The organism is Aeromonas sp. FDAARGOS 1411 (assembly GCF_019047125.1).
Taxonomy (GTDB): domain Bacteria; phylum Pseudomonadota; class Gammaproteobacteria; order Enterobacterales; family Aeromonadaceae; genus Aeromonas; species Aeromonas veronii.
In genome coordinates, this window is the sequence record NZ_CP077214.1 from 2,300,540 (window position 1) to 2,358,210 (window position 57,671).

Consider the following 57,671-nt stretch of genomic DNA (forward strand, 5'->3'; position numbering starts at 1 on the left):
TCATGAGCAGTATGTGCAAGATGATCCCGTAGTGCTGCATCATCAAGCAGAGAGGATATAGCTAATAACCATTCCTGAGGGTTTAATGAATAACAAACAAGTCCATTAACATTATCTTTTAATGAGCCTTTATATGACAAACTATCAGAATATATACCAGCTGTATAACAAGCTGAATATTCACGAAACTTGTTGTTTGTTTTATAACAATCGGACTCTGATCCCAAAAGAGGGGCCAAACCAATTTTCCAACCACGTGAATATTGAAAACTTATATAATCTGCATAACTTGAAACCGGTTTGAAATATCTAATCCGGTCAGATATCTTTAGACCTTCAGGCATAACACCTGCAAACTCAAAGACAACACGTGGATACTTTTCTAATATATCAGGAATGACATTTTTTAAAAAATTAATATCTTTTAGCCTGCTAGAACTACCAGCAAAACCTATCCTTATCTCTTCCCCACAATAAGAATGCACCCCCTCAAGAAGATTAAAATCAAACATAGGAGGAACAACAGAAACTCGTTTTGTATAGCGTTCTCGGATATAGTCAGCTAGCGGTGCAGAATTACACAGAACCATTGATGCATGGCCAACAATATACTTTAATCCGTCGCGAATAATCGGATGTTGATAGTACTTTGCCAGCGGAGTATCACCTTTAATTTCCCAGAAGTTGTCATCTATATAGTATACAAAAGGGATAGCCTTTTGAACATAAATACGAACCATCTGAATGGTTTCAGGTGAAGCGCTTCTGATAATTATTGGTAAATGTTCTTCATTGTCATTTAATAACTTATCTAGATTGCTCAAAGCATTTTGGGATATCTCTTTTTTTAAATTAAAAAGGTTAGGGTTAGCTAAAACCCTCTCAACAAGCTGGGTGGTGGCTATCTCAGCCTCATAGATAAGGATTGTATTTAATTTTAGTCCAAACATGCATTATACTTTCTTCGCCCTAAAAAAATAATTTAGTGATGTTTTCAACTTCACTATTAGATTCTTAATGAAATATTTAAAAAACTCATGTTCTCTCTGCCTTAGCATTTCTTGCAACTCAATGATTATGTTGTACCGCTCATCTAATAAAATTTGTTTTTCCGATATGTATTTGTCCTTATTTGAAATAACCTCTTCCAAGGAGGCCATTCTATCTGAATATAAACATTCTTTACTATTAATTTTTATAAGCCTGTTATAAACATCCAAAGACGTCACTTGATAAATAAGGTTATCATGTAAGTCGAATATACGACTTGAGTGACTCTTTCCTATAACAACCGCCCTAGCCATCAAGAGCTTCTTATTGATGCTTTCACTAGTTTCTAGCTTAATCACATCAAATATTTTATCCCAGCTCTTCATAGAGATATATGCTTGAGGACTATCCGAATAAACAGCAGTCTCATCAGTACATAAAATTGCGTTTGCATATGTTGCACAGACTAACGCATTATCTGTTTTATAAGGTCTATTAATACTATCACTTGAAGAATGCAAAATGAAGTGACAACGAAGAGAGCGAAGTTTTATCATCAACATTTGCCAATCAGGCTCAAAGTCTATGAACATTAACTCGATATTCAGATTCCTAAAGACACCCTCATATATATTTTTATCCTTATCACAAAGACCGGCCATTATCAGCCTTATTTTTTTTTCGCAGGCCAGACTTTGTATCTGAGGGACAACATCATCATAAAATGACGTTAATCTATGAGCACCACCAATAAAACCAAATACAATAAGCTCTGCGAGGTCTTGATACTCTAAATCGAATGGAAAGGAAATAGTAGAGTAATTGTTAGAGTGTATGTAAACTAATTTGTGTGGTAAGTAAGACTTATATTCGCTAGTAAGATTTTGGGTGCTACACCACACTTCATCAAAACACTCATATGATTTCACGTCAGCAAGAGAACTATCAAATATCGATTTTCCATTTGCTTTTAGCTCATTACTACTCAACAAGTACAAGTTATCATCAACATAGTAAACAACTTTTATTTTTAATTCTTTTGCTCTTACTATCCAATTTAAATAACTCTTAATGCCTCTAACTACAATAAGTGCTGATGCCCTAGACAACAGATCGACAGAGGCCGTATGCACATTTACCAGACGAATTCTATACTTTATTTCTAAAGGTAAAAAACCAAAAGCATGAGATATTGTTGCAGTACTATAACCATCATACAAAATAATTATAATGGCATCCTTTTTACTATCACACCATCCTCGTTTGATTGCGTGATTATATGCCAACTCTGAGACTGTAATCTTGGATAAATAATCAAAATCTTCATCAACCTCAAAGACATCAACACATTCAAAAGTGGATGGCTGTAACATTCTGTTTCTATTTTTCTGTCTCCGGAAATAATTCCCCCAAGAATCAAACGGATATGTGTTACCTAGAGATTTCTTATTTGAAAGCCCAAACTCATCCGCAACTAGCACATTATGATGTTCTAATGCATACTTTTGTGCAATACGTTGCCATAAATCCCAGTCGCAATTACGGGACATTAGGATATGCGGGTCATAAAAACCTACGTCATTTATTATTTTTCTTGGTAGTAGTACCGCGCTATTACCAACATAATTAAATATATATATATTTTTGTTTTCAGACTGCCCAAGATAAAAATCAGATCTTCCATCGGCAGAAATCAGCCTTACATTACCGTAACAAAGAACATCATCTCGACTATCGATGGCGCTTAACAGAACTTCAAATGCATTAGGGTATATGAAATTATCATCAAACGCAAAAAATATATATTTCCCTGTTGACCTCTGTAATGCCTCCCACTCGGACACTGCTGGTAAACCAATATTTTCAGGATGTTGAAGTAGATGAATCCGATTGTCAAAATCCATATAACTCTTAACCAATTCGGTTGTATTATCCGAACTTGCATCATCTACAATAATGACTTCAAAGTTTCTAAATGACTGTGCAATGATTGAATCCAATACTCTTTTGAGAAGCCCGTTATGGGCCTTCTCGAAAGTTGGTAACAATACTGACACAAGGGGCGGTGTAGCATCCTTATTTTTATTAGGAACCCAGATAGTTGCTTCAACCAAATCCTTTACACGCATCTACAGAACTCCTGTTCTCTCATATTCCTTTATAACGCTATCTTTATCACCATCAGCAATAACTTTGCCAGATTTAATCCATATAACTCGGTCACAATACTCTCTAATCAACCCCATAGAATGACTAGTGAAAACCAAAATTTTTCCATTCTGCATAAACTCAAACATACGATCTTTTGCTTTTGCAGCAAAGTTCATATCACCGGCACCAACGACTTCATCTAATAAAAGAATTTCGGGGTTAATTGATGTAGACACAGCGAACGCAAGACGTATAAACATTCCTGCAGAATAGGTTCTCACTGGATAATTTAGAAATTCACCAAGCTCTGTAAATTCAGCTATTTTGTGAATTTTCTCTTCAACTTCATCAGGCTGCATACCCAATAGAAGCGCTCGAATTCTAATGTTGTCCCAACCGGTTTGATGCATTTCAAAACCAGTGGCAAACTCAAACATGGGACATACATGACCAATAACATTTACTTTGCCACTCGTTGGCGGATATATACCTGCCATGAGTTTCAGTAAAGTACTCTTTCCTGCACCATTTAGTCCAATAACGCCGACACGCTCACCTTGCCCTATAGAAAGGTTTATATTGTCCAGAGCTTTTACATATTTGACATTATTATCTCTCTGTAAAGCACCAATGATTCTGGACTTAAGAGAACCTCCATTCATATTTACTTTGAAATGGACAGATGCATTTTCGAGAGAAATTTTCAATTCATTACTCATAACATATAAACCACTTGACGAGAATATTTCCTGACAACAATCACTGCCAAAATAAATAGTGTAAATGCATAAATAAACGCATTCAAGTACACATCATAACTTGCAAGCGAACCATTTATAAATGGATACCTGACAATTTCCATTGCATAATAGAGTGGGTTGTATTTATATACAAAATCCAATCCGCGAGCAGATAACATTTCGGGTGTATACATTACCGGTGTCACATAAAATAGCACTTGCATTACACTTGAAAATAGATGAGGAATATCTTTAAAACCTGCACCTATATGTGAAAATATAACCATCGTCAATAAATTAATAATTATAAACAATGCCATACCAGGTAAAGAGCAAATAACACCTATAACTGTTAACTTACCATAACAAGCCGCAACCACAAGAAACACAATCAAGCCAACTAGTAGCACAATTATATTTGACACTAAAGTTCTGAATACATAGACAGCCTTAGGGAACGTAAACTGCTTAATGTATCCCTCAGCAATAATAAAGGTACTACCGCCCTCTATGATTGAAGAAGTCAAGCTCCCCCATAACACTAACCCAATAGCAAGAAATGGTAAAAAATTGCTCATATCTTGATGAAAGAGATGACCAAATATAACCCCAACAGCTAACATTAGCGCAGCTTGATTTATAAGCAGCCAAGCTGGACCGACAATTGATCCTCTAAATCGAGATTTTATATCTTGCAAACCTAGAAATAACCAAACTCGCCATTGCCGAAGAGCTTCAATATATTCAGTCACATTATACTCCTATAACTTTACTCATCTTTATAGCGGTTGGTGTTTCATCAATAATGGTAAAACCTATAGAATCATAGAGCCTGATTGCTCTTTCATTACTAGGTAAGACTTCTAAATAAAGTTCCTTCAATCCATATGCAGCACAAGCATCACAAAGCAAGATGATTAAACGCCTCATCATCCCTTTGCCGGCAAAGTCTGGAGAAACAACAAATCTCCCTATCTCTGCTTTACCTTTATTCAAATCAATATCATATACGGCAAGTTGACCTACTTTTTCACCGAATGACTCGCCAATTAAAACAACATCAGTATCTTTCCCTAAATAACTTTCATACCACCTAAAGTGTTCATCCATATTAATTAATTTGTCATAGAAAAAAAACTGGCGCACACCATCGCGGTTGCGCCAATTTAGAGTGTCACCAAGATCTTTTTCATTTAGGGGCCGCAAAAGCAGCCCCTCATTTTTAATAGAAAGGGCTGGTTTCATATTATTTCACGTACTTGTTAATGAGTTCAGCTACGAATTCGACGTCTTGACGTGACACCCCCATATGCATGGGTAGCGATAAGATTTCATCACTAGCTTTATGCGACTCAGGGCACATGCCTGCACCATGCGCATACATACGATATGCAGTATTATCACGGTAATGTACCCCAGGATATACATCATGTTCGTGCAACGCCAACATGACTTCATCACGATTACTGATTCTAATCTGGAATAAATGTCGTGAGGACTCACATCCTTCCGCCATAGGAATTGTTTTTATTTTATCATTTTCAACAAACAACTCTTCATACCATTGAGCAAGTTGACGGCGATATGCATTATCTCGGTCAAGATATTTAAGAGATACGAGTGCAAGACCAGCCATAATTGAATTGCCATGATACTTGAAGCCGACTTCTTCAACATCATACATCCATTTATATGCGCCTTGAGTAGTGGTTCTAGCAAATGTATCTTTGTTAATACCAAGCCAGCACAGCTTACGAGCTCGAGCATCATCTTCTTCATTTTTAAAGCAAATCATACCTGAGTCAGCAGTAGGCATATTTTTGACAGCTTGGAAACTGAATATTGTTACATCAGCATCATAGCCAACATGTTTACCGTTAAAACGGGTGCCAGACATATGAGCAGCATCAAGAATAAGCTTCAGATTGTGACGGTCACAGATTTCGCGAATTTTATTATACTGACCTACGTTGCCACCTAACCCGACAAAGATAATAGCTTTAGTTTTACTGGTTATTTTCTTTTCTACATCAACAGGGTCAAGACAAAGGTGCTGATCTACATCAGCAAACACCGGCTTAAGGTTTTCATATAAAATAGCATGATTGCTTGAAACAAAAGTCAAAGGTGTAGTGATAACCTCATCATCATCTTGCCAACCCTGCTCACTTTTAAACATATGAAAAGCAAGATGGAGACCAACTGTATTTGAAGCTAAAAAGTGAGCATGTGGCAAACCAGTATACTTTTTCCACTCTTCTTCAATTTGCTGAGTTTTAAATCCCAGACCAGTCCAACCTTTTTCAAGACATTCACGAACTTGTTCAAGGCACTCTTCAACACGAAATGTTGGAACAAAAAGCTGAATAGACACAGGTTTACTCCTAATTTTTAGTAGGTTTCTATTTGTAACAAGTTTGCAGCATTACGATCTTTTTCTGAAAGTAACACTTCATGATTTATAGGCCAATCAATATTAAGTGTAGAATCTTGCCAGTTTAATCCTCTTTCATATTCTGCATATCGATAGTCTGTTGTTTTATACAAAAATTCAGCTGTTTTGCTAGTAACATAGAAACCATGAGCAAAACCCTCTGGTATCCATAGTTGTCGCTTATTCTCAGCACTTAAAAATACACCAACCCACTTTCCAAATGTTGGTGATTCTCTGCGAATATCGACAGCAACATCATAAACTTCGCCCTCTACACAACGAACCAGTTTTCCTTGTGCGTGTTGAATTTGATAATGTAAGCCGCGGAGTGTTCCTTGTATCGACTTAGAGTGGTTATCTTGGACAAAGTTAACCTTTTTACCGATAGCAAGCTCAAACTCTCGATGATTAAAGCTCTCAAAAAAGAAACCACGTTCATCTTCAAACACTTTAGGTTCGATAATCAATACATCATCAATATCTGTTTTAATCACCTTCATTTCTCTTCCTATAGTTCTTAAGCACCCACCATCCGTAATAAATACTGACCATAGCCATTCTTTGAGAGCGGCTTTGCTAATCTCAAAACTTGCTCTTTATCTATAAACTTCTTTCTATACGCGATTTCTTCTGGGCAAGCAACTTTCAAGCCCTGACGCGTCTCTATTGTTTGAATAAAATTACTTGCTTCAATAAGACTCTGATGAGTACCGGTATCGAGCCAAGCATAACCACGCCCCATCATAGCGACAGATAGTTTTCCTTGCTCTAAATAGATGCTATTCACATCAGTAATTTCAAGCTCACCACGGGGGGATGGTTTAAGGCTCTTCGCGATCTCAATTACACTATTGTCATAAAAATAGAGTCCCGTCACTGCATAGTTACTCTTGGGCTTCAGGGGCTTTTCTTCCAGTGAAATTGCTGTTCCTTGAGTATCAAACTCGACAACTCCATAACGCTCAGGATCTTGTACATGATAGGCAAATACAGTAGCACCACTCTCTTTAGCTGCAGCAGCCTCCAGCTGTTTCTGAAGATCGTGGCCATAAAAGATATTATCGCCCAATACCAAGGCACAGGGATCTGAACCAATGAATTGTTCACCAAGAATAAATGCTTGCGCTAATCCATCCGGACTTGGCTGTACCTGATATTGCAAGTTCAAGCCCCATTGACTGCCATCACCCAATAATTGTTCAAAGCGAGGAGTATCTTGCGGCGTGCTGATGATCAAAATATCTCGAATACCAGCCAACATCAGGGTGCTGAGCGGGTAGTAGATCATAGGCTTGTCATAAATAGGTAGTAATTGTTTGCTCACTGCCATCGTTACAGGATAAAGACGTGTGCCTGAACCACCAGCTAATATAATACCTTTACGTTTTTTCATATTGACATAACCTATAGTTAGTATATTAAGTTTTATTTTGCCATGAGTTCAGTCAACATTCTCTCCACACCACCTTTCCATTCCGGCAAAACAAGATTAAATTCACGCTGGAATTTTTCAGTGCTAAGTCTTGAATTCATAGGCCTAATTGCCTCACGTAAAAAAGATGCTGATGGAACTTCGATAACTTCCTTCACCTTGATGTTTTTATTTTGTTTTTTAGCAAAATCAAATATAAAAAGCGCATATTTATACCAGCTTGTAACTCCGCTAGCAGCTACATGATATAAGCCATACTTAGATTCATCCTCTAAGACTATTTTAATTGCATGAACACTACAATCAGCTAATAAGTCTGCACTAGTAGGAGCACCAAACTGATCATTAACAACTGAAATGATATCTCGTTCTAATCCAAGATTTAAAATAGTCTTGATAAAATTATCGCCATATGTGGAATAAATCCAACTCGAACGGAATATTAGATATCTATCACAATATTGTTGCACAGCTTGCTCACCAGATAACTTTGTTTTCCCATAAAAATTTACTGGAGAAGGGTTATCTAGTTCATTCCATGCTTGAAAACCGCTACCATCAAAAACATAATCAGTTGAGTAATGCACTAGTAAAGAACCTAACTTATTTGCTTCTTTGGCCACTACCTCTACACTCTCGGCATTAATTCTCATGGCTATATCCTGCTCTGTCTCAGCAAGATCTACAGCGGTATAACCTGCAGCGTTGACAATAACATCAGGCTTTAGTGATCGTATCGTCTCAATCAGCCCGTTAGGATTCAAAAAATCGCCACAATAATCTTTAGAATCATGACTTAGTGCCGTTAATTTTCCGAGCGGAGCTAGTGCTCGCTGCATCTCCCATCCCAACTGGCCATTTTTACCAAACAGCAGAATATGCATCAGGCACGATCCCCATAATTCTGCTCAATCCAAGATTGGTAGGTACCACTCTTGACGTTGCTGACCCACTGCTGGTTATCCAGATACCACTGCACGGTTTTGCGAATACCTGACTCGAAAGTCTCCTCTGGCAGCCAATCGAGCTCACTGCTCATCTTGCTGGCATCGATGGCATAGCGGCGATCGTGACCGGGACGATCCGCTACATAGGTGATTTGATCGCGGTAAGAGCCCGCTTTCGGCACCATCTCGTCCAGCAAATCGCAGATGGTGTATACCACCTCCAGATTCTGCTTCTCGTTATGACCGCCGATATTGTAGGTCTCCCCGACCAAGCCCGTGGTCACCACCTTGTAGAGCGCGCGCGCGTGATCTTCCACATAGAGCCAGTCACGGATCTGGTCGCCTTTGCCATAGACAGGTAACGGCTTGCCATCCAGCGCGTTAAGAATGACCAGCGGGATCAGCTTCTCGGGGAAGTGGTACGGGCCGTAGTTGTTGGAGCAGTTGGTGACGATGGTTGGCAGACCGTAGGTGCGGCGCCAGGCGCGCACCAGATGGTCGCTGGAAGCCTTGGAGGCAGAATAGGGGCTGCTGGGGGCGTAGGGGGTGGTCTCGGTAAAGAGCGGCAGCGTCTCACCGGCAGCCACTTCATCCGGATGGGGCAGATCACCATACACCTCGTCAGTGGAGATATGGTGGAAGCGGAAGGCCGCCTTGCGCACCTCATCCAGACCGTTCCAGTAGGCGCGCGCCGCTTCCAGCAACATATAGGTGCCGACGATATTGGTCTCGATAAAGTCAGCCGGGCCTGTGATGGAGCGATCAACATGGCTCTCAGCGGCCAGATGCATCACAGCATCCGGCTGGTGCAAGGCAAACACCCGATCCAGCTCGGCGCGATTGCAGATATCCACCTGCTCAAACGCATAACGCTCGCTTGTCGATACATCGGCCAGGGATTCCAGATTGCCGGCATAGGTAAGTTTATCGAGATTGATAACGGAATCTTGGGTATCACAGATGATATGGCGCACCACGGCAGAGCCGATAAAACCAGCGCCACCGGTAACGAGAATTTTCATAGATATGTTATCTCTTGCAAAGAGTTGATATGTGACAGGTGCGGACTGAAATGGAGTAAAACGCTGAAGAGTTGAGGCAATGTCTAAAATTCACTCAATATCCGAGATCCGGGGATCTGACATTTTAAACAAAGCAAAAGTTACATTGATAACAGGTAAACATCATGGCTACCGCCCCTGGGTTACAGCCCCCAGCTTGCTGCTTTTTACCATATTGCTCACGCCTTTGGTCATCATGCCTCCAGCATCGTTATGTCTTGGCAGCGTTGATCGCAACCCCCTCTCACGGGCACGCCGCGAGTTGGCACACTGCACCAGCCCGATTTTATAGGGAATTCTATCCCGTTTTTCCCAAGGATGAACAGTTGAAAGTAATTTGTGATGGGGGCAACTTGAGGCTCATCACAACATCAAGAGCGCGAAACGCCTTCTCATACCTCGCTTTTTCAATTACAACCACGCAATTTTTGCTTACATTTTTCACAAAAAACAGGGCAACCCATGGGGTTGCCCTGTTTGATTGTCAGCCAAACCAAAGCTGGCTGGCGATTTATTGGACTCTGTTCAGATTAGCTAAACCTGCATGCCATCAGTCACCTTTTGACTCAACTGCTGCAGCCATGCACGCCTCTTTACTCTTGTGGCTAGTGAAGTAACGCATCACCAACACAAAGAAGAGCGGCACGAAGAAGATGGCCAGCACGGTGGCGCTGATCATCCCCCCCATCACGCCGGTACCGATGGCGTTACGACTGCTGGCACCGGCGCCGGAGCTGATCACCAGCGGCAGCACCCCGAGGATAAAGGCGAGCGAGGTCATCAGGATCGGACGCAGACGCAGGCGTGCCGCCTCCACCACAGCTTCACCCAAGCCCATCCCTTTGTCATAGAGCTCTTTGGCAAATTCCACGATCAAAATCGCGTTCTTCGCCGACAAGCCTATGGTGGTGAGCAAGCCTACCTGGAAGTAGACGTCGTTTTCCAACCCGCGCAGGGTGGCAGCCACAATGGCCCCCAACACACCCAGCGGTACCACCAGCATCACCGAGAACGGAATGCTCCAGCTCTCGTAGAGGGCCGCCAGACAGAGGAACACCACCAGCAAGGAGATGGCGTAGAGCGCGGGTGCCTGTGAACCGGCCTGACGCTCCTGGAAGGAGAGCCCGGTCCACTCGATACCCACCCCTTCCGGTAGCTGTTTCACCATCTGCTCGATGGCGGCCATCGCATCACCGGTACTCTTGCCAGGCGCCGCCTCACCGACGATCTCCATCGCCGGCACGCCGTTATAACGCTCCAGACGCGGCGAGCCGAAGCTCCACTCGGTGCTGGCAAAGGCGGAGAAGGGCACCATCTGACCGGCACTGTTACGCACATACCAGAGTTTCAGATCTTCCGGGTTCATCCGGAAGGGGGCATCCGCCTGCATGTAGACCTTCTTGATCCGGCCACGGTCAACGAAGTCATTAACGTAGGACGAGCCCCAGGCAGTGGCCAGGGTGTTGTTGATATCCGCGATGGATAGCCCCTGCGCCAGCGCCTTCTCGTAATCGATCTTGATATCGAGCTGCGGCGTATCTTCCATCCCGTTCGGACGCACTCGCACCAGAGTGGGATCCTGCGCCGCCATGCCGAGCAGCTGGTTACGCGCCGCCATCAGCTTGTCGTGACCGATACCGCCGCGATCCTGCAAGAAGAAGTCAAAACCGGTCGCCGTCCCCAGCTCCGGGATCGGAGGCAGGTTAAAGGCGAACACTTGCGCCTCCTTGATGCTGAACAGATAGCCCATGGCGCGGCCGATGATGGCATTGGCGCTGCGATCCGGGCTCTTGCGCTCGCTCCAGTCCTTGAGCTTGATAAAGGCCATACCCGCGTTCTGGCCACTACCAGCGAAGCTGAAGCCGGATACGGTCAGGACGGAATCTACGTTCTCCTTTTCGTTTTTCAGGAAGTAGTCGCGCATGTCCGCCAGCACCACCTCGGTGCGCTGCTTGGTGGCCCCCACCGGCAGCTGCACCATGGACATGATGACCCCCTGATCCTCTTCCGGCAGGAAGGAGGTGGGCATTCGCATAAAGAGCACTGCCAGTACCGCCAGCATGGCACCGTAGATCAGGCTGTAGCGCACGCCCTGTTTGATCACCTTGCGCACGCCGCTCTGATAGCGGTTGGTACCGGCATCAAAGGCGCGGTTGAACCAGCCAAAGAAGCCGCGCTTGGCTCCAAATTCGCCATGTTTCATCGGCTTGAGCAGGGTGGCACAGAGCGCTGGGGTCAGGATCAACGCCACCAGCACCGACAGCACCATGGCCGAGACGATGGTCAATGAGAACTGGCGATAGATGGCACCGGTCGAGCCGCCGAAGAAGGCCATCGGCACGAACACGGCGGAGAGCACCAACGCGATCCCCACCAGCGCGCCGGTGATCTGGGTCATCGACTTGCGGGTCGCTTCCAGCGGGGAGAGATCCTCCTCGCTCATCAGACGCTCCACGTTCTCCACCACCACGATGGCGTCATCCACCAGCAGGCCGATGGCCAGCACCATACCGAACATGGTGAGGGTATTGATGGAGAAACCGAACGCCGCCATCACCCCGAAGGTACCGAGCAGCACCACAGGCACCGCAATGGTCGGGATCAGGGTGGCGCGGAAGTTCTGTAGGAACAGATACATGACGCAGAACACCAGGAAGATCGCCTCGATCAGGGTCTGCACCACCTCCTCGATGGAGATCTTCACAAACGGCGTGGTGTCGTAGGGGTAGACGATCTCCATGTTGGCCGGGAAGTAATCCGACAGCTCATTGAGCTTGGCACGCACCTTCTCGGCGGTATCCAACGCATTGGCGCCGGTCGCCAGCTTGATGGCGACCGCGGCGGTGGACTGGCCGTTGTAGAGCGCATCGGCGTCATAGCTTTCGCCCGCCAGCTCGACCCGGGCCACATCTTTCAGCCGTACCTTGGAGCCATCCTGATTCACCCGCAGCAGGATGTCGTTGAACTGCTCCACGGTAGAGAGACGGGTCTGCCCCATGATGGTGGCGGTGAACTGCTGATCTTCTACCGACGGTGTGCCGCCCAGCTTGCCGAAGGCCACCTGGGCGTTCTGCGCCTTGATGGCCGCCTGCACATCCCCCGGGGTCATCTGCACCCGGTTGAGTTTGTTGGGATCGAGCCAGACCCGCATCGAGTACTGGCTGCCGAACAAGGTGATATCCCCTACCCCGTCCAGACGGCTCAGGGGCTCCTTGATGTTGGAGACCACATAGTCCGCCAGATCGTCGTTGTTCATCGAGCCATCGCTGGAGATGAAGGCCGCGACCATCAGGAAGCTGCTGGAGGTCTTCTGTACCCGGATCCCCTGCTGCTGCACCTCTTGCGGCAGCAGCGACATCGCCTGCTGCAGCTTGTTCTGCACCTGCACCTGGGCAATATCGGGATCGGTCCCCGGCTGGAAGGTGAGGGTCACCGACACCCGCCCCGCGGAGTCAGACTGGGAAGACATGTAGAGCAGGTGATCCAGCCCGGTCATGTTCTGTTCGATGATCTGGGTCACCGAGTCCTCCACCGTTTTGGCGGAGGCGCCCGGATAGCTGGCAGAAATACCGACAGCGGGCGGCGCAATGCTCGGATACTGGGCGACCGGCAACTTGATGATGGCCAGGCTGCCCGCCAGCATGATCACCAGCGCGATCACCCAGGCAAAAATGGGTCTGTCTATAAAAAATCGAGCCATGAAGCGACTACTCCATCCTACTTGTTGGCCGGGGTGTTGGACGCAGCTTGAGCAGACGCTGCATCAGCACCCTGCTCGGCGGGATTGACCACGGCGCCCGGTCGTACTTTCTGCAAGCCAGCCACGATCACCCGCTCGCCGGAGGTGAGCCCTGACTCCACCACCCAGTTGCTGCCGACGACACGGCTCAGCTGCACGTTGCGCAGCTCCACCTTGTTATCAGCGGTTACCACCATCACGGTGGCGCCGCCATTGGGGGTGCGAGTCACGGCCGTTTGCGGCACCAGCAGCCCTTGCGCCCGCTCACCTTCTTGCAGGGTGGCGCGCATGAACATGCCGGGCAGCAGCAGTTGGTGGGGATTGGGCACAATCACCCGCAGGGTCACCATGCCGGAGGTCTCATCCACGGTCACATCGGAGAACTGCAGCGAGCCCTCTTCGCCGTAAGTGGAGCCATCTTCCAGCTGGAAGGTCACCTTGGCCCCCTTCTGCTCGTCCTGGGTCAGCTTGCCCTCGGCAACCAGTCGCTTGAGGCGCAGCAGATCGGCGGTGGATTGACGCACATCCACATACATGGGATCGAGCTGCTGAATGGCGGTCAGGCTGGCAGCCTGCTGGGCGGTCACCAGCGCCCCCTCGGTCACCGCGGATTTACCGATGCGGCCACTGATGGGGGCGGTGATACGGGTGTAACCGAGATTGATCTCGGCAGTGCGCAGGGCCGCCTTGCTCGCCATGATCTCCGCCTTGGCCTGCTTCCAGCTGGCGTCGGCGTCGTCATAGTCCTGACGGCTGATGGATTTGACCTTGAGCAGCTCCTGATAGCGCTGCGCCTTGAGGCGGGCACTCTGCTCGTTGGCCTCGGCCTTGGCCAGATTGGCTTTGGCGCTGGCGACTGCCGCCTGATAGACAGCCGGGTCGATCTGATAGAGCAGATCGCCCGCCTTCACATCGCTTCCCTCGGTAAAGAGGCGCTTGAGGATGATGCCGCTCACCTGCGGACGCACTTCGGCCACCCGCAACGGGGCACTGCGACCGGTCAACTCGGTGGTCAACATCAGCGGACCGCTCTGCAGAGTCACCACGTTGACCGCCGCGGGAGGCATACCGCCCTGTCCCTGGGGTGCGCCCCCCTTGTCACCACAACCTGCCAGCAAGCCTGTAGCCAGCAAGGCAAGACCAACTGAACGAGCAAGAATATGTTTATGCATGAAACACCTGAGCCTTTGCCAGTCAATGAACAATCAGGGCCGCATGGGCCCTGTTGGTAAATAGTCGAAAGATGAGGCAATATACATACATTCATAAATGTATGTAAGTGACTTTTTGCTTGCATGAGGCACAAATTTCGATGGCCAGACGAACCAAAGAAGAGGCGCAGCAAACCCGCTGCCACATCATGAGCACGGCGCTGGATCTGTTCTGCTCTCAGGGCCTGGCCAAGACCAGCCTGACCGACATCGCCAGGGCGGCAGACCTGACCCGCGGGGCCATCTATTGGCACTTCAAGAACAAGGATGAACTCTTCATTTCGCTCTGGCAGGAGCTCTGCAGCCCCCTCGCCCATCAGCTCGACGCCTGCCTCAATCCAGATGAGCCGGATCCGCTGGGGCAACTGCGCCTCTTCTTCGAAGGGGTACTCCACAGCTTCATTCACAATCCGGCCCAGCGGCAGATGTTCACCATCCTGTTCAATCTCGAATCGCTGGAGGGGGAAGCCATCTCACTGCGCGAGCATATCCGCAGCCAGTCCGCCAACTTCTTTCGGGACCTGGAGACCACCCTGGCCAATGCGGTACGGCGAGGCCAATTGCCAGCCAACCTCAACCTGCAGCGCGCCGCCACCCTGCTCCACTGCACCCTGGATGGCTACATCATCAACTGGCTCCACTTTCCGGGGCGGATAGACCTGCAGGGCGAATCCGCCTTTATGATAGAGAGCATGTTCACCATGCTGGCCCAGCCCCACGGGCCTGCCTGTGGCCGCTAGCCGGCTCCAGCAACTCCCCCCCATCCAAATCGGGGCCTGACCGCGCGCTTTGGCAGTCAGGCCCCGATTTGTTACCCTGTGCGCCCCCTGCTTGAGGTAACCCCTGTGCCACACTCTGACGCCATCCCCGCTTCCCGGCCCTTGAACGACCAGCACGCCCACGCTCAGGCTGCCTTTGTGGCGCGCCTTAAACCCGGCGCTCACCTGCTCAATGGTCAATGCGGTATGGGGGAGGATCTGTGCTGGCTGCGTGCAGAAGGGTATGTGGTCACCGCCTGTGAAGCGGTACTGGCAGACGCCAGAGTTGCCTCACAGCAATCCGGACAAGCAGTGCGGGTCTGCCCGCTGGCGAAGATGCACTCGGTGCTCCCTTACGATGGCATCTGGTTAAGCCGCCCGCTTGATGGCGACGCGGCCACCCTTGTTCCCCAGTTGCAACAGCTGGCGACCCTGCTCAAAGCGGGTGCTCCGCTCTGCTTCCCCCTGCCCCCAAGCGGCAAGATAAGTCACCATCAGCTACAGCAACTGGTCACCACATCCGGGATAGCACTGCAACTGGCGCCGATGGAAGCCGTATCAGCCAGTACGTCAGATTCCTCAAGTCAAAACGCCACCCAGTACGTCATGTTGGTGCGTGGCGATCATCAGGCCACCTAACGGGCTAATTCATCACGGATTTTCCCGTTCAACGCCAAGCCGACAGCTAGTCGGCGATCTTGGCTTTCGACAATATTTAACTCGACGTTAACGCAGAAAAGGCAGACATAACACGGCTTACGTGTTAAAAAGTGTGATTAATATCAAATTTTAATAACAAAACAGACAATACAACCAACTCCGGATTTCCTTATGAAACTTGTCCTGAAACTCATTGCTGGCATCCTTGCCGGTCTCTTGCTCGGTCTCTACGCCCCTGAGTGGGTGGCGCGCGTGCTGTTTACGGCCAAGACAGTGATAGGTCAGCTCATCACCTTCACCATTCCGCTCATCATTCTGTTCTTTATCATGAGCGGCATCGCCAGCCTGCCGAAAAACTCCGGCAAGCTGCTGGGCAAAACCGTGGCCCTCTCCTACTGCTCCACCATTCTGGCAGGGCTGTTCGCCTTTACCGTGGCGAGCCACCTTATCCCGCAGTTCACCACCGCCGCCGAGCCCACCACGGCCACGGCTATCAAACTCGCCTCCTACGTCAATCTGGAGATCCCGCCGCTGTTTGGCGTGATGTCGGCACTGGCCGCTGCCTTCGTGTTCGGCATCGGCATCAGCGCCACCCAGGCCACCGATCTGCGCCGGGTCGCCGATCAGGGTCGTGACATCATCGACCGCCTGCTGGCTAAGGTGATCATTCCGCTGCTGCCGTTCTACATCGCCGGCGTCTTTGTCGAGATGACGGTAGAAGGCACCGTATTCGCCACCCTGAAAACCTTCGGCGTGGTACTGGTGATGGCCATCCTGATGCACTGGATCTGGCTCTCCGTGCTGTTCGTCGGTACCGGTCTGGCCCTTGGCCGCTCACCGGCCCAGCTCATCAAGAACATGCTGCCCGCCTACTTCACCGCGCTGGGTACCATGTCGAGCGCCGCCACCATTCCGGTCGCCCTGCAATCGAGCAAGAACAACGGGGTGAGCGACGGTATCGCCAACTTCACCGTGCCGCTGTGTGCAACCATTCACCTCTGTGGCTCCACCATTACCCTGGTCACCTGTGCCACCGCGGTGATGTTCCTCTCCGAACATCTTGCCATTCCGGGCATCGAGACCATGCTCCCCTTCATCATGATGCTGGGGGTGATCATGATCGCAGCCCCGGGCGCCCCGGGTGGTGGCGTGATGTCGGCGCTGGGTCTGCTCACCTCCATGCTCGGCTTTGGTGAAGCCTCCATCGCCCTGATGATCGCCCTCTATCTGGCGCAGGACAGCTTCGGCACCGCCTGCAACGTCACCGGTGACGGCGTGATTGCCCTGTGGGCGGATCGCTTCGCCAACGGTAGCGAGAGCGCCGCTCCAGTGGCCGAGGCCGAACAGGCGTAAGCTCGTCGGGAAGGCAACCGCCATCCTCTGCAAAACCGCAGGCCCGAACCGTGTTCGGGCCTGCGTCGTTTCTGCCACTTTCACTGCTTTTGTACGTATTCCTCCTCCCCCTCTTTACCCCCCCTCTGCCGTAAACAGCACTGGCGCAGCTCTCTACACCCGACAAAATTATTGGCATATGCTACATATGAGCGTATAAATGGCTTATGCCAATTAGGAGCCACCATGCCAAGACCCAAGATTACCCGCCAGATCTGTGGCCACCCCGCCAACAGCTGCTTCAAACCCAACGGCCGCCCCATGCATCAGCTGGAACAGGTCACGCTGGCCCCTGACGAGTTCGAGGCACTGCGCCTCGTCGACCTTCAAGGAATGCAGCAGCAGGAGGCCGCCCTGGTGATGGGGGTCTCCCGCCAGACCCTGGCCAATATCCTGAAAAAAGGGCGCTACAAGGTGGTGGAGTGTCTGAGTCTGGGCAAGGCATTGATGATGCAACCCACCGAGCCCGACCACCCAAGCAGTGGAGAAGAGCCGACATGAATGCTGTCACAACCATGACCACCACCCCCTGCAACAGCGCCCTGATGCTGAGTCAGGGGCTGCTGGCTGGCCACTTTACCCGTGCCGAGCAGCTGCAAATTCTTAACCCCGAAGGGAACGTCATCGCCACCCTGCCCAATCCGGCCGCAGCCGAAGGCTGCCACGGCAAGCAAGCGCTGCTCGACGCCCTCACCCATCATCAGGTGGGTCAGGTGGTGGTGCGCAATATCGGCGAGCGGATGCTGGGTCGCCTGCTGGCGGTCAATATCCGGGTGCTGCAGTGCCGCTCTGCCCGCCTGCCGCTGCCCGCGCTGCTGGCCCCCGCCAATTTGCAACCTCTTACCGAGGCCAGTCAGGGCCGTCCATCTCGCCGTCATCAGAACAAGGCGACTATCCGTGCCATCCAGCCCCTCGGCGCAGGCCAGAGTCATGCGAATTGCCACGGTGGGTGCAACAGTGGCTCCGATCACTGTTGCGCCAGTAGTGGCAATCAGGCAGAGAGCCCACTGCAAGGCCATACTTGTTGTCACGACAGTGAGGGCGCAGGCCAACAGGGCGGTTGCTGCCATCATCACTGATGCCATCGCCGTGCATGTCATCACCATCAAGGAGAAGAGATCATGTCCATCTGGTTGTTGAGCCTGCTCGCCTCGTTCGTACTGATCCTGGCCATGGGCACCATCATCTGGTGGCGCCAATACCAGCTTGCCCAGAAGCGGGAAGATAAAGAGGTGCGTCCCTGTGGCTGCTCCAGTGCCTGCGCGGATCACCTCTATCAGATCAGCGAGCCGACGCCCAAAAAGTAACCTGACCGCAAACGCCATAGCCGCAGATAGAAGGTCGGCAAAATAAGGGCGCGTGGAATCGAGAGGCGCATAAAAGAGAGGGGGCACCTGCTGGTGCCCCCTCTCTATTTACTCCTTGTCATGCTTGAACCACCCCTTTCCCCCTTATGCTCATCACACGCGCTCAACCCGGCTCGGCGCCGCTGGGCGCCACACTCGCAGAGCAGGCCGGATCCTGATACTGCTGATAGATGGCATAAAACTCGGCCTTGTTCTGCAGGGCCGCAGCGACACAGGCGGGATCAAACTGGCTGCCGGCATGCTCCTCCAGATAGGCAAACGCCGTCTCGAACGGCCATGCCTTCTTGTAGGGGCGCTCGCTGGTAAGAGCATCAAACACATCGGCCACCGTCACGATGCGTGCTGCCAGCGGGATCGCCTCCCCCGCCAGCCCCAGCGGATAGCCAGTGCCGTCAAAGCGTTCGTGATGGCTGGCGATGATATTGGTCAGCATATCGGTGTGGTGAATGCCATCGAGACCAAACTCGTTGATCATCAGACTGATCATCTCCCGCCCTTTGCCTGGGTGGATCTTCATGATCTCGAACTCTTCCGGCGTCAGCTTGCCCGGCTTGAGCAAAATGGCATCCGGCACCGCAATCTTGCCGATGTCGTGCAGCTCGGAGAAGAGGTAGATAAACTCCACCTCCTCATCGCTCAGCCCGCTGGTCGGGGCCAGCGTCTTGGCGATCAGCCGGGAGTAGGCCGACATCCGGTGCAGATGGTTGGCGGTCTCCTCATCCCGATAGCGGCTGAACTCCCGCGCCGTGGTCAACGCGCCGCCAAGGGTCTGGATGGAGAAAAACTCCACCGCAATGATGGCCGAGAGCGCCTGGGCATAGGCCGACAGCTCGCTACGGATCGGCTCCTCGAAGTATCCCGGCTCCATGGCATCGCAAAACAGAAAACCAAACAGCTTGCTGTTGAACAGCAGCGGCTCGGTATAGCTGGAGGCATAGCCCGCCTCCAGCACCTTGCGGCTGTGCTCCGATGCAGAGCCACGCAGGGCATCCAGATTGCCGAGCACCCGGGGCTGCTTGTGCTCCGCCAGATAACTCAGGGAGGGAACATCGCTCAGCTTCACCTCATATTGCACCAGTGGCGAGGGCCCCTCGGTGCTGTGGGCAAAGGTCTTGAGCTGATCGGTATGGGGATCGTAAATCGCGATGGCCACCCGACTCAGCTTGTCAAAGCGCTGCCTGAGCGTGGCATGTACGCTCTGCATTTTTTCGCCAAATGAACTTTCCATCGCCTTCTCCAACGGGTTCCCGTACCGGGAGTATAGTGACTCCCGGTGCTCTCCTCTCTGTCACCAGATCAATATTGAGAGGAAAATCAACAAAGCAGCGTCCCCACAACAAGCCCGCACGGCAGAGGCAATAGCCCTATCAAGGGCGCGCCATCAACGACTGTTGGTGCGGCCCAATCTTGCCTGGTCGGAGATATTGTTCGGTTCTGCCATGCTGGCTGTATAGTTTTTGGTTAACCATTCCGGTAAAATCCGCGCCCTTAAAGAAGAGCCACCTAAGAGTGATTGAGCGATGTCCAACACAAAACAGGCCCCCAAAGTAGGATTCGTCTCCTTGGGTTGCCCCAAAAACCTGGTCGATTCAGAACGCATCCTGACCCAGCTGCGTACCGAAGGGTACGATGTGGTGCCCAGCTATGACGATGCCGAGCTGGTCGTCGTCAACACCTGCGGCTTTATCGACAGCGCGGTGCAAGAGTCGCTGGAAGCGATCGGCGAAGCGCTGGCCGAGAACGGCAAGGTGATCGTCACCGGCTGCCTTGGCGCCAAAGAGAATCAGATCCGCGAGATCCACCCCAAGGTGCTCGAGATCACCGGCCCCCACGCCTATGAAGAGGTACTGGGCCACGTCCACAAATATGTGGAGAAGCCGCAGCACAACCCCTTCACCAGTCTGGTACCGGCCCACGGCGTCAAGCTGACCCCGCGCCACTACGCCTATCTGAAGATTTCCGAAGGGTGCAACCACCGCTGCACCTTCTGCATCATCCCCTCCATGCGCGGGGATCTGGTGAGCCGCCCCATCGGCGACGTGCTGGCCGAAGCCAAGCGCCTGAAAGAGGCCGGCGTGAAGGAGCTGCTGGTGATCTCCCAGGACACCTCCGCCTACGGCGTCGATGTGAAGCACCGCACCGGTTTCTACGACGGCATGCCGGTCAAGACCAGCATGGTCGCCCTGTGCGAAGAGCTGGCCAAGCTCGATATCTGGGTGCGCCTGCACTACGTCTACCCCTACCCGCACGTAGATGACGTCATCCCGCTGATGCGCGATGGCAAGGTATTGCCCTACCTCGATATTCCGCTGCAGCACGCCAGCCCGCGCATCCTCAAACTGATGAAGCGCCCGGGTACCGTCGAGCGCACCCTGGAGCGGATCCAGAAGTGGCGCGAGATCTGCCCGCAGATCACCCTGCGCTCCACCTTTATCGTCGGCTTCCCGGGCGAGACCGAAGAAGATTTCCAGATGCTGCTGGACTTTATCGACAAGGCGGAGCTGGATCGCGTCGGCTGCTTCAAATACAGCCCGGTCGAAGGGGCGCTGGCCAACGAGCTGCCGGATCCGGTACCGGAAGAGATTCAGGAAGAGCGCTTCCAGCGCTTTATGGAGCTGCAACAGCAGGTCTCCATCCGCAAACTGGCCCGCAAAGTGGGTCAGGAGATGACCGTTATCATCGACGAAGTGGACGAAGAGGGTGCCACTGGCCGCTCCTTCGCCGATGCGCCGGAGATCGATGGTCTGGTCTACCTCAACGGCGAAACCAGCCTCAAGCCGGGCGACATGGTCAAGGTGCGGATCGACGAATCCGACGAATATGACCTGTGGGCCAGCCTGATCAGCTAATTGAGGCCTTACCAGCCAAATGGAAAAAGCGCCTGCGGGCGCTTTTTTATTGCTTGAATGACGCAGGCAAAACCTCTGGCCTAGCTCAAATCATGGAGCGCCTTGCCAAGGGGCGGCGTGAGGCGCAAGTCAGAGAAGCGCACCGCCAACCCCTGCCGCTCCGGCGTGCCGCACATCACCCCGATAAAGCAGCGCTCGCTTGGCGGGAACGGCGCGAGGCGCAGCAGCGGCCACACTTCGCCATCGGTGGAATATTGCAAACGCAGGCAATCGGCCAGCCGGGTCAGCCGCAGCCAGAAGCGGCGCGGATTACCGGTAAAGATGCCGGTGGCCCAGTCAGATCGCGGATTGGTCAGCACGCTGCCGATCATCGGCTGGGCATCGTTGTACTCTATCCCCGCTTTGAGCCAGTGCGCCTCGTCTTGCAGCAGCATCAGCCCCGCCTGATCGTAGAGGGTGGTGAACTCCCCCTCGACGCAGACCTGAAAGGTAAACTCCCCCGCCACCTCGCAACCATAGAGATGCCCGCTGTGGCGCTCGAAGCCATACCAGGTGCTGCGCCAAAAATCGGTCTGCCGGTCTGTCACTACCTGCAAACCGTCGTCTGTCTGGTGCCACTCGGCCGGTTCATTGAGCCAGCGCCATTCCATCCCTTCCATCATCCTGCTTTGCTCCTTTTTATCCCGCATAATCCCGCACAAATGGGGCTCGCCAACGCCTCGTCCGGTCACGGCAGGTCATGGCTGCACCTCTGCGGAACCCATAAAAGGAGTCAATAGTGTCGCTATTGCCGCCCCGATACAAGGCTTGTGCGTTGCGCCATCAGTGCGCCCCAAAAAGCGCGGGGGGCCTGATGGCCCCCCGCAAACACACCGGATGAGAAAATGCCTTACTTGGCGGCGCTATCCTTCACGCACTTCTGGACAAAGCTGTTCTTGGCCGCGCCAGCCAGCTTCTTGTCGGCCGCCGCCTTCTCGCACTTGGCCGCCGGATCCATCGCCGCCCCCGTCTTCACGCACTTCTGGATAAAGCTGTTCTTGGCCGCACCGGCCAGCTTCTTGTCGGCGGCCGCCTTCTCGCACTCGCCGGACGCGGCGCCCGCGGCATCTTTCACGCACTTGCCGACAAAGCTGGTCTTGGCGGCGCCGTTAAGCTTTTTGGCCGCGGCCTGTGCCTCGCACTGCAACTGGGCTGCGTCGTTGGCAAAGACCGGATTGGCCAGCAGCACGCTGCCGCAGAGCAGGCCAAACAGGATGGTACGCTTCATGGGAGATCTCCTCTCTATCTGGTGATGTGTTTGCATGGTCATATTTGCATGACGATGTGTTGCAAATGGCTGTGATTGCAACAGCTGATTGTTGCCGCAGCTCCCCCGCCTCGCCAGCTTGGGAGACGGAGCAGAGGGCAACCATCGCCCGCACTATAGCGCCGATTGGCCATGCGGGATTGTCCCCGCAAGGCCTTCTCCAACAGCAAGCCGGCCCCCTACTTTCCCGCCACGCCCGCCAACCCCAATAAAATCAAGGGCCGTGGGAATCCGGTGCCCATCCACAGCGATTTCTTGAGCCAGCGCATAAAACGCAGATATTCCTGATAGTTACGTCACTTTTTGACTGGTGCGGCAGGATTCGATTGGCTTAACATAGCCATCCGGTGCCTATTCATCTGCGATGGGCTGCTGCCCTCGCTGGTTATGGAGCATTTTGGAAGCTGTAATCCACGGGCGGTAGCGTTGGCTCGACGAGAGACAGATATCTTGACAGGCAATTTAATTGTCGCAAATAAATAGCTGTCAATTAAAAATCGCCTTCTTGCTATATTTTATTATCTTACTTCGTTTAACGCCAATCTACAGGGTTAAAAAACTAGATATACAACCCTTATTCTCTTAAAAGGTCTTTCCAAGGAAAAACAAATGTTAATTTATGTGAATCAGTTTAATCTGATAGGTGATAATGCAACAAATAGAGCATTTAATACTATTGCGGGATGGTTAAAGGAAAAAACTGGAAAGATATTTAGCATTGAGCAACTTAAAAGCAGCGATGAATTCAAACTAGAACGTTCGACGGTAAGGACTTATGCTGCAACTCAATTTGAACCCTATATGCATTCTGTTATGTTAACACACCCAGATGACCAAGTTAGTGGAAGGCAATGGGTAACTGAAATAGGTGTTAAAGAATGCCAAACATTTACTCAGATATCAATTCTATTAGAAACGAGTGACATTAGCACACAGGTTGTCGAAATACCGACAACAACAAGACCAAAGCTTGTTACATACTTAAGCAAAAATGTAGAACTTGATCGTGATACTATTGGAAAGCAATTAAAAAATTATAGTAATACAACTGACAGTTTTATCTCACTAAGTTCTGAAATTGAGCGAGAAGATAGAAGTCACCCTATAATAATAATAAGCAATGGGACCAATAGAAAACCTCTAATAAATCCATTAAAGCTACAGGAACAATTGTTTGGATTGGCTCAAGTTGTTTCTACTACAGAAGAAATTGATAGCTGGGAAATGGAAAGAGTTCTAACGCGGCGTTACTCTGCTTGGGGGGGAGCTATAAATATAATCTATCCATCACAAGGCCGTGGATTCTGTTATAATAGATTGTTACTTTCCTCCACTATTGAGGAATGGAAAGCCAATCATATAAATATAAACTCTCAAATCCTATCAATAATCACTCATACTACAAACGGATTTAGGAAAAAGCAACATTTTAGCCCAACCGATGTAAGGGCAAAAAGGCAGAAAGATCAAAGAGTTTTTTTAAAAAATAAATTTGATGAACTTCAAGATGACCAAGGATTTAAACAACTAGCTGAAGATGCATTTTCACAATTAGATGAGCATGAGGCAATAATAGATAGATTAAAATCCGATTTTAATGAAGAGTTAACAAAATGGATAAGTGAGTTATCTGATGAGCAGAACAAAACTGAAACTCTTACAGCAGAAAACAGAGCCAAACAACATCAAATAGAAACTTTAAAGTATCAACTAAGTCAAAGTGCAAATAAAGGTTCGCAGAGTGAAACATTTTTCTCTCCAACGGAAATCACTGACATCCTCGTTGATGGGCTAACCCCAAAAACTTCTCTCCTTCTTATTTCAAAGTTATTTCCAAACAGAGTGTTAATTTTGGATGACGCATATCACTCAACAACAAAATCATTGTCATTCAAGAATTCGAGCAAATTACTCAGCCTTCTAAGTAGATTGGTAACAGAATATTTAGACTTGGTTTTATCTGAAGGGGACGCCAAAGCTAGATCTTTATTTGGTGCAGCATATTCAGCTAGTGAATCAGAAACTGTAGAGAGAACAGACAAATACGCCTCTCAGCGAACCTTTAATTATGAGGGTGCTGAAGTCCCCATGTTTAGACATTTAAAGATTGGTAACTCAAGAAACCCTGATGAAACTATTCGTGTATATTTTCACATTGACACCAAAAAGAAAATAATTGTTATTGGATATTGCGGGCCACATCTGGATGTTGTATCGACATAATAAATACTTACCCTCACACTTCGGAGAAAACAGTAGTTTAGCTAGCTATCTCGGGCGGTTGTGACAAGAAAAAATATAATGCAAAGCCAGAAATCTCTAAGTAACTTCTTTTAGGAGGAAACAATCTGATTCAGAAATGGAAATACCATTCTTCGGATTGCACCTCGTCCCTGATTAATCTCATACATCTCAATATATCCCCCCCCGTTACCGGGGGGGTATTTCTATCGATTATCTCAAAGCGGCAGTTAACCCACCAAAAACGCTCTTAACTGGGCAAACTCCGCTGGCAAATTAACGGAGAGCAGCGGCAGCTCGGCGTGCTTGGCGAGCGGGCCGGGCAGCGGTACATCCAGATGCAGGATCTCGTCCACCGACTCCTTGAACTTGGCGGGATGGGCGGTGCAGAGGAACACTCCCACTTCGTCCTCAGCCAGCTGTTCCCCCAGCAGATCCCAGGCAATGGCGCCATGGGGTTCGCAGAGGTAATCCAGCTGGTGCAGGCGTTTGAGCGCAGCGCGGGTCTGGGCATCGTCACGCATACCAGAACCCAGGGTCTCCAGCGCCCAGCCCTTGCGGCGGCACAGCTCTTCTACTCGTGGCCAGTTGTTGGGGCGGCTGACATCCATGGCATTCGACAGGGTTGCCACTGTCTGGTGCGGCTCCCACTGACCGGTTTTCAGGTAGCGCGGCACGGTGTCGTTGGCGTTGGTGGCGGCGATAAAGCGCTTCACCGGCAGCCCCAGCGCCTTGGCGATAAGACCTGCGGTGAGGTTGCCAAAGTTGCCGGACGGCACGCTGATGACCGCCTTGGCGCGATCGGCTTTCGGCAGCTGGGCCACCGCCTCGAAGTAGTAGCAAACCTGCGCCAGCAGACGGCTGATATTGATGGAGTTGGCGGAGTTGAGGCCAATGGCCTTTTTCAGCGCCTCGTCGTCAAAGGCCTGTTTTACCAGCGCCTGACAGGCATCGAAGTCGCCATCGATGGCGATGGTGCGGATATTGCCGCCAAGGGTGCAAAAGAGCTTCTCCTGCAACGGGCTGATCTTGCCCTTGGGATAGAGGATCACTACCTCGATCCCCTCCAGCCCGAAGAAGGCGTGGGCCACGGCGGCGCCGGTGTCGCCGGAGGTGGCGGTGAGGATAGTAATCTTGTCGTTGGTTCTAAAGGCCGCGAGGCACTGGGCCATAAAGCGGCCGCCGAAATCCTTGAACGCCAGAGTCGGGCCGTGGAACAGCTCGAGGGCATAGGTGCCATCCTTGAGTTTCACCAGCGGCGCCGGGAAGGTGAAGGCGGCGTTGACAAGTTCGCTCACCTTCGCGGCGGGCACTTCGTCCCTCAGCAGGTGGCTCAGGATGCGGGCGGAGCGTTCGGCCAGCGGCAGATCCAGCAGGGCATCCACATCGGCGAGCGGTTCGAGTTGTTCGGGGAAGAAGAGCCCCTGTTCGCGACCCAAGCCCTGACGCACCGCCTGCGCGAAGCTCACCTGTTCGCTGTTGTCCTTGATGTTGTAGAGATTCATAGCTCGCTTCCTGTTACCCGTGCCCCGGCCATGTCCAGTTTGCAGACCCGGGCAAATCCATCTTCGTTCTGCACAAAATGTGCTTCCATCCAATCCTTCATCCGCTCGGCCTGCGCCAGCTCCTTCATCACCACGAACACGGTGGGGCCGGAGCCGGAGATGCCGGTAGCCAGCGCCCCGTTCTGGGCCGCCTGCGCCCGCACCTCGGCAAAGCCTTCGATCAGCGCCGCGCGGTAGGGCTCTGCAATCACGTCTTTCAAGACGCTAGCGGCCAGCGGCTCCTGCCCGGTGTAGCTGGCGTGGACAAAGGCAGCCAGACGGCGACCGTAGGTGAGGCAATCCTGACGGCGATATTGGGCCGGCAGAATGGCGCGGGCCGCGGCGGTAGAGACCACAGTGCCCGGGTAGCAGACCACCCAGTACCACTCGTCAAACACCGGAATGCCCTGGCTGATAACGCCCGCCTCCTCCACCACCAGCTGCATGCCGCCGAGATAACAGGGGGCGACGTTGTCGTAGTGGACGGAGCCGGAGATGCGCCCCTCCATCTCACCCATCAGCAGCAGCAGGGCGTGCTCGTCGAGCGGCTCGCCGTGAAAGGCGTTGAGCCCTTCCAGCGCCGCCACCACGCTGCAGGCGCTGGAACCCAGACCCGAGCCGACCGGCAGGTTCTTCTCCAGCACCATCTCGAGCGGCTTGAGACCAAGGCCGCGCTTCTCCAGCGCCTCGCCATAGGCCACCCAGCAGTCGAACAGGATATTCTTTTTCGGATCGTCCGGCAGCTTGTGGGCGTAGCGGCCCACGGCGGAGAGGGCGAACGGCACGTCAGCCGCTTTTACCTGCACCCGATCGCCGAGCAGAGAGCCATCCACGGGGGCGAGCGCCGCCCCCAGTACATCGAATCCCACGCTCAGGTTGGCGCTGGAGGCGGGGGCATAGGCGACCACACTTCTGTCATTACCCATGGCGCCTTCCGTCATATAAGAGGGGTACATGTCTGAACTCATGCTTATAGCTCCTGCTTCCAGTTCTGGGTGCGCAGCACGTCGGCAAAGACGCCCGCCGCGGTCACTTCGGTACCGGCGCCGTAGCCGCGCAGCACCAGCGGGATCGGCTGGTAGTAGGTGGAGAAGAAGGCGAGCGCGTTCTCCCCGTCTTTGACCTTGAACAGCGGCTCGTCGGCACCGACCGCCTTGATGGCGACCTTGCACTTGCCACCCTCGATGGAGCCCACATAGCGCAGCACCTTGCCTTCACGCTGGGCCGCGGCGAACTGGTCGCGGAACCAGCCGTCAGCCTCCGGCAGGCGGGCCATAAAGGCTTCCACGTCGCCGCTCACATCAAAGCCGGGTGGCAGCGCCTGCTCCACCTCCACATCGGAGAGCTCCAGCGCCATGCCAGCCTCACGAGCCAGGATCAAGAGCTTTCGCGCCACATCCATGCCGTTGAGATCGTCGCGGGGATCCGGCTCGGTAAAGCCGTTGCTGCGGGCGATTTGGGTCGCCTCGGAGAAGGCCATCCCCTCGTCCAGCTTGCCGAAGATAAAGGAGAGCGAACCGGACAGAATGCCGTCGAAGGCTCGCAGCTTGTCACCGGCCTTGATGAGGTTCTGCAGGTTCTCGATAACAGGCAAACCGGCGCCGACGTTGGTCTCGTACAGGAACTTGCGGCGAGTCTGGCGGGCAGTGCGGCGCAGCGCCTTGTAGTAATCGAGCGAGCCGGTGTTGGCCTTCTTGTTCGGGGTGACCACGTGGAAACCGGCGGCGAGGAAGTCGGCGTACTGGACGGCCACCGCCTCGGAGGAGGTGCAGTCAACGATCACCGGGTTGATGATATGGCTATCTTCCACCAGCTTTTTCACCCCTTCCAGCGAGAAGCTGTCGCGGGCTTCCGCCAGCTGTTCCCGCCAGTTGGCGAGGTTCAGACCATCCTTGTTGACCGCCATCTGGCGGCTGTTGGCGATGCCGACCACCCGCAGGCCAGTGCCCTGCTCGGCCAGTACCGGTTGCTGGCGGGCAATCTGATCCACCAGCGCGGCACCGACGCCGCCGACCCCGACCACAAAGAGATCGATAAACTGCTGGCTGCCAAAGAAGTTCTGGTGGCACGCCTTGATGGCTTCCGCCACCTTGCGATCCCGCACCACCGCCGAGATGGAGCGCTCGCTCGACCCCTGCGCGATAGCGACGATATTGATGGAGGCTTGCGCCAGTGAGGTGAAGAAGCGGGCCGCCATCCCCTTGCTGGTGCGCATGCCGTCACCGATGAGGGAGATGATCGCCAGATCGCTGATGATATCCAGCGGCTCCAGCAGCTGGTTTTTGAACTCCAGCTCGAACTCGCGCTCCAGCACCTTGCGGGTCTTCTCACTGTCGTAGCTGTGGATACAGAAGCTGACGCTGTACTCGGAGGATGACTGGGTGATCAGCACGATACTGACCCCGGCGCGGGAGACGGCGGAGAAGATGCGACCGGCCATGCCGACCATCCCCTTCATGCCGGGGCCGGAAACGTTGAACATGCACATGCCGGACAAGTCGGAGATGGCCTTCACTTTCAGGTCATCTTCGCCGCTCTCGGGGCCGATCAGGGTGCCCGGCCCCTGCGGGTTGAAGCTGTTCTTGATGAGGCAGGGAATATGGAACTGGGCCACCGGCGCGATAGTTTTCGGGTGCAGCACCTTGGCGCCGAAGTAGGAGAGCTCCATCGCCTCCTTGTAGGAGAGGGTTTTCAGCAGGTAGGCATCAGGCACCAGACGGGGGTCGCAGCTGTAGCAGCCCTCGACGTCAGTCCAGATCTCGCAGCACTCGGCATCGACACAGGCAGCCAAGACGGCGGCGCTGTAGTCGGAGCCGTTACGGCCCAGCAGCACGGTCTCGCCCTTGTCGCTGCCACCGGTAAAGCCCGGCATCAGGTAGAGGCAATCGCTACGCAGCCCCTTGGCGGCAAAGCGCAGGCGGGAGGCTTCAATATCGACGTGGGCTTCCAGATAACCGCCATCGGTCACCAGCAGCTCTTCCGGTACGATCAGCTCCAGATCCAGACCGCGCACCCGCAGCAGTTCGTGCATAAAGGCGATGGAAAGGTTCTCGCCACGGCTCAGAATGCGCGCCTGCACGTTGTCCGGGCAGAGGCCCAGCAGACGAATGCCCTGCATCAGCCGCTCAACCTGATCCAGTTCGCTGGTGAGACGGGCCAGCAGCGCCTTGTCATCGAGCGCCGGATAGGCCGCCTTCAACCCGGCCAGCAGGCGGGAGAAGATGCCGTTGACTTCAAACAGGGTGGAACTGGCATCCATGCCGCGGCTGGTCTGTTCCACCAGCGCCACCAGATGATTGGTCACCTTGGCAGGTGCAGAGAGCACCAGGGCTACCTGAGATTGGCCGTGGGTGTTGACCGCGATATCGGCCACCCGTAAAAAACGCTCTGCATCGGCCAGTGAAGACCCGCCAAATTTCAACACTCTCATCGCTTTCTCTCCCTGTAAATCTATGAAATTCAATCTAAAAACCAATCCAACAAAAAGGCCCGTACTGGGTGGGTACGGGCCTTTTTTGATTTCTGTGCTTGTTCGTCAGCGCATCAACCGGCCCCAGTGCCACCTGTGGTGGTACCGGTAATAATGGTGGTGGTGATAACGTTGGTGAATAACTGCATGACGAACACTCGTTGACGAAGCTGGCTTTTAGCAATACCGCGGCGGGCGATGGGCTGTCAACTTAAACCTCTTTACCAAGTTTGCGCGCAAGGTCTTTGCAGAGCAGGTGGAGCATGTTCAAATCCCGCTGCGGCAGCATGGGCACCCGGTCCATCACCCACTGATGCAGTTTTTCATCCTGTGAAACTCCGAGTTCACCAAGTAATTCTGCTGTTTTGCTTTTCAGCACCCGAACCTGCCCGGCGTTATCAAAATTTTCTGCTACCGCAGCGGCGCCGTCGGCGTTCAGCTCATCCATCAGCTGACTCATCTCGTAGGCGTAGAGCATGATCGCCTGCCCCAGATTGAGGGACGGGTAGCTCACCTTGAGGGGCAGATAGCTGATGAGATCGACCTCGGCCAACTGCTCGTTGGAGAGCCCCGACTCCTCGCAGCCAAAGACGATGGCCACCTTGTTGAGTGAAGGCTTGCTGCGGATCTGCTCGCGGATCTCCCCCGGCGTGAGGTAGTGCTGGTAGCGACCGCGCTCACGGGCTGTGGTGGCGATCACCAGATCCATGTCCGCCAGCGCCTCGGGCAGGGTATCGAACGCTTCGGCCTGAGTCAGGATCTCCTGAGCGCCGTGAGCTACCCAGCTCGCCTCCTCCTCTTCGTGTACCCGGCTCGCCACCAGTCGCATGGCATCGAATCCCATGGTTTTCATGGCGCGGGCCGCCGCCCCCACGTTCGCAGGACGGGCAGGTGCCACCAGGACAAAATAGAGCTTCATCGGGTTTCCTCACAGGCCGGACGGCCTCTCAAACAGACAGCAAACAGTCGCTAAACCATCACCAAAACAGGGGCGCAATCTACCGTTTATCCCCGAAAATTGCCACTTGAACAGACGTTTGAATGTTGCGATAGTGGCCTGACGTGTGAACAAATTACACCCAATCCTTCGCGCTATCGGCCCGACAGATCACAAGGAAGAGAGAGAGATGCAGCAGCCATTGGAACAGGCCGTCGCCGAGACTATCTTGCAACGCTTCGAGTCGTTTTACAGCCGGTTTCTCGAGATAACCCAGGGCAGCAAGAGCCGCTTCGAGAACAGTGACTGGCTGGGAGTGCAGCTCGCCGGGCGCGAGCGTATTCGCCTCTATGACCACCATGTGGGGGCCACCGCCAGCTCCATCCGCCAGATGATGGGTGAGCATCACGCCACTCAGGAGCTGCTCAAGCGGGTCAAAAGCGCCTTCAGCGATCTGCTGCCCCGTTGTGACAACTTCGAGGTGGCGGAGTCCTTCTTCAACTCCGTCTATCGCCGGATCTTTCGCCATCGCAATATCCGTGACGAGAACCTCTATATCCACCCCTTTGTCAGCCGTGGCGAAAAACCGGACCTGAGCGCCCTGCTGCGCATCTATCGCACCGATCTCGCCCACTTGCCGCAGACTTTGAGCCAACTTTTGGGTGATTACAGCTTCACCCTCCCCTACGAGGACAAGCAGCGGGATATTGTCGACATCCACCGCCATCTTGCGGAGAACGGCCCGCAAATACTCCATGACGAACCCTTTGCCATCGAGCTCCTCAAAGAGGTGTTCTACCGCAACAAGGGGGCCTATCTGGTGGGACTGATCCGGGCCCGGGATCAGGTGTTCCCCTTTATCCTGCCCCTGCTCAGCACCGGCCACAGCATCTATGTGGACACGGTGATCTTCGAGCCGGATCTCGCCTCCATCGTGTTTGGCTTCGCCCGCGCCTATTTCATGGTTTATGCCCGCGAACCGGCACTGTTTGTCGCCTTCCTGCGCCAGATCATGCCCCACAAGCCCGATTACGAGATCTACAACGCCATCGGCTGCCAGAAGCACGGCAAGACCGAGCTCTATCGCCACTACCGTCACCATCTGGCCCAGAGTCGGGATCAGTTCATCATCGCCCCCGGCATCAAGGGGATGGTGATGAGCGTGTTTACCCTCCCCTCCTACGATGTGGTGTTCAAGGTGATAAAAGACGAGTTCACGCCCCCCAAGGATGTGAGCCACGAGCAGGTGAAGGCAAAATACAGGCTGGTTAAACAGCACGATCGGGTGGGCCGGATGGCCGATACCCAGGAGTTCACCAACTTCGAGTTTCCACTCGATCGCATCTCGCCGGAGCTCCTTGCCGAGCTCAAGACGGTTGCACCCTCGGCCCTCACCATCAGCGACGACAAGCTGGTGATCAAGCACCTCTACACCGAGCGCAAGATGATCCCTCTCAACCTCTATCTGGACAAGGCGGACGAGCAGCAGACCCGCCTCGCGCTGGAGGAGTACGGCAACGCCATCAAGCAGCTGGCGGCGGCCAACATCTTCCCGGGGGACATGCTGTTCAAGAACTTTGGCGTCACCCGCCACGGCCGGGTGGTTTTCTACGACTATGACGAGATCTGCTACATGACGGAGTGCAACTTCCGCCAGATCCCGCCGCCGCGCTACCCCGAGGATGAGTGGAGCGCCGAGCCCTGGTACTCGGTCGCCCCCAACGACATCTTCCCCGAGGAGTTCGCCACCTTCCTGCTGCAAAAGCCGCAGGTGCGGGAGATCATGTTGCAACTGCACAAGGAGATGTTCGACGCCAACTACTGGAAGATGCTGCAGAGCAACATCAAGGTGGGGGTGTTCGAGGATGTCTATCCCTACCGGCGCAAGAAGCGCTTCAAATACCAGCGCGGCGGCTGATCCCGCAGCGCCCGCGCACATCGCAGCAACGAAAACGGGGTGGCCCAAGCCACCCCGTTTTGCTATCCGCTTTGCGCCTTAACTGCCGCGACGGCGGATCACCCCCTCCTGCATGGTGCTCGCCACCAGCATGCCGTCACGGGTAAAGAACTGACCGCGCACCAGACCTCGGCCGCTGCTGGCGCTCGGGCTGTCTACCACGTAGAGCAGCCAGTCGTCGAAGCGGAAATCCCGGTGGAACCACATGGAGTGATCGATGGTGGCCACCTGCATATCCGGCTCCCAGTACGACACCCCGTGGGGCTGCAGCGAGGTGAGCAGGAAGTTGAAGTCGGAGGCGTAGGCCAGCAGGTATTTGTGCACCCGCAGATCGTCCGGCATCTGACCGTTGGCCTTGAACCAGACGTGGCGCACCGGATCCTGCACCGTCGGCCGAATAGGGTCGACCAGAGTCACCGGGCGCATCTCGATGGGCTGCTCGCAGAGGATCTTGTCGCGCAGGGAGGCCGGGATCAGGTTCTCGTAGGGGCGCACCAGCTCGAGCTCGCTCTTGAGCTCCTCCGGCGGAGTGATGCCGGTGGGCATCTGCACCTGATGCTCGAAACCATCGGCCGGCACCTGAAACGAGGCGTTGAGATAGAAGATGGGCTTGCCGCCCTGAATCGCCTTGACCCGGCGGGTGGAGACGGTCTGGCCGTCGCGGATATTCTCCACGTCATAGACGATGGGACGGGTCACATCCCCCGGACGCAGGAAGTAGGAGTGAAAACTGTGAACCTGACGGCCGGTCTCGACCGTCTGCTTGGCAGCTGACAAGGCCTGCCCCATTACCTGTCCGCCAAACACGGCCCGCAGACCGAGATCCTGGCTCTGGCCCCGAAACAGGCCCTCCTCGATTTTTTCCAGCGCCAGCAACGCCAGCAGCTCATCAAGTACCTTGCTCATTGTTCACTCCTCTATCAGAGCCGCACAGGCTAACAAGCTCACCGGAGCAGAGCAACCGCCACAGCCCCTTCCGCCCGCCAAAGGGAACTTCAAGGGCCATACACCGCGACCAACAGCATTTATCGAGTCTGTTTTTTCCCTGCCGAAACCGCTACGCTGTCAGCAATCGATAGAGGTGAGGTCACCCGCCATGCACATCCGTTATCCGGTAACGCCCTCTGCCACTTATCGACTCCGCTCGTCCCTTCGCCTTCGTGCCACCCTGTTTGCTCTTTCGCTGCTCCCGGCCGCCACTGTGCAGAGCGCGGTAATTATCACCGGCGAATTGCCCCCCTACTCTTCAGCGACGCTGGCCAATGGCGGCGAGCTGGCAAGCAAGGTGCTCACCACTCTCAAAGCGGCAGGCCACCCGGATCTGAGGGTCTCCTACCAGCCCTGGCCGAGAGGACTTAAAAACATCGAGCTGGGCAACGCTATCGCCGCCTTCCCCTTTACCTGGACCAACGAGCGCAGCAACACCCTGTTGTTCAGTACCCCCATCGCCTTCGATATCCAGTCCTGGTACACCACGCCCGACAAGAAGGGGCTGGAATCCCCACCCTGGCAGCAGAAAACCGCCTGCGTGCCCAAGGGGTGGTTCTCCGATGCTATCGAGCGGGTGACCATCGAGCAGAAGCTGATCGTCAGAACCACCAACCGCCTCAACCAGTGTGTCGAACTGCTGAAAAAGGGCAAAGTCGATCTGGTGCCCATCAACGACACCTCGAAAAAGAACCTCTCGGAGGAGGACAACGCCGCCCTCTACCGCCTCTCGTTGTTTCGCCAGAACGTCACCTTCTATCTGGTCACCGCCCGCAATGAAGAGGGAGAGATGTTTATCCGCAACTTCAACAAAGAGTGGATGACACCGGCCAACTGAGGTGTGTGAGAGCAATCATTGCCATATGACCGGAGCCAGCCGGCAGCTGGAGGTCCCCCGCTAGAGATGAAAAGGCCCGCACCTGTTGGTGCGGGCCTTTGCTTGGCCGACTGCGCACTTGAACGGCGCGCAGTTCGCAACGGGTTGTCGGCTTACTTGTTGCCGGTACCGGAGTTTCGGGTAGAAGCTTGCGGCTTGCGACGGGCGGTGGTGGCGCGAGCGCGGGGCTCTTTGCCCTGCATCTCTTTGTGACGCTGTACGGCGCGACGGATCTGGGCGGCCTGCTTGTGACGGCTGGTTTTGCCATCCTGCTGCAGGTCGACCTTGGATTCGGTCTCCGGCGGCAGGTTGACCAGACCGCGCAGGTAGTTCACTTCTGGCAGTTTCAGCTCTTGCCAGCCGCCGCGCGGGATGCCGCGGTCCAGCTTGACGTCGCCGTAGCGGATCCGCATCAGGCGGCTCACCTGCACTTCCTGGGATTCCCACAGGCGGCGCACTTCACGGTTGCGACCTTCGGTCAGGGTGACGTTGAACCACTGGTTCAGACCCTCACCGCCAGCCGGTTTGATCTTGTTGAACTTGGCGGTGCCATCTTCCAGCTGCACGCCCTTGCGCAGACGCTGCAGCATGGCTTCGGTGATTTCGCCAAAGACACGAACCGCATATTCCCGCTCCACTTCGTGGCTCGGGTGCATCAGTCGGTTGGCCAGCTCACCGTCGGTGGTGAACAGCAACAGACCTGAGGTGTTGACGTCGAGGCGGCCGACCGCAATCCAGCGGGCACCTTCCATCTTGGGCAGACGATCAAACACGGTGGGACGACCTTCCGGATCGTGACGGGTACACATCTCCCCTTCCGGTTTGTGGTAAGCCAGTACGCGGCAGATCACTTCCTCTGCTGCACGAGTCTTTACCTGGTGACCATCCACCCGGATCACGGCGTTCACTTCGACGCGATCCCCCAGTGTGGCGACCTTGCCATCCACACTGACCCGACCTGCGGTGATCAGGGCCTCCATCTCACGACGGGAGCCGTGACCCGCGCGGGCCAACACTTTTTGCAGTTTTTCACTCATCGGGGTTACCTGATTGTTGATCGCTGCCCACTAGTAAAAGGGGCAACGGGGTTAACTGTAACAAACGCCGGTTGGAGCACTCACCACAGTTGAATAATGTATATCCCGGTGACATCGGCACGCTTGGGCGCCATTCACCGGGCATCGCTCTCCCCGTCCACCGCAGAGGGCAACAGGGGTTGCAGCTCCGGATCCAGCTCGGGGAGCTGCTCCAGACTCTGCAGATTAAAGTAATCCAGAAACTCTCTGGTGGTGGCGAGCAGCTCGGGGCGACCCGCCACCTCTTTGTGGCCGATGCTGCGCACCCAGCCACGCTCTTTCAGGGTATTCACTATCTGGCTCGACACCGCCACCCCGCGGATCGCTTCGATCTCGGCCCGGGTGATGGGTTGGCGATAGGCGATCAGGGTCAGTGTCTCCATCACGGCGCGGGAATAACGCGGAGCACGCTCGCTCCAGAGCCTTGATAGCTCCTCGGCATACTCCTGACGCGCCTGAAAGCGCCAGCCGGAGGCGACCTCTTTGAGCTCGACGCCCCGCGAGCTGTAATCTTGCCTGATCTCGGCCAACAGCAGCTGAACATAGCGACTGGTCACCGGATAATCGGCCAGCACGCTGCTTTTCAGCTCGCTGACATTGAGCGGACGACCGGCCACGAACAGCGCCGCTTCGATCAGGGTCTTGAGTCGTTCAGTGGGCAGCGCCACGGTTGCCCTCCTCGCTCTGCTCGGCCAATGCAAAATGGATTGGGCCAAGGGGTTCTGCCTGCAGGATCCAGATCAGTTGCTCCTTGCACAGCTCCAGCAGGGCCAGAAACGTCACCAGTACCCCCATGCGCCCCTCTTCGGCGCGCAGCACCTGCTCAAGGCGCAGGGTCTGCCCCAGCGTGAGCATGGCAAGGATCTCCGCCATGCGCACCCGGGTCGGGATCTGCTCGCGGCGGACCTGGTGATGTTCGAAATGAGTCGCGCGTTTTACCACACTTTGCATGTAAAGGGCGAGCTCAACCAGCGAAACATCGGGCGCCAGTGGCTTGAGGGCACCAAAATCGGGGGGCAAGGCAGCGGCGATATAAATCTCCCGCTCTACCCGTGGCAGCTCATTGACCCGCTCCGCCCCTACCTTGTAGCGCTCGTACTCCTGCAGCCGGCGAATAAGGGTCACCCGCGGGTCTTCTCCCTCCTCTTCATCCTCCAGCTCCGGTGCCTTGGGCAGCAGCAGGCGGGATTTGATCTCCGCCAGCCAGGCCGCCATCAGCAGATATTCGGCCGCCAGCTCAAGGTTGAGCCCCTGCATCAACTCCACATACTCCATGTACTGGGCGGTGATCTGCAGGATCGGCAGGTTGAGGATATCGAGCTGCTGGCGCCGGATAAGGTAGAGCAGCAGATCGAGCGGCCCCTCGAAGGTATCGAGGAACACCTCCAGCGCATCGGGCGGGATGAACAGGTCCTGGGGCAGCTCGTGATAGGGCTGCCCCAGGACTTTTGCGATGGGTAGCGCGGCGCCAGCCCCCGTCTCGGCGGAAGGAACTGTCACCGGTTCAGCGACATCACTCAAACGGGGTCGGATCCCCGGCGCCGCGACGACGCAATACCGGCTCGTCGTCAGAAAAATCGACCACAGTGGTGGGCTGCTCGCCCAGATAACCACCGTTGACCACCAGATCGATCTGCTTGCCCAGCTTGTCGAAGATCTCTTCCGGGTCGAACTCGGCCATCTCGGAGTCCGGCAGGATCAATGTGGTAGAGAGCAGCGGCTCGCCGAGGGCTTCCAAGAGCGCCTGGGCAATCTTGTTGTCCGGCACCCGGATGCCGATGCTCTTCTTCTTCTCGTTCATCAGGCGGCGCGGCACCTCTTTGGTCGCCTTGAAGATGAAGGTGTAGGCGCCCGGGGTGTTGTTCTTGATCAGGCGAAACGCGCTGTTGTCGACCTTGGCGTAGGTGGAGATCTCGGAGAGATCGCGGCACACCAGGGTGAAGTCGTGGTTGGCGTCGAGACGACGAATGCGGCAGATGCGCTCCAGCGCGCCCTTGTCACCCATCTGGCAACCCAGCGCATAGCCGGAGTCGGTCGGATAGACGATCACGCCGCCGTTCTGGATGATCTGTACCGCCTGACCGATCAGACGGGCCTGGGGGTTTTCAGGATGTACGTAAAAATGCTGACTCATAGCTTGTTCTCGCAATGGGGGCAGCAATACCTGCCCGCTCGTATGGTCACGGGCCAAAGACCCATGACACTACCTTAACCTGTTTGTGGCCGCTTCGCTGGCGCCGTTATCGACTTGCCAGCAGCTCGGCGTGTTGCTCGGTGGTGAGCCCAAAGTGACCGGGATAGGCCAGCCAGACGGGCATTCCCTCTTTGGGCAGCCAGAGGTGGCGGCCCAGCTCGGTCCAGTTGGAGGGGAAGTGAAAATCCGATCCCACCGAGATATAGAGGTCGTGATCCTTGGCCCACTGGCCCAGATTGGCCCGCTCCTGCGGACTCTGCTGGGGCAATGAGACCTCCATGGCATCGCCACCGACCGCCTTGAAGGCCACCAGCAGCCGCTTGATCCACTTGGCGGTGAGATCGTAACGGCTGGGGTGGGCCAGCACCGCCAGCCCGCCAGCGGCGTGAATGGCAGCGATGGCTTCGCTCATCTCGGGCCACTCGGCCGGGGCATACCCTTTATTGCCACGGCTCAGGTACTTTTTGAATACCTTCTGCATGTTGTCGGCCACCCCGCGCGCCACCAGCACTCGTGCAAAGTGGGCGCGGGTCACGGCAGCATCACCGGCGAGCTGTTTGGCCTCTTCATAGGTGCCGGGGATGAGGCACTTCTCCAGACGACGCCCGATTTCCAGCGCGCGCGCCTCGCGACGGGCCAGCTGACCAGCCAGAAAGTCGGTCAGCTGCGGATTTTTTTCATCCACCCCCAGCGCCACGATATGGATCTCGTGATGCTCCCAGCCGGTGGAGATCTCGACCCCGCTCACCAGTCGCAGCGGCAGTTGCTCGGCTTCGATGGTGCGGCGCACCTCATCAAGCCCGGCGAAGGTATCGTGGTCAGTAACCGCTAACACCTCGACCTGTTTTTCGGCAGCGCGGCGCACCAGTTCGGCGGGGCTCAGCACCCCGTCGGAGGCAGTGGTATGGCAGTGAAGATCGAATCTCATCAGGTTATTCCGCTCTCGTGGTCAGGTCACCATTCATGGCAAATCGGTGAAAGAAGGCTAAAAAGCGACTTGACTTGGCCGCGGCTTTATCGTTTTCTGTAGGCACTTCATTGCAAACTTCTTTTTACAGGACTTTATCATGCAAACGACTTCCATCCTGACCATCTGGTGGTGGCACACTCCCTGACATGCGGGCGTGTGGTCGTTGCTGTACCTGTAATCTGACAGCAAATTAAGAACCCAAAGAAAAAGCCCGCTGACCCCAGCGGGCTTTTTTATTATCCGGCAAATGGACCTGTGATGAAACCGAGAATTCAGACAAGCAAGCTGACCTGGCGATGGCGCCCCTGAACCAGCCACCCCGGACCAATTAAATTTTCAAGGAATTCAACGTCATGAACATCGGTAAAAAGCATCACACGCAAGGGAACGCACTATGACAGCCACACATCGCCTTCCTCTGGGTGAATTCGATACCCTCAAACTCAACGCCCCCTATGTGGCCGATCCGCTGGCGCTCTATACCCGCCTCTGTCAGGGCCGCCCCAACAACCTGCTGCTGGAATCGGTGGAGATCGACTCCAAGGCGGGCAAACAGAGCCTGCTGCTGGTCGATGCCTGCCTGCGCATCGAGTGCCGTGGCCGCACCGTGCGGGTTCGCAGCCTGAACGACAACGGCGCCCAGTTGCAGAGCCTGCTGGCCGAACGGCTGCCCGTGGTGGTGGCCCGCTCGCTGGTAGATGGCGAATTGCAACTCGACTTCCCTGCCTCCGATCGGGAGCAGGATGAAGATTCCCGCCTCAAGGGGAGCAGCGTGCTGGACGTGCTACGCACCCTGCAGCGGGAGCTCGATTGCCAGTTGGGTAAAGAGGCGCTCTTTATGGCGGGCAGCTTTGCCTACGACCTCATCGCCTCATTTGAAGATCTGCCTGAAGTGCCGGAGGGGAGCAACAGCTGCCCCGACTACTGCTTCTATGTGGCCGAAACCCTGATCACCATCGACCATATCGAACGCACCACTCAACTGCTGGCCTGCATCTTTGGCGGCGATAGCGACGAAAGCCTGGTGGAAGACAGATACACCCGCCTGACCGAACGGCTCACCGACTTTAAACAGATTTGCCAGCAACCCCTCTGCGCCGAGCTGACCACCCAGCCCCTGACCGGCGGCATGAGCGTGGACAAGAGCGACAAACAGTTCTGTGCCGAGGTGGAGAAGCTCAAGGGCTTTATCCGCCGTGGCGATATCTTCCAGGTGGTGCCGTCCCGCTGCTTCTCCCTGCCCTGCCCGAGCCCCCTGGCCGCCTATCGCCGCCTCAAACAGACCAATCCCAGCCCCTACATGTTCTACGTGCAGGATGAGGGCTTCACCCTGTTTGGCGCCTCGCCGGAGAGCGCGGTGAAATTCTGCGCCGCCAGCCGCGATGTGGAGATGTACCCCATCGCCGGTACCCGCCGCCGCGGCTTCAACCCGGATGGCAGCATCAACCGGGATCTCGATGGCCGCATCGAGCTGGAGCTGCGTCAGGACGAGAAAGAGGTGGCCGAGCACCTGATGCTGGTAGATCTGGGCCGCAACGACATCGCCCGCATCTCGGAGCCCGGCACCCGCTACGTCAAGGAGCTACTGAAGGTGGACCGCTACAGCCACGTGATGCATCTGGTCTCCAAGGTGGTCGGCACCTTGCGTTCCGACCTTGACGCCCTGCACGCCTATCAGGCCTGCATGAATATGGGCACCCTCACCGGCGCCCCCAAGATCCGCGCCAGCGAGCTTATTCGCATGGTGGAAGGCAAGCGCCGCGGCAGCTACGGCGGCGCCGTCGGCTACATCAACGGCGCTGGCGAGATGGATACCTGCATCGTCATCCGCTCGGCTTTCGTGAAAGATGGCGTGGCCCATGTGCAGGCCGGTGCCGGGGTGGTCTATGACTCCAAGCCGCAAGCAGAAGCGGACGAAACCCGCGCCAAGGCGGCGGCCGTGCTGGCCGCCATCGCCGCCAGCCATGGCACCTCCCTGCAAGCCCTGAGCGCCCAGCAGGAGCAACATAAGGACGTGAGCCATGACTAACATCTTCCTGCTCGATAACTTCGATTCATTTACCTACAACCTCGTCGACCAGTTCCGCTCCCTCGGCTATCCAGTGCGGATCTACCGCAACAGCCTGCCGGCCAGCCGCATCATGAGCGAAATCGCTGCCTGTGAAGGAGACGCCGTGCTGGTGCTCTCACCGGGGCCGGGCGCCCCCCACGAGGCGGGCTGCCTGATTGACCTTATCAAGCTGGCCCGCGGTCAGGTGCCCATCCTCGGCATCTGCCTCGGCCATCAGGCTCTGTGTGAAGCCTACGGCGGCACCGTCGGCGCAGCGGGCGAGATCGTCCACGGCAAGCGGTCCCTGATTGAGCACAACGGCCACGGCGCCTTCGCTGGTCTGCCGAGCCCGCTGCCGGTGGCCCGCTACCACTCGCTGGTCGCCACCTATGTACCGGAAGAGCTGACGGTGATTGCCCACTATCAGGGCATGCCCATGGCTATTGAGCAGCAGGATGAGCGGGTACTGGGCTTCCAGTTCCACCCGGAATCCATCATGACCTCGGAAGGGGCCCGTCTGCTGACTCAGGCGCTCGCCCATATCACCCGTCCAGAAAGCAGTGTGCGGTAAGGAGACCAACATGCATCAACATCTCAACACCCTCTATCAGGGTCAGTCTCTGAGCCGTGAAAGTACCCGCGACGCCTTCGGCCAGGTGGTACGTGGCGAAGTGGACCCCATCGTGCTCGCAAGCCTGCTGACTGCCCTCAAGATCAAGGGGGAGACCCCGGAGGAGATCGCCGGTGCCGCCGAGGCGCTCTTGGCAGAAGCGCGCGACTTCCCGCGTCCGGATTACGAGTTCTGCGACATCGTCGGCACCGGTGGCGATGGCCTCAACACCATCAACGTCTCCACCACCTCGGCGCTGGTCGCCGCCGCCTGCGGCCTGAAAGTGGCCAAGCACGGCAACCGCTCGGTCTCGAGCAAGTCGGGCTCGAGCGATCTGCTCGACAAGATGGGCATCAAGCTCGACATGAGCCCGGCGCAGGCGCGCCGCTGCCTGGACGAGCTCGGCATCTGCTTCCTGTTCGCCCCCCAGTACCACGCTGGCGTGCGCCATGCCATGCCGGTGCGTCAGGCCCTCAAAACCCGTACTCTGTTCAACGTGCTGGGGCCGCTTATCAACCCCGCTCGCCCCACCTATCAGCTGATGGGAGTCTATGCCCCCGAGCTGGTGCGCCCCATCGCAGAAACCCTGCTGGCACTGGGGCTGAAAACCGGTATGGTGGTTCACGGCGCCGGGCTGGATGAAATTGCCATCCACGGCCCGACCCAGGTAGCCCAGATCCGTGACGGCGAGATCCGCGAATTTCTGCTCACCCCAGCCGACTTTGGCCTCGAGACCTATCCGGTCAGCGCCATTCAGGGCGGTGAGCCTGAAGAGAACCGCGCCATCACCGCAGCCATCCTGGAAGGGCGTGGCACCCCGGCCCACAACGCCGCCATTGCCGCCAATGTGGCGCCACTGCTGCTGATGGCGGGCAAGGCGAAAGATCTCAAGAGCGCGGCGGCCGAGGTACTGGCGGTGCTGGCGAGCGGCAAGGCAGCGGATCTGGCCGCTCGGCTCGCCACTTTGAGCCATCAGGAAGCGGGCCATCAGGAGGCATGATGTCAGCCACGACTCTGCACAGCAGTCATTCAGAACGCCCACAGGGCAAAAGCCAGTTTCGCAAGGATAACGAGATGTCAGACCTTATTGCCCCCCATGCTTTTCTGAACATGGCCTCCATCAGCCAGACCATCCTCGGCAAAATCGTGGCGGCCAAGCAGGAGTGGGTCGCCGCCCGCAAGCTGGCCCAGCCGCTGGAGAGCTTCCAGAGCACGCTAACCCCAAGCGATCGGGATTTCGTCGGGGCACTCAAGGCGGGCTCCACCCGCTTTATTCTGGAGTGCAAGAAGGCATCTCCCTCCAAGGGGTTGATCCGCGACGATTTCAGCCCGGAGGCCATCGCCGACATCTATGGCAAATACGCCACCGCCATCTCGGTGCTGACCGACGAAAAGTTCTTTCAGGGGGATTTCGCCTTTTTGCCGCGGGTGCGCGGTCGCGTATCGCAGCCGGTGCTCTGCAAGGATTTCATGATTGACCCCTATCAGGTCTATCTGGCCCGCCACTATCAGGCGGACGCCATCCTCTTGATGCTCTCGGTGCTCACCGACGAGGGCTATCGTGCCCTGTTCGCGGTGGCCAAGGAGCTGGGCCTTGGCGTGCTCACCGAGGTGAGCAACGAGAAGGAGCTGACCCGGGCCATCGCGCTGGGCGCGCCGGTGATTGGCATCAATAACCGGGATCTGCGGGATTTGAGCGTCGATCTCAACCGCACCAAACAGCTGGCCAAAGATATTCCGAGCGATCGGGTGGTGATCAGCGAGTCCGGCATCAATCACCGCGCTCAGGTGGCGGATCTGCGCCACCACGCCAAGGGCTTTCTGGTGGGCTCGTCATTGATGGCCGAGCCGGATCTGGAAGCGGCTGTGCGCAAGCTGGTACTGGGTCAGAACAAGGTGTGCGGCCTCACCCGCGCCGAGGATGCCGCCGCCGCCCATCAGGCGGGCGCGGTATTTGGCGGCCTGATTTTTGTGGCCAAAAGCCCGCGCTATGTGGACATCCCTGCCGCCCGCGCCGTGATGGCGGGTGCGCCGCTCGCCTATGTCGGGGTATTTCGCAACGCCCAACCCGCCACCATCGCCAAGACGGTGGATGCACTGGGGCTCGCCGCAGTCCAGCTGCACGGGGATGAGGATGCCGCCTACATCGAGGAACTGCATCCGCTGCTGCCAACTGGCTGCCAGATCTGGAAAGCGGTGGGCGTCTCTCTTGGCAAGGAAAGCGACGAGCCGCTGCCCGCCCTCGACTACCCGGCCGATCGGCTACTGCTGGATACCAAAGTAGGCAGCCAGAGCGGTGGCACCGGTCAGGTGTTCGACTGGGCCCTGCTGGCCACGCTCGACAAGAGCAAGTTGATGCTGGCGGGCGGCCTTAACCCCGACAACGCCCTGCAGGCGGCGCAAGTCGGCTGCCTCGGCCTTGATTTCAACTCCGGGGTGGAGAGTGCCCCGGGCCAGAAGGATGCGCACAAGATTGCAGCCGCCTTCGACGCACTGCGCAACCTGTAACGCAACCCTTTTTGATGTTTCGATTTAGCTAATACAAGGAAGAAGCCATGACCCTGCTCAACCCGTTTTTCGGTGAATTTGGCGGTATGTATGTACCCCAAATCCTTATCCCCGCCCTGCTCCAGCTGGAAAAAGCCTTCGTCGATGCCAAGGATGATCCCGCCTTTATCGCCGAATTTCAGTCCCTGCTGACCGAGTATGCCGGTCGCCCGACTCCGCTCACCCTGACCCGCAATCTGACCAAGGGCACCAAGACCCGCCTCTATCTCAAGCGTGAAGACCTGCTGCACGGCGGCGCCCACAAGACCAACCAGGTGCTGGGTCAGGCGCTGCTCGCCAAGCGGATGGGCAAGAGCGAGATCATCGCCGAGACTGGCGCCGGTCAGCACGGCGTCGCCACCGCACTGGCTTGCGCCCTGCTCGGCCTCAAGTGCCGGGTCTATATGGGTGCCAAGGATTGCGAGCGCCAGAAGCCCAACGTATTTCGCATGAAGCTGATGGGCGCCACCGTCATTCCGGTGCACTCCGGCTCGTCCACCCTGAAAGATGCCTGCAACGAGGCGCTGCGCGACTGGGCTGCCAACTACGAGTCGGCCCACTACCTGCTCGGCACCGCCGCGGGCCCCCACCCCTTCCCCACTATCGTGCGGGAGTTCCAGAAGATGATCGGCGAAGAGGCCAAGGCCCAGTGCTTCGAGAAGGAGGAGCGACTGCCCGATGCGGTGATCGCCTGTGTCGGCGGCGGCTCGAATGCCATCGGCATGTTTGCAGACTTTATCGATGAGCCGTCGGTGCGCCTTATCGGCGTCGAGCCGGGTGGTCACGGCATCGAGAGTGGCGAGCACGGCGCGCCGCTGGGTCACGGCAGCAAGGGGGTCTTCTTTGGCATGCACTCCTACCTGATGCAGGACAATCAGGGGCAAATTCAGGAGTCCTACTCCGTCTCGGCGGGGCTCGACTTCCCCTCCGTCGGCCCGCAGCACGCCCACCTGGCCGCCATCGGCCGTGCCGAGTACCCCTCGGTGACCGACAAGGAGGCGCTGGACGCCTTCCAGGAGCTGGCTAAATCCGAAGGCATCATACCCGCGCTGGAGTCCTCCCACGCGCTGGCCCACGCCCTCAAGATGGCCCGCAGTGAACCGGAAAAAGAGCAGGTGCTGATCGTCAACCTCTCCGGCCGTGGCGACAAAGATATCTTCACCGTCGCTGACATTTTCGAGAAAGAAGGAACCTTGTCATGAACCGTTACGCACAACTCTTCTCCCGTCTGGACGAAGCCAATCAGGGCGCCTTTGTGCCGTTCGTGATGCTGGGTGACCCCACCCCCGAATTGTCACTGGCCATCGTCGATGCGCTGGTCGCAGGGGGCGCCGATGCCCTCGAGCTCGGCATTCCCTTCTCCGATCCGGTCGCGGACGGCCCCACCATTCAGGGCGCCGCCCTGCGCGCCTTTGCCAGCCACACCACCCCGGACGACTGTTTCGAGCTACTTGGCCGCATCCGCGCCAAGTACCCGCAGCTGCCCATTGGCCTGCTGGTCTACGCCAACCTGGTTTATGTGCGCAAAATTGACGGCTTCTACGAGAAGTGCCAGCAGGCGGGCGTGGATTCGGTGCTGGTCGCCGACGTGCCGGTGCAGATGTGCGCCCCCTACAAGGCGGCGGCCGACAAGTTCGGTATCGACAGCATCTTTATCGCCCCGCCCAATGGCGACGCCGAAACCCTGAAACAGGTGGCGGAGCTCGGCAATGGCTACACCTATCTGGTGAGCCGCGCCGGTGTCACCGGTGCCGAGACCAAGGCCGGCATGCCGGTGGAGGGGCTGATCAATACCCTGCGCGAGTTCAACGCCCCCCCCGCCCTGCTCGGCTTTGGCATCAGCGAGCCAGCTCAGGTGCGTGAAGCCATCGCCGCTGGCGCCGCCGGTGCCATCTCCGGCTCCGCCGTGGTGAAGATCATCGAGACCCACCACCAAAACCCGGAACATATGCTCACTCGTTTGAAAGAGTTTGTGGAAGGGATGAAGGCCGCGACCAATCGATAAGGGGCGGCATTAGTCAAACGCCATTAAGCGTGAGTGCAGAAAGGGAGCCTGACCGGCTCCCTTTCTATTTCCTGCTTGTTGCCGCTCCCAGCATCTTTGTCCCCTCTCCCCTTGGGAGAGGGTTGGGGTGAGGGGAAGCTACAGCAACCTAATTTGCTCAAATTAAATACTATTGATGACTAATTTATTGATCCAACACAGATTCCCGCCAAAACACGCTTCTCAACGTCCCCCCTCCCCCTTAAGATACCCGAATGACAATCAACCTCTCGGAAGTGCGCCATGACAGCGATTGTTACTATCGCGCAGGTTAACAGCAGCGAACTGGGAGCTGTCACTCAGGGGCGGTAGCGTGGTTGTTATCGGTTGGCGAAGAGCGAAGTCCAGCAGGTGAGTATTATTACGCCAACCTAAGCGGGATAAAGATAGATGTTGCAGCTCCATAAAACAGATTTGCAGATATATTCGCAGTAAAAGTTGGGCTTCACTTCATTCAGCACCAACCTACGATTTTTGGTCCAAGATACTAGATAACCACAATTACATTAAGGTGACACTTTTGAGTTTAAAGAAATTTATTGTTCCTGATCTAACAATCAATAACATGCAACTTGAAGTTGTTTTAATATTAGAATCTCCACACACAAAAGAGATATTGCACGGGCATCCATTAGCTGGTCAGGCTGGTAAAAGGATGGCTTTTATTTTTAAACACCATGGACTGTTAAGCACATTTAACCCTTTGAGCCCTTTAGGATGTCAAGTAAAAAACTTAAATACCCAAAGTTAAGCATAATTAATGCTTGTGTTATACCAATGCACAATAATGCATATACAGGAGTCTGTATGTCATCAATTGATGAAAGGCTATCAAAAAAGCTAACTAAAGTTAAAACTAAATTACAAAGAAAAATAATGAATAATTATAAGCCAGTAGGGGTTGTTGAAAAGTTTATTGTTTCCAACCTTCACAATAGAATTAATAGCATAATAAATTCCTGCAATGGGAAAGTTATATGCTTTATTCCTTGCGGTAATTTTGCCACCAATGTATTTAATGCTTGCAATATATCTGGACATACCGTGATTAACGGCTGCCCTCACCCATCAAGTCGTAACTGGAAATATTTTTTAACAAAAAAAGGAATTTCAAATTGCAATCTTCCATAATTTAATATAACTAAAAGTCTAGTTTCAGTGTTGAGAATCACGATAAATATCAGGATGCCAGCTTTTCAGCACAAGACGTACCATCGACAGCTCACAGGAAGGTAGATTTCCTTTACAGTATTAAGTAGAAACCCCTATAAATAATGCTTTTTTACGAGCAAAAACTGCTGAGTGTATAAATCAGCTGATGGCCTAAAAAGCAATAGCAAAGTGTCTTTGGCGATTCTTAATTTCAATGTTAAGCAAATTTAAAGAATATCTTGGTTTTTCAATCAAAAGCAGATGAATTATACACCTAAATCAATTGTTAGAAACTTAAGAGTTTATATACATTTCCAATCAAAAATCTGATACAACACTATTTCTAGAAAGTTATGCGCAATCAGATCGAATTGCATTCGCCTCAGTTTTTTATTTTGGCCGTAGTCACGGCCACTATAATTAGTGTTAGCGAAGATTATGAAAAATTTATTTTTTTGCGAAGTGAATCATTTCTGGGAGGAAAGTAACGTATCTCAAGCTGATATCGCTCGTATATTGAATTAAAAAGGAAGTAAACTTAATTGGTATTATGATACATTTTTGCAATGTACAACCAATTCAAACCATAACAGAGAGCATTACTAAATGCATAAAATAGAGAAATCATGACACTCTTCATTCTGAGTACGGCGTAGCATTGCCAATACCCAAAAATATGAGAGTCCCTGTGTCGCACCACTCGTCCTTAAAATGTGATCGACTCATCTTTTTTATAAAAACCATCTTAATTTAGGAATTGTCATGAATAGTAACAACTCTGTTTTTTTTGAAGACATTTTAGCTGTGAAATATGTCGATACACGACAGATGAGTGAAGGGAGATTTATTGTTATTTTTAAATTTAGCACTAACGACACAAGGAAAAACAAAAGACTCAAGGAAATTATCAACTCCCTTTCAGGAACTATGGGTGGAGATAACATTTACTTTGGCAATGCCTATGGAAATGATATCTATGATTTCTTCTTTAATATTGAAAAAAAGAAAAACAACTTAATAGACGAGCTAAAATATATTAGAACAATATTAAATCGGGCTGTTCAACTTGCCGAAAACAATTCTGCACTTGTTTCCTTTACAATAGAAGTGGATGAGTGTGTAAAGTTTGCAACATTTAACTACTTAAGCTACTTGCCTCAGTACTTGAAAAATTTAGATATTCCTGTTAGCTTTCAATCAAGTATAGTTGATGAACTAATCCATATTTCCATACTACAACTAAGCAGTTGCACCAACAGTGAACTCGAAACTTCATTAGGTGCATTTTTATTACTACCAACAATAGACAATTTACAGTTAAAGGACTGCTCACAAGAAGTAATTGAATTAATAGAGCAAGTTTCGATTTATAAAAGCAAATTAAATCAACTAGCTCCCAACGCAACTATTATTGACCATAAAGAAACTAGGACTGTAGAAGAACAGCCCATAGCGTTATTCGGTGGCTATATTAAGATACCAGCAATAAATATCTATGGCATTGAAGTTAACGTGCCCAAAATAATTAGAAAGCTAAATTGCAGAAAAAATCAAAACCATATTTAATAATAACCATATTTAATAATATTTCTAAAAACCAGCCCCCCATATTTCTGTGCAAACCGTTGCATAGCCATAACAGAAGAGGTTGATATCTAATTTTTAATATTATTGCTCGGTCATGATATATCCAACCACACCCGCCATCCCATCAATACCAGCATCACTACAACCCACGGCAGCCAGACCCAGTAGAGCTCGGAGAGGATCACCGCTTCGCCTCGGGCGGTGAGATAGGCCTCCAGCTTGAAGGGGGCAACCCGGATCACTTGCCAGGGGGCAAAGAAACGCTCGTCACGCCACGGCCAGAGCCAGCCAACCCCTTTGCCGCCGGTGGTGAGGGAATCGAGCAGGCTGTGGGAGAGCAGAGAGACCAGCAAAAACGACCAGACGGTGGCGGCGCTGGCCCGAAATTGGCGGTGAAACAGCATGGCCAGTGTGGGCAAGGCAAAGGCAAACAGCAGTGAGTGGGTAAAGCCGCGGTGGCCAAAGACATGGCCGTAGGCGACCCCCAGTTTAAAGGCGAGCACATCGGCATCGGGCAGCATGGCGATGGCAACCCCTGCCAGCAGCAGGCGTGGCGGGATAATCCGGCTGCCAAGCCCCAGTCCAAGGCAGAGAGGTACGGCGGCGTGAGTGACTATGGTCGGCATAGAATAAAGCTCCAACTGAAAACGTGAGCCTACCCTACCCCCGCTCGGTGAAGTGAAGGTGAAGTGCGCCCTCTTATGTTGCTTGATTCCTCCCTCGAATCCTTATCCATCAGCCAGAAGAGGCGTCACACAGGAAGAAGTGAGACGGCTGTTGCACGCGCTCCGAAGCGGGGGCCGAAATCCTGTGGTTTGTCCCTCTGTATTGGCTCGTTCGTTGTGTGTCGAACGCAGGCCTAATCAGCGTTAGCGCATTAACTTGAAATGTTCATTTAACTGCGGCTGACATGCAGAACGAGATCGTGATAAGTAGTCTCTTCGATTCACATCACAGGGACAGTGGCAGCGATGAATTTTTCAAAAAGCATCAGGCTGATTGCGAGCGTTATCAGCCTTTGGTTAATGACAGGATGCATGGCAGAGGCCGCTTCTGCGCAGCCGAAACAAGAGCAGTACGCGCTGATCTATAACGGGCCTGTTTCTGATGGGGATAGCACGAAGGCGATTGCGGATGTGGTCAAGCAGGTGGGGTTGCCAGTCAGGTATCTCTCCAATATCGAAGCGCTGCCTGCAGAGCTCGATAATGCCAGGGTGTTTATCGTTGGCGGCACTGAGGACGATGTTGAGCCGCTCCTCAATGCCTTCACCGCGGACGCGCGCTCGGCGTTAAAAACCTATTTGCAGAATGGTGGCCGCTACCTCGGGATCTGTGGGGGTGCCTTTGTGGCATCCACCGGCTGGTCTGAAGAAGAGGGCTTTGTGCCGGCGCTGGGCCTTGTTCCTGCCACATCCGATGATTATGACGGCGACTTTAGCGCCAGGATCTTCCCAATCAGCTGGCTTGGTGAAGCGCGCCAGATGTATTACCAGGCCGGCCCGCAATTTACGCCGGTGCCAAGCCCCGAGCAGGTCAAGGTCATCGCCCATTTTCAAAACCATCAGATTGCCGCGCTGATCAGCTCATACGGCAAAGGCAAGGTGGCCGTTTCCGGGCCACACCCCGAAGCCCCCGAGTCGTGGAAAGAGAACGCGGTGGACGGCGACAAGATGGAGTCGAATATTCATCTGGCTGCAGGACTCGTTAACGAGTTGCTCTCCGAAGAGCCCGTCACCCATTCGAAGTAGGCGCGTCCCTACGCCCTGGATGTGACCCCATTGCTCGGCCCGGAAGTCAGGCCACCCAATCAGCCGCAATCCATAAAAAAACCACCGACCAGCAAAAGGTCGGTGGTTTTTTTATCGGTGGTAGATAACGGGTAGCCGATACAAAGGGTTCGCTACCTCAACTTTCGCCCGGGAACGAGCACTACTCTTCCTGCTCCTCCGGTTGTCTCTCCTCACCCCGTATCTGTAGCAGCTCCTCGACCCTGGCTTGCCACTTGTCGTGGGCCTGTTTACGCTCCTGCTGCATAAATGCTTCTCGCATGGTGTCGATTTTCTGGTCAAGTGTTTCCATCAGAGTGTCTCCTTGTGTGACCGCATAAAGACTGGCTGACGGCGCGTTGGCCAACCTGCTCCCCTAATCTGACATCGCTAATGCCGTTACTGCCCAATCAAATAATCGATTGGAAGTACCAAAACCAATCTAAAAATTTTTTCCGTGTTTATTCCACCACGCCAGCGCAAGGGAAACTGGCTGCTCAGAGCGGGATGATCCGGCACGGGGTCAACACGTTGTTGAGTGTGGTCGCCCCCCTTTTCAGGGGAATGAGGCGCCGTTGCCCCATCCGTCCAGTGGGGGGTACCGGCAGATTTCCGGGATGTTGCTGTGCCCATGATCACACAGTCACAACTCTCGCCCTCCTCTCACCGCGCCCCCGCTTTTTATCATCTAGAGTTAGCGGGCAGTCCAAAGCTGCTGATTTATATACATTCGCCGCCAAGAGGGATCTTTTTTCATGACCGAGCATATCGATCTGCTACCTATCAACACGGATGATGAGCAGGACGCAGGCAACCGTTACCTCTACTACACCGAAGGGGATCTGGCCCGCATTCTCGCCAATCTGGAACAGTTGCGCCATGCGGTGTTTCCCGCCGCCATCGGAGAGAGCGAAACGGGCGCCGCCGTGCCCCACAACTTTCCGTCCGTCTGTCTGGTGGGGCTGGGACGCTGCGGCTCCAACATCGCGCAGGATGTGGCCTCTCTGGTCTACAACGCCCGCAGCTTTTATCTCAATGAATTCAACAGTGAAGAGCAACGCAAGCGGGAGAAGGAGTTTGGCCCGGTGAGCTGGATCCGGCACAATCTGCGGCTGCCAAACAACGGGGCCCGGCCGGTCTTTCTGATCGAGCCCATGGTGATGCTGGGGGATCTGGACAAGGACATAGATGGCCGCATCCGCCACTCCAATCGCAGCGGCGAAGGTGGCTCCTTGCGTGATTACGCCAAGATGCGGGTGATGGACTTGTCGGAGATCCACGCGGGAGGCGCGGGTAACGCCCCCATACTTGGCCAGTATCTGGCCAAGATCATCCTCAACAAGAGCCCCCACTACTTCGCCAACTCCGAGTGGCAGGCCATTCATACCTATCTGGTGGACTCCTGCGGCATCAAGGCCAACCAGTCCCGACTCTATTTCTACATCTTCAGCGCCGGGGGCGGCACCGGCTCCGGCATGGCCTCCGAGTTCGGGCTGGCCCAGCAGTACTCCTACATGAGCAAGACCTTTTCACCCCCGTCAGAAGAGGAGGAGCATCTCTCCCTCGGGGAGCACTTCATGTTCGATCCCATCTTCACCAGCGGCATCTGCATCCTGCCCAATATCTGTGATCGGGGTATCGAGATCTCGGAAGCGCTGCACATCAACGCGGGGCGTTTGCTGTGCAAGTATCTGGCCGAGGAGTGGGACTTCTCCTATCACTTCGACAACGAGCAGGCGTGCGATGCCAGCATGCTCAAGCGGATCAGACCCTGGAATGCCATGATGCTGATCTCCAACGACATCATGCGCTACGCCGAAGAGAGCGACGATGGCGAGATCCAGCATGTTGACGTCAACACCATGGAGAAGTACGCCAATCAGTACATCTCCCAGCAGATCTTCAACATTCTCACCGCCCAGGCTGTCACCACCGACTACGACGAGAACTACTTTCGCCGGGCGGGCATCGACATTAGCGAGACCATTCGGCTTGATGCCAACGACCTTTTTATGAGTCTGGCGGGGCCGGTGGCGGTGGCGTATGCCGAGTCCATCTCGCCCCCCGGCGGCCTGTTTGACAAGGAGGACGGGCTCAATGTGGACGATCTCTTCACCCGTTCCATCGAGCTGCCTCACTTCAACAAGATGACCCAGGCCATCGAGGGGATCAGCCTGCTGCCCATCGAGGCGAGCAACTATCGGGAGTATCTGGACGACTATGTGAAAAGCGGCCATGACCCGGCCCACCTCAACGAGCTGCACTTCTTCAAGAACTGCTCCTCCGTGGTGTCGATCATCTCCCTGCCCAAGGAGTACAAGCTCTCCTATATGGATCTCAACCGGCTCAAGTCTCACCTCAACGGGCTCTTCCCCAATACCACCCTCAAGCGCTATGCGCTGGTCATCGGGGCGTCGGCCAACATCTCCCTCACTACCCTGATCGTCAAGAGCCCCTGCCTGAGCGATGACTTCCTGACCCTGATCGTGGCTTTTATCAAGCGCTGCTTTGCCAAGGATCACTATCGCTTCGATGAGCATCTGGACAAGGCGGTGATCGAGATGATCAGCAATGAGGAGTGGAACGACACACTGCTCGACAGCATGCTCAACGAGTTCGAGAACCCGGCCAAGATCCTCGATACCAACTGGTACGCCATCAAGCCCATGTATGAGAAGAAATATCGGGAGCTTATCCGCGAGAAGGAGAAGTTCGTCTCCATCAACGATATTCGCCTCAGCCGTGAATCGGTGAAAAAGGCGCTGCTCTATCTGCGGGAGATCTATCGCCACCGGGTCAGCAAGACCCGGATCCTCTCCCTCAACCCACGGCTGGGGGAAGCGAACGCTCGCTAGCACCCAGCCCATAAAGCAAAGCGCCCGCCCCACATGGGGCGGGCGCTTTTTTACTGGCGCAGCCTCGTTTTATCTCATCAGAGGGAGACAAAGATCCCGGCCAGGGTGGCGCTCATCAGGTTGGCCAGGGTCGCCGCCAGCACCGCCTTGAAGCCCATATTGGCCACATCGTGACGGCGCTCCGGTGCCATGGTGCCGATGGAGCCGAGCTGCACCGCAATAGAGCCCAGATTGGCGAAACCACAGAGGGCGAAAGTGATGATGATCTGGGTGTGGGCGCTCAGATCTGCCTTGATATTGGCAAAGTCCAGATAGGCAACGAACTCGTTCATGATCACCTTCTGACCAATCAGGGAGCCTGCCGCCATCATCTCGCTGGTGGGCACGCCAATCAGCCAGGCCACCGGAGCAAACAGATAGCCCAGCAGCTGCTGCAGGGAGAGATCGGCCCAGCCGAACCACTCGCCTACGGTGGTGAGGCCAGCGTTGATCATGGTGATGACGCTGACAAAGGCGAGCAGGATGGTGCCGATGGCCACGGCGATCTTCATGCCGCCCATGGCGCCGCCCGCCAGCGCGTCGATGGCGTTGCTGTAGTCGCTCTTGTCGAGGGTGATCTCGGTCTGATCGCTCACCTGCTGCTGCTCCGGCACCAGCAGTTTGGCCATCAGCAGGCCACCGGGCGCCGCCATAAAGGAGGCGGCAATGAGGTATTTAAGATCCACACCCAGACCGGCGTAACCGCCCAGCACCGAGCCCGCCACCGAGGCCATGCCACAGGTCATCACCGCAAAGAGCTCGGAGCGGGTCATACCGGCGAGGAAGGGACGAATAAGCAGCGGCGACTCCCCTTGCGACAGGAAGATATTGCCGGTAGCCACCAGCGACTCGGCGCGGCTGGTGCCGAGCAGGCGGTGCACGGCGCCACCCAATACACGGATCACCCACTGCATGATGCCGAAGTGGTAGAGCACGGCGATCAGCGCGCTGATAAAGATCACCAGCGGCAGCACCCGCACGGCGAAGATAAAGCCGTTGCTGGCGAGATCGCCAAACACAAAACGGATGCCGCTGTCGGCAAAGCCGAGCAGGGCGGAGACGCCATTGCTCATGGCACCGAGCATGATTTGTCCGGGGGGGAAATAGAGCACCAGGGCAGCAAAACCGGTTTGCAGGGTGAGCGCACCCAGCACGGTTCGCCAGCGGATGGCTCGGCGGTTTTCACTCGCCAGCCAGGCGATAAACATCAGGGCCAGCATACCGACCAGACTCAATAACAGTGTCATCTTGCACCTATGAAGAGAGGAGTTTCATATGGCAAGTCTGCAGACAGGCGTCGCGGGAGATCCGGCGGGAGAGGTGCCGACCCACGCGACACGCAGACCACAAACCTACAGGTTAGTGGCGGGTCCCATCCTGGGGTCATTCACGTTCCGGGTGACAGCATGTATCGGGTGACGCCAGCGCCGTCGCAGGGGGAGATGCGGCCGGGTGGCAGGTCGGGCGGCGATGGTACAGTGATCATCGTCACAGAAAAAGCGGTAAAACGATTGACCGGAGTAACTTTTTCAACTTGTTCACACAACGAAACAGGGCCAGCGTGAAGCTGGCCCTGTTTCAATCCGTACTTGAGCGTTCAGACGATTACTTGAGGCGCTTGCCGCTCGCATCCACCACCTGCTCGCCATCCTCCTTGGCGAAGGCCCCTTTTTGCTGATCGGGCAGTATATCGAGCACCACCTCGGATGGGCGGCACAGTTTGGTGCCGAGGGGGGTGACCACGATAGGCCGGTTGATGAGGATGGGGTGGGCCAGCATGGCATCGATCAGTTCATCATCGCTGAAACGATCTTCCGCCAGCCCGAGCGCCTCGTAAGGCGGCACGTTCTTGCGTAGCAGATCGCGCACCGGCATACCCATAGCGGCGATCAGCGCCACCAGCTGGTCACGGGAGGGGGGCGTCTCCAGATAGTGGATGACAGTGGGCTCGACGCCGCTGTTGCGGATCAGCTCCAGGGTGTTACGGGAGGTACCACATTCCGGGTTGTGATAGATGGTGATTGCACTCATTTGCGTGTCTCTCATTAATCAAGTGAATAGAAAATGGATAGCATCTAGTTCGCGGCCAGCTGTTAGCGGCCATCAGTTAACGGCTCAGCCCCGCTTCGTACCAGGGTTTGCTGGCGTTAACCACCCGCACCACCAGCAGCATGACCGGCACCTCGATCAGTACCCCGACCACGGTGGCGAGCGCCGCGCCGGAGTGAAAGCCGAACAGGCTGATGGCGGCGGCCACCGCCAGCTCGAAGAAGTTGGAGGCTCCGATCAGGGCGGAAGGACAGGCGACCGAGTGCTTCTCCCCCACCTTGCGGTTGAGCCAGTAAGCCAGCCCGGAGTTGAACAGCACCTGGATCAGAATGGGCACCGCCAACAGGGCGATAACCAGCGGCTGCTCGATGATGGCGTTGCCCTGAAAGGCAAACAGCAGCACCAGAGTGAGCAGCAGGGCCGCCACCGACCAGGGCTGGATGCGGGTCATGACGCCGTCAAAATGGGCCTCTCCCTTTTTCAGCAAAGCCTTGCGCATCAGCTGGGCGATGATGACCGGAATGACGATATAGAGCACCACTGAGGTAAGCAGGGTATCCCACGGCACTATGATGCTGGAGACCCCGAGCAGCAGCGCCACCAGCGGTGCGAAGGCAAACACCATGATGAGGTCGTTCACCGCCACCTGCGACAGGGTGAAGTAGGGATCGCCGTTGGTGAGGCGACTCCAGACAAACACCATGGCGGTGCAGGGGGCCGCCGCCAGCAGGATCAGCCCCGCCACATAGCTGTCGAGTTGATCTGCCGGCAGCCAGTCGGCAAACAGCACGCGGATAAAGAGCCAGCCGAGAAAGGCCATAGAGAAGGGTTTGACCAGCCAGTTGATAAAGAGGGTGACTCCAATCCCCTTGAGATGCCCCTTCACCTGATGCAGGGCGCCAAAATCGATCTTGAGCAGCATGGGGATGATCATCACCCAGATCAGCAGCCCCACCGGCAGGTTGACCTTGGCCACCTCCATGGCACCGATCGCTTTGAAGAGATCCGGCAAACCTTGCCCGAGGCCAATCCCCACCAGAATGCAGAGGGCGACCCAGGCGGTCAGATAACGTTCAAAAAAGCCGATGGCAGGCACGGCCTTGGCATCACATGTTGCAGACATCACAGCTCCCGATGCGGCGCAATTTCGCATCTTCTATTGGTTCAAAACACGGGTTTATAACAAGTAACGGCATATTCAAGCCGCCCGGCAGCAGACCGGGGCGGCGACTCAATGGTACTGGCAGAGGCGGCGCAGGGCATCGGGCCCCACCGGCTCCTCGGCGAGCAGTGGCACCACGGCGTAGCGGCTGGCGTGTTGCTGCTCGACTGCCTCGATATGGGGTAACTGGCGCTCGGCCCGCAGTTGCAGCAGCGGTGAGCTGACCGCGGCTTGCTGCAAGCTGTGGTTGATGAGCCAGCCCCAGGGCTCGATGCCAGCCCGGCGCAGATCGGCCTGCAGATTGGTCGCCTCCTGCACTGGCGTCGGCTCGGGCAACGTCACAATCAACACCTTGGTCTGTTTGGGATCCTGCAACTGCATCATGGGGGTGGTGAAGTGCAGCCCCTTGTTTCCCATCTGGCGAGCGATCTCCCTGTGGTAGGCGCCGGTGGCGTCAAGCAGCAGCAGGGTGTGGCCAGTGGGGGCAGTATCCATCACCACGAAGCGCTTGCCCGCCTCGC

The 57,671-nt window shown here is 54.8% G+C and carries 51 protein-coding genes (2 of these 51 running past the window's edge); 20 read left to right on the forward strand and 31 right to left on the reverse strand.

Annotation, left to right across the window (positions count from 1 at the left end; genetic code table 11):
* The 12 genes from I6L41_RS10145 to I6L41_RS10200 form a co-directional block, all read right to left on the reverse strand.
* A protein-coding gene (locus tag I6L41_RS10145; protein WP_216958540.1) for a glycosyltransferase crosses the window boundary here: on the reverse strand, nucleotides 1–950 show its 5' portion. 259 nt of this gene lie to the left of the window's left edge; only the first 950 of its 1,209 coding nucleotides appear in the window; the start codon lies at nucleotides 948–950; its stop codon lies beyond the left edge, outside the window.
* A gap of 3 nt (nucleotides 951–953) precedes the next feature.
* On the reverse strand, nucleotides 954–3,119 hold the full coding sequence (locus I6L41_RS10150) for a glycosyltransferase (RefSeq protein WP_216958543.1): 2,166 nt from the start codon (nucleotides 3,117–3,119) through the stop codon (nucleotides 954–956).
* Nucleotides 3,120–3,860: an ABC transporter ATP-binding protein gene (locus tag I6L41_RS10155; RefSeq protein WP_216958546.1), complete on the reverse strand. Its 741-nt coding sequence runs from the start codon at nucleotides 3,858–3,860 to the stop codon at nucleotides 3,120–3,122.
* Entirely contained in the window at nucleotides 3,857–4,633 is a 777-nt protein-coding gene (locus I6L41_RS10160) for an ABC transporter permease (protein ID WP_216958549.1), read from the reverse strand. Before I6L41_RS10160 ends, I6L41_RS10155 begins: the two co-directional genes overlap by 4 nt.
* 1 nt (nucleotide 4,634) lies before the next feature.
* Nucleotides 4,635–5,126: a GNAT family N-acetyltransferase gene (locus I6L41_RS10165; RefSeq protein ID WP_216958552.1), complete on the reverse strand. Its 492-nt coding sequence runs from the start codon at nucleotides 5,124–5,126 to the stop codon at nucleotides 4,635–4,637.
* Nucleotide 5,127: 1 nt separating this feature from the next.
* Entirely contained in the window at nucleotides 5,128–6,255 is a 1,128-nt protein-coding gene (locus tag I6L41_RS10170; RefSeq protein WP_123173466.1) for a DegT/DnrJ/EryC1/StrS aminotransferase family protein, read from the reverse strand.
* A gap of 17 nt (nucleotides 6,256–6,272) precedes the next feature.
* Nucleotides 6,273–6,815 carry a dTDP-4-dehydrorhamnose 3,5-epimerase gene (gene rfbC / locus I6L41_RS10175; RefSeq protein WP_216958556.1) on the reverse strand — a complete coding sequence of 181 codons (543 nt, stop codon included), beginning with the start codon at nucleotides 6,813–6,815 and terminating at the stop codon, nucleotides 6,273–6,275.
* A gap of 17 nt (nucleotides 6,816–6,832) precedes the next feature.
* Nucleotides 6,833–7,708, reverse strand: a complete 876-nt coding sequence (gene rfbA / locus I6L41_RS10180) for a glucose-1-phosphate thymidylyltransferase RfbA (RefSeq protein ID WP_216958558.1) — start codon at nucleotides 7,706–7,708, stop codon at nucleotides 6,833–6,835.
* 32 nt (nucleotides 7,709–7,740) lie between these two features.
* Nucleotides 7,741–8,631, reverse strand: coding sequence for a dTDP-4-dehydrorhamnose reductase (gene rfbD, locus I6L41_RS10185; RefSeq protein ID WP_216958562.1), 891 nt, complete (start codon nucleotides 8,629–8,631; stop codon nucleotides 7,741–7,743).
* A complete protein-coding gene (rfbB, locus tag I6L41_RS10190) occupies nucleotides 8,631–9,716 on the reverse strand; it encodes a dTDP-glucose 4,6-dehydratase (protein ID WP_216958565.1) in 1,086 nt (361 codons plus the stop codon). The genes rfbD and rfbB overlap by 1 nt, the downstream gene beginning before the upstream one ends.
* Before the next feature lie 589 nt (nucleotides 9,717–10,305).
* Nucleotides 10,306–13,455: an efflux RND transporter permease subunit gene (locus tag I6L41_RS10195; RefSeq protein WP_058057711.1), complete on the reverse strand. Its 3,150-nt coding sequence runs from the start codon at nucleotides 13,453–13,455 to the stop codon at nucleotides 10,306–10,308.
* Nucleotides 13,456–13,472: 17 nt separating this feature from the next.
* The gene (locus tag I6L41_RS10200) at nucleotides 13,473–14,666 is read right to left on the reverse strand and encodes an efflux RND transporter periplasmic adaptor subunit (RefSeq protein ID WP_216958567.1); all 1,194 of its coding nucleotides are present in this window, start codon (nucleotides 14,664–14,666) and stop codon (nucleotides 13,473–13,475) included.
* A gap of 140 nt (nucleotides 14,667–14,806) precedes the next feature.
* Between I6L41_RS10200 and I6L41_RS10205 the strand changes: the two genes are divergently transcribed.
* The 6 genes from I6L41_RS10205 (at nucleotide 14,807) to I6L41_RS10230 (ending at nucleotide 18,822) form a co-directional block, all read left to right on the forward strand.
* Nucleotides 14,807–15,445, forward strand: coding sequence for a TetR family transcriptional regulator (locus I6L41_RS10205; RefSeq protein ID WP_005359187.1), 639 nt, complete (start codon nucleotides 14,807–14,809; stop codon nucleotides 15,443–15,445).
* A 105-nt stretch (nucleotides 15,446–15,550) separates the two neighbouring features.
* Nucleotides 15,551–16,102 (forward strand): hypothetical protein, encoded by a 552-nt coding sequence (locus I6L41_RS10210; protein WP_216958570.1) that lies wholly within the window; start codon nucleotides 15,551–15,553, stop codon nucleotides 16,100–16,102.
* 192 nt (nucleotides 16,103–16,294) lie between these two features.
* Nucleotides 16,295–17,476, forward strand: coding sequence for a dicarboxylate/amino acid:cation symporter (locus I6L41_RS10215; RefSeq protein ID WP_005359180.1), 1,182 nt, complete (start codon nucleotides 16,295–16,297; stop codon nucleotides 17,474–17,476).
* Nucleotides 17,477–17,701: 225 nt separating this feature from the next.
* The gene (locus tag I6L41_RS10220) at nucleotides 17,702–18,016 is read left to right on the forward strand and encodes a DUF134 domain-containing protein (protein WP_216958573.1); all 315 of its coding nucleotides are present in this window, start codon (nucleotides 17,702–17,704) and stop codon (nucleotides 18,014–18,016) included.
* Entirely contained in the window at nucleotides 18,013–18,594 is a 582-nt protein-coding gene (locus I6L41_RS10225; protein ID WP_216958576.1) for a NifB/NifX family molybdenum-iron cluster-binding protein, read from the forward strand. Before I6L41_RS10220 ends, I6L41_RS10225 begins: the two co-directional genes overlap by 4 nt.
* A 42-nt stretch (nucleotides 18,595–18,636) precedes the next feature.
* Nucleotides 18,637–18,822 (forward strand): hypothetical protein, encoded by a 186-nt coding sequence (locus I6L41_RS10230; RefSeq protein ID WP_005338109.1) that lies wholly within the window; start codon nucleotides 18,637–18,639, stop codon nucleotides 18,820–18,822.
* 163 nt (nucleotides 18,823–18,985) lie between these two features.
* Here the strand turns inward: I6L41_RS10230 and I6L41_RS10235 are convergent, their stop codons facing one another.
* The gene (locus I6L41_RS10235) at nucleotides 18,986–20,110 is read right to left on the reverse strand and encodes an HD domain-containing phosphohydrolase (protein WP_069554797.1); all 1,125 of its coding nucleotides are present in this window, start codon (nucleotides 20,108–20,110) and stop codon (nucleotides 18,986–18,988) included.
* Between the two features lie 292 nt (nucleotides 20,111–20,402).
* Between I6L41_RS10235 and rimO the strand changes: the two genes are divergently transcribed.
* Nucleotides 20,403–21,731 carry a 30S ribosomal protein S12 methylthiotransferase RimO gene (gene rimO / locus I6L41_RS10240; protein ID WP_216958579.1) on the forward strand — a complete coding sequence of 443 codons (1,329 nt, stop codon included), beginning with the start codon at nucleotides 20,403–20,405 and terminating at the stop codon, nucleotides 21,729–21,731.
* Between the two features lie 80 nt (nucleotides 21,732–21,811).
* Here rimO and I6L41_RS10245 read toward each other — a convergent pair whose 3' ends face one another.
* Both I6L41_RS10245 and I6L41_RS10250 read right to left on the reverse strand, forming a co-directional pair.
* A complete protein-coding gene (locus tag I6L41_RS10245) occupies nucleotides 21,812–22,393 on the reverse strand; it encodes a DUF1349 domain-containing protein (protein ID WP_216958582.1) in 582 nt (193 codons plus the stop codon).
* 227 nt (nucleotides 22,394–22,620) lie between these two features.
* On the reverse strand, nucleotides 22,621–22,998 hold the full coding sequence (locus I6L41_RS10250; protein ID WP_042083566.1) for a hypothetical protein: 378 nt from the start codon (nucleotides 22,996–22,998) through the stop codon (nucleotides 22,621–22,623).
* 648 nt (nucleotides 22,999–23,646) lie between these two features.
* Here I6L41_RS10250 and I6L41_RS10255 point away from each other — a divergent pair.
* A complete protein-coding gene (locus tag I6L41_RS10255; RefSeq protein WP_216958584.1) occupies nucleotides 23,647–25,260 on the forward strand; it encodes a hypothetical protein in 1,614 nt (537 codons plus the stop codon).
* Nucleotides 25,261–25,508: 248 nt separating this feature from the next.
* Here I6L41_RS10255 and thrC read toward each other — a convergent pair whose 3' ends face one another.
* From thrC to I6L41_RS10275, 4 genes are all read right to left on the reverse strand, one after another.
* Nucleotides 25,509–26,783 (reverse strand): threonine synthase, encoded by a 1,275-nt coding sequence (gene thrC / locus I6L41_RS10260; protein ID WP_216958586.1) that lies wholly within the window; start codon nucleotides 26,781–26,783, stop codon nucleotides 25,509–25,511.
* Complete coding sequence (gene thrB / locus I6L41_RS10265) at nucleotides 26,780–27,790, reverse strand: homoserine kinase (RefSeq protein ID WP_040065929.1); 1,011 nt, start codon at nucleotides 27,788–27,790, stop codon at nucleotides 26,780–26,782. The genes thrC and thrB overlap by 4 nt, the downstream gene beginning before the upstream one ends.
* A gap of 2 nt (nucleotides 27,791–27,792) precedes the next feature.
* Nucleotides 27,793–30,252, reverse strand: coding sequence for a bifunctional aspartate kinase/homoserine dehydrogenase I (thrA, locus tag I6L41_RS10270; protein WP_216958589.1), 2,460 nt, complete (start codon nucleotides 30,250–30,252; stop codon nucleotides 27,793–27,795).
* 250 nt (nucleotides 30,253–30,502) lie between these two features.
* The gene (locus I6L41_RS10275; RefSeq protein ID WP_021231205.1) at nucleotides 30,503–31,210 is read right to left on the reverse strand and encodes a tRNA/rRNA methyltransferase; all 708 of its coding nucleotides are present in this window, start codon (nucleotides 31,208–31,210) and stop codon (nucleotides 30,503–30,505) included.
* A 208-nt stretch (nucleotides 31,211–31,418) separates the two neighbouring features.
* Between I6L41_RS10275 and aceK the strand changes: the two genes are divergently transcribed.
* Entirely contained in the window at nucleotides 31,419–33,146 is a 1,728-nt protein-coding gene (gene aceK / locus I6L41_RS10280) for a bifunctional isocitrate dehydrogenase kinase/phosphatase (protein ID WP_058059117.1), read from the forward strand.
* A gap of 78 nt (nucleotides 33,147–33,224) precedes the next feature.
* On the opposite strand, the gene tesB is transcribed toward aceK, so the two are convergent.
* Nucleotides 33,225–34,091, reverse strand: a complete 867-nt coding sequence (gene tesB, locus I6L41_RS10285; protein WP_005350232.1) for an acyl-CoA thioesterase II — start codon at nucleotides 34,089–34,091, stop codon at nucleotides 33,225–33,227.
* Nucleotides 34,092–34,281: 190 nt separating this feature from the next.
* Between tesB and I6L41_RS10290 the strand changes: the two genes are divergently transcribed.
* Nucleotides 34,282–35,010, forward strand: coding sequence for a transporter substrate-binding domain-containing protein (locus I6L41_RS10290; protein WP_216958592.1), 729 nt, complete (start codon nucleotides 34,282–34,284; stop codon nucleotides 35,008–35,010).
* 152 nt (nucleotides 35,011–35,162) lie between these two features.
* On the opposite strand, the gene rluB is transcribed toward I6L41_RS10290, so the two are convergent.
* The 5 genes from rluB to I6L41_RS10315 form a co-directional block, all read right to left on the reverse strand.
* Nucleotides 35,163–36,086, reverse strand: coding sequence for a 23S rRNA pseudouridine(2605) synthase RluB (gene rluB, locus I6L41_RS10295; RefSeq protein ID WP_216958597.1), 924 nt, complete (start codon nucleotides 36,084–36,086; stop codon nucleotides 35,163–35,165).
* Between the two features lie 134 nt (nucleotides 36,087–36,220).
* On the reverse strand, nucleotides 36,221–36,793 hold the full coding sequence (gene scpB, locus I6L41_RS10300) for an SMC-Scp complex subunit ScpB (protein WP_005350230.1): 573 nt from the start codon (nucleotides 36,791–36,793) through the stop codon (nucleotides 36,221–36,223).
* The gene (locus I6L41_RS10305; protein ID WP_216958599.1) at nucleotides 36,777–37,646 is read right to left on the reverse strand and encodes a ScpA family protein; all 870 of its coding nucleotides are present in this window, start codon (nucleotides 37,644–37,646) and stop codon (nucleotides 36,777–36,779) included. The genes scpB and I6L41_RS10305 overlap by 17 nt, the downstream gene beginning before the upstream one ends.
* Nucleotides 37,639–38,259 carry an L-threonylcarbamoyladenylate synthase gene (locus tag I6L41_RS10310; protein WP_005338129.1) on the reverse strand — a complete coding sequence of 207 codons (621 nt, stop codon included), beginning with the start codon at nucleotides 38,257–38,259 and terminating at the stop codon, nucleotides 37,639–37,641. Before I6L41_RS10310 ends, I6L41_RS10305 begins: the two co-directional genes overlap by 8 nt.
* A 106-nt stretch (nucleotides 38,260–38,365) precedes the next feature.
* The gene (locus tag I6L41_RS10315; protein ID WP_216958601.1) at nucleotides 38,366–39,247 is read right to left on the reverse strand and encodes a PHP domain-containing protein; all 882 of its coding nucleotides are present in this window, start codon (nucleotides 39,245–39,247) and stop codon (nucleotides 38,366–38,368) included.
* Between the two features lie 436 nt (nucleotides 39,248–39,683).
* Between I6L41_RS10315 and I6L41_RS10320 the strand changes: the two genes are divergently transcribed.
* The 8 genes from I6L41_RS10320 to I6L41_RS10355 all read left to right on the forward strand — a co-directional run bounded on the left by I6L41_RS10320 (nucleotide 39,684) and on the right by I6L41_RS10355 (nucleotide 49,258).
* On the forward strand, nucleotides 39,684–41,318 hold the full coding sequence (locus tag I6L41_RS10320; protein ID WP_216958604.1) for an anthranilate synthase component 1: 1,635 nt from the start codon (nucleotides 39,684–39,686) through the stop codon (nucleotides 41,316–41,318).
* On the forward strand, nucleotides 41,311–41,910 hold the full coding sequence (locus tag I6L41_RS10325) for an aminodeoxychorismate/anthranilate synthase component II (RefSeq protein ID WP_005359135.1): 600 nt from the start codon (nucleotides 41,311–41,313) through the stop codon (nucleotides 41,908–41,910). Before I6L41_RS10320 ends, I6L41_RS10325 begins: the two co-directional genes overlap by 8 nt.
* A gap of 10 nt (nucleotides 41,911–41,920) precedes the next feature.
* Nucleotides 41,921–42,949, forward strand: coding sequence for an anthranilate phosphoribosyltransferase (gene trpD / locus I6L41_RS10330; RefSeq protein WP_042054975.1), 1,029 nt, complete (start codon nucleotides 41,921–41,923; stop codon nucleotides 42,947–42,949).
* On the forward strand, nucleotides 42,949–44,457 hold the full coding sequence (trpCF, locus tag I6L41_RS10335; protein WP_216958606.1) for a bifunctional indole-3-glycerol-phosphate synthase TrpC/phosphoribosylanthranilate isomerase TrpF: 1,509 nt from the start codon (nucleotides 42,949–42,951) through the stop codon (nucleotides 44,455–44,457). The genes trpD and trpCF overlap by 1 nt, the downstream gene beginning before the upstream one ends.
* Before the next feature lie 47 nt (nucleotides 44,458–44,504).
* Entirely contained in the window at nucleotides 44,505–45,698 is a 1,194-nt protein-coding gene (gene trpB / locus I6L41_RS10340; RefSeq protein ID WP_005347359.1) for a tryptophan synthase subunit beta, read from the forward strand.
* Nucleotides 45,695–46,501: a tryptophan synthase subunit alpha gene (trpA, locus tag I6L41_RS10345; protein WP_005350211.1), complete on the forward strand. Its 807-nt coding sequence runs from the start codon at nucleotides 45,695–45,697 to the stop codon at nucleotides 46,499–46,501. Before trpB ends, trpA begins: the two co-directional genes overlap by 4 nt.
* 846 nt (nucleotides 46,502–47,347) lie before the next feature.
* Nucleotides 47,348–47,671 carry a hypothetical protein gene (locus I6L41_RS10350; RefSeq protein ID WP_216958608.1) on the forward strand — a complete coding sequence of 108 codons (324 nt, stop codon included), beginning with the start codon at nucleotides 47,348–47,350 and terminating at the stop codon, nucleotides 47,669–47,671.
* Between the two features lie 783 nt (nucleotides 47,672–48,454).
* Entirely contained in the window at nucleotides 48,455–49,258 is an 804-nt protein-coding gene (locus I6L41_RS10355; protein ID WP_216958611.1) for a hypothetical protein, read from the forward strand.
* Between the two features lie 113 nt (nucleotides 49,259–49,371).
* Here the strand turns inward: I6L41_RS10355 and I6L41_RS10360 are convergent, their stop codons facing one another.
* On the reverse strand, nucleotides 49,372–49,905 hold the full coding sequence (locus tag I6L41_RS10360; protein ID WP_216958614.1) for a metal-dependent hydrolase: 534 nt from the start codon (nucleotides 49,903–49,905) through the stop codon (nucleotides 49,372–49,374).
* A 345-nt stretch (nucleotides 49,906–50,250) separates the two neighbouring features.
* Here I6L41_RS10360 and I6L41_RS10365 point away from each other — a divergent pair, with 345 nt between their 5' ends.
* Nucleotides 50,251–51,027: a BPL-N domain-containing protein gene (locus I6L41_RS10365; RefSeq protein WP_216958617.1), complete on the forward strand. Its 777-nt coding sequence runs from the start codon at nucleotides 50,251–50,253 to the stop codon at nucleotides 51,025–51,027.
* Between the two features lie 181 nt (nucleotides 51,028–51,208).
* Here the strand turns inward: I6L41_RS10365 and I6L41_RS10370 are convergent, their stop codons facing one another.
* Entirely contained in the window at nucleotides 51,209–51,358 is a 150-nt protein-coding gene (locus I6L41_RS10370) for a hypothetical protein (RefSeq protein WP_005338159.1), read from the reverse strand.
* Between the two features lie 442 nt (nucleotides 51,359–51,800).
* Between I6L41_RS10370 and I6L41_RS10375 the strand changes: the two genes are divergently transcribed.
* Nucleotides 51,801–53,900 (forward strand): hypothetical protein, encoded by a 2,100-nt coding sequence (locus I6L41_RS10375; RefSeq protein WP_216958620.1) that lies wholly within the window; start codon nucleotides 51,801–51,803, stop codon nucleotides 53,898–53,900.
* Nucleotides 53,901–53,977: 77 nt separating this feature from the next.
* Here I6L41_RS10375 and I6L41_RS10380 read toward each other — a convergent pair whose 3' ends face one another.
* From I6L41_RS10380 to arsA, 4 genes are all read right to left on the reverse strand, one after another.
* Complete coding sequence (locus tag I6L41_RS10380; protein WP_216958624.1) at nucleotides 53,978–55,186, reverse strand: NupC/NupG family nucleoside CNT transporter; 1,209 nt, start codon at nucleotides 55,184–55,186, stop codon at nucleotides 53,978–53,980.
* 358 nt (nucleotides 55,187–55,544) lie between these two features.
* Nucleotides 55,545–55,970, reverse strand: a complete 426-nt coding sequence (arsC, locus tag I6L41_RS10385) for a glutaredoxin-dependent arsenate reductase (protein WP_042054966.1) — start codon at nucleotides 55,968–55,970, stop codon at nucleotides 55,545–55,547.
* Nucleotides 55,971–56,046: 76 nt separating this feature from the next.
* The gene (arsB, locus tag I6L41_RS10390) at nucleotides 56,047–57,111 is read right to left on the reverse strand and encodes an ACR3 family arsenite efflux transporter (protein ID WP_216958627.1); all 1,065 of its coding nucleotides are present in this window, start codon (nucleotides 57,109–57,111) and stop codon (nucleotides 56,047–56,049) included.
* A gap of 108 nt (nucleotides 57,112–57,219) precedes the next feature.
* Nucleotides 57,220–57,671, reverse strand: the 3' end of a protein-coding gene (gene arsA / locus I6L41_RS10395) for an arsenical pump-driving ATPase (RefSeq protein WP_216958630.1). It continues 1,312 nt past the right edge of the window; 452 of the gene's 1,764 nt are visible here — the last part of the coding sequence; its start codon lies off the right edge, out of view; it ends in the stop codon at nucleotides 57,220–57,222.

Excerpts from the sequence above, each read along its gene's own strand:
- I6L41_RS10150 (WP_216958543.1), bottom strand. The coding sequence starts at position 3,119 with ATGCGTGTAAAGGATTTGGTTGAAGCAACTATCTGGGTTCCTAATAAA.
- I6L41_RS10155 (WP_216958546.1), bottom strand. The coding sequence starts at position 3,860 with ATGAGTAATGAATTGAAAATTTCTCTCGAAAATGCATCTGTCCATTTC.
- I6L41_RS10165 (WP_216958552.1), bottom strand. The coding sequence starts at position 5,126 with ATGAAACCAGCCCTTTCTATTAAAAATGAGGGGCTGCTTTTGCGGCCC.
- rfbC (WP_216958556.1), bottom strand. The coding sequence starts at position 6,815 with ATGAAGGTGATTAAAACAGATATTGATGATGTATTGATTATCGAACCT.
- rfbA (WP_216958558.1), bottom strand. The coding sequence starts at position 7,708 with ATGAAAAAACGTAAAGGTATTATATTAGCTGGTGGTTCAGGCACACGT.
- rfbD (WP_216958562.1), bottom strand. The coding sequence starts at position 8,631 with ATGCATATTCTGCTGTTTGGTAAAAATGGCCAGTTGGGATGGGAGATG.
- rfbB (WP_216958565.1), bottom strand. The coding sequence starts at position 9,716 with ATGAAAATTCTCGTTACCGGTGGCGCTGGTTTTATCGGCTCTGCCGTG.
- I6L41_RS10195 (WP_058057711.1), bottom strand. The coding sequence starts at position 13,455 with ATGGCTCGATTTTTTATAGACAGACCCATTTTTGCCTGGGTGATCGCG.
- I6L41_RS10200 (WP_216958567.1), bottom strand. The coding sequence starts at position 14,666 with ATGCATAAACATATTCTTGCTCGTTCAGTTGGTCTTGCCTTGCTGGCT.
- I6L41_RS10205 (WP_005359187.1), top strand. The coding sequence starts at position 14,807 with ATGGCCAGACGAACCAAAGAAGAGGCGCAGCAAACCCGCTGCCACATC.
- I6L41_RS10215 (WP_005359180.1), top strand. The coding sequence starts at position 16,295 with ATGAAACTTGTCCTGAAACTCATTGCTGGCATCCTTGCCGGTCTCTTG.
- I6L41_RS10220 (WP_216958573.1), top strand. The coding sequence starts at position 17,702 with ATGCCAAGACCCAAGATTACCCGCCAGATCTGTGGCCACCCCGCCAAC.
- I6L41_RS10225 (WP_216958576.1), top strand. The coding sequence starts at position 18,013 with ATGAATGCTGTCACAACCATGACCACCACCCCCTGCAACAGCGCCCTG.
- I6L41_RS10230 (WP_005338109.1), top strand. The coding sequence starts at position 18,637 with ATGTCCATCTGGTTGTTGAGCCTGCTCGCCTCGTTCGTACTGATCCTG.
- I6L41_RS10235 (WP_069554797.1), bottom strand. The coding sequence starts at position 20,110 with ATGGAAAGTTCATTTGGCGAAAAAATGCAGAGCGTACATGCCACGCTC.
- rimO (WP_216958579.1), top strand. The coding sequence starts at position 20,403 with ATGTCCAACACAAAACAGGCCCCCAAAGTAGGATTCGTCTCCTTGGGT.
- I6L41_RS10245 (WP_216958582.1), bottom strand. The coding sequence starts at position 22,393 with ATGATGGAAGGGATGGAATGGCGCTGGCTCAATGAACCGGCCGAGTGG.
- I6L41_RS10250 (WP_042083566.1), bottom strand. The coding sequence starts at position 22,998 with ATGAAGCGTACCATCCTGTTTGGCCTGCTCTGCGGCAGCGTGCTGCTG.
- I6L41_RS10255 (WP_216958584.1), top strand. The coding sequence starts at position 23,647 with ATGTTAATTTATGTGAATCAGTTTAATCTGATAGGTGATAATGCAACA.
- thrC (WP_216958586.1), bottom strand. The coding sequence starts at position 26,783 with ATGAATCTCTACAACATCAAGGACAACAGCGAACAGGTGAGCTTCGCG.
- thrB (WP_040065929.1), bottom strand. The coding sequence starts at position 27,790 with ATGAGTTCAGACATGTACCCCTCTTATATGACGGAAGGCGCCATGGGT.
- thrA (WP_216958589.1), bottom strand. The coding sequence starts at position 30,252 with ATGAGAGTGTTGAAATTTGGCGGGTCTTCACTGGCCGATGCAGAGCGT.
- I6L41_RS10275 (WP_021231205.1), bottom strand. The coding sequence starts at position 31,210 with ATGAAGCTCTATTTTGTCCTGGTGGCACCTGCCCGTCCTGCGAACGTG.
- aceK (WP_058059117.1), top strand. The coding sequence starts at position 31,419 with ATGCAGCAGCCATTGGAACAGGCCGTCGCCGAGACTATCTTGCAACGC.
- tesB (WP_005350232.1), bottom strand. The coding sequence starts at position 34,091 with ATGAGCAAGGTACTTGATGAGCTGCTGGCGTTGCTGGCGCTGGAAAAA.
- I6L41_RS10290 (WP_216958592.1), top strand. The coding sequence starts at position 34,282 with ATGCACATCCGTTATCCGGTAACGCCCTCTGCCACTTATCGACTCCGC.
- rluB (WP_216958597.1), bottom strand. The coding sequence starts at position 36,086 with ATGAGTGAAAAACTGCAAAAAGTGTTGGCCCGCGCGGGTCACGGCTCC.
- I6L41_RS10310 (WP_005338129.1), bottom strand. The coding sequence starts at position 38,259 with ATGAGTCAGCATTTTTACGTACATCCTGAAAACCCCCAGGCCCGTCTG.
- I6L41_RS10315 (WP_216958601.1), bottom strand. The coding sequence starts at position 39,247 with ATGAGATTCGATCTTCACTGCCATACCACTGCCTCCGACGGGGTGCTG.
- I6L41_RS10320 (WP_216958604.1), top strand. The coding sequence starts at position 39,684 with ATGACAGCCACACATCGCCTTCCTCTGGGTGAATTCGATACCCTCAAA.
- I6L41_RS10325 (WP_005359135.1), top strand. The coding sequence starts at position 41,311 with ATGACTAACATCTTCCTGCTCGATAACTTCGATTCATTTACCTACAAC.
- trpD (WP_042054975.1), top strand. The coding sequence starts at position 41,921 with ATGCATCAACATCTCAACACCCTCTATCAGGGTCAGTCTCTGAGCCGT.
- trpCF (WP_216958606.1), top strand. The coding sequence starts at position 42,949 with ATGTCAGCCACGACTCTGCACAGCAGTCATTCAGAACGCCCACAGGGC.
- trpB (WP_005347359.1), top strand. The coding sequence starts at position 44,505 with ATGACCCTGCTCAACCCGTTTTTCGGTGAATTTGGCGGTATGTATGTA.
- trpA (WP_005350211.1), top strand. The coding sequence starts at position 45,695 with ATGAACCGTTACGCACAACTCTTCTCCCGTCTGGACGAAGCCAATCAG.
- I6L41_RS10350 (WP_216958608.1), top strand. The coding sequence starts at position 47,348 with ATGTCATCAATTGATGAAAGGCTATCAAAAAAGCTAACTAAAGTTAAA.
- I6L41_RS10355 (WP_216958611.1), top strand. The coding sequence starts at position 48,455 with ATGAATAGTAACAACTCTGTTTTTTTTGAAGACATTTTAGCTGTGAAA.
- I6L41_RS10360 (WP_216958614.1), bottom strand. The coding sequence starts at position 49,905 with ATGCCGACCATAGTCACTCACGCCGCCGTACCTCTCTGCCTTGGACTG.
- I6L41_RS10365 (WP_216958617.1), top strand. The coding sequence starts at position 50,251 with ATGAATTTTTCAAAAAGCATCAGGCTGATTGCGAGCGTTATCAGCCTT.
- I6L41_RS10370 (WP_005338159.1), bottom strand. The coding sequence starts at position 51,358 with ATGGAAACACTTGACCAGAAAATCGACACCATGCGAGAAGCATTTATG.
- I6L41_RS10375 (WP_216958620.1), top strand. The coding sequence starts at position 51,801 with ATGACCGAGCATATCGATCTGCTACCTATCAACACGGATGATGAGCAG.
- I6L41_RS10380 (WP_216958624.1), bottom strand. The coding sequence starts at position 55,186 with ATGACACTGTTATTGAGTCTGGTCGGTATGCTGGCCCTGATGTTTATC.
- arsC (WP_042054966.1), bottom strand. The coding sequence starts at position 55,970 with ATGAGTGCAATCACCATCTATCACAACCCGGAATGTGGTACCTCCCGT.
- arsB (WP_216958627.1), bottom strand. The coding sequence starts at position 57,111 with ATGTCTGCAACATGTGATGCCAAGGCCGTGCCTGCCATCGGCTTTTTT.